The sequence below is a fragment of the Halomonas sp. NCCP-2165 genome (assembly GCF_023708045.1).
Lineage (GTDB): Bacteria > Pseudomonadota > Gammaproteobacteria > Pseudomonadales > Halomonadaceae > Bisbaumannia > Bisbaumannia pacifica.
Genome location: NZ_BRCY01000005.1, coordinates 112,015 through 167,725, shown reverse-complemented (window position 1 = coordinate 167,725; position 55,711 = coordinate 112,015). Strand labels below are relative to the sequence as shown.

The 55,711-nt window shown below is 68.3% G+C and carries 54 protein-coding genes, 1 tRNA gene and 1 pseudogene (2 of these 56 running past the window's edge); 19 read left to right on the top strand and 37 right to left on the bottom strand.

From position 1 onward, the window contains the following. Positions 1-82: the final stretch of a DUF3360 family protein gene (locus NFU04_RS04565; RefSeq protein ID WP_251308317.1), read on the top strand. Its footprint begins 1,388 nt before the window's first position; only the last 82 of its 1,470 coding nucleotides appear in the window; its start codon lies off the left edge, out of view; it ends in the stop codon at positions 80-82. A 78-nt stretch (positions 83-160) separates the two neighbouring features. Here NFU04_RS04565 and NFU04_RS04560 read toward each other — a convergent pair whose 3' ends face one another. The 4 genes from NFU04_RS04560 to NFU04_RS04545 all read right to left on the bottom strand — a co-directional run bounded on the left by NFU04_RS04560 (position 161) and on the right by NFU04_RS04545 (position 6,770). Next, positions 161-3,007: a valine--tRNA ligase gene (locus NFU04_RS04560; RefSeq protein WP_251308316.1), complete on the bottom strand. Its 2,847-nt coding sequence runs from the start codon at positions 3,005-3,007 to the stop codon at positions 161-163. A gap of 425 nt (positions 3,008-3,432) precedes the next feature. Next, positions 3,433-3,876 (bottom strand): DNA polymerase III subunit chi, encoded by a 444-nt coding sequence (locus tag NFU04_RS04555; RefSeq protein WP_251308315.1) that lies wholly within the window; start codon positions 3,874-3,876, stop codon positions 3,433-3,435. A gap of 146 nt (positions 3,877-4,022) precedes the next feature. Then, a complete protein-coding gene (locus NFU04_RS04550) occupies positions 4,023-5,123 on the bottom strand; it encodes a branched-chain amino acid aminotransferase (protein WP_251308314.1) in 1,101 nt (366 codons plus the stop codon). 123 nt (positions 5,124-5,246) lie between these two features. Then, complete coding sequence (locus NFU04_RS04545) at positions 5,247-6,770, bottom strand: leucyl aminopeptidase (protein ID WP_251308313.1); 1,524 nt, start codon at positions 6,768-6,770, stop codon at positions 5,247-5,249. Between the two features lie 143 nt (positions 6,771-6,913). Here NFU04_RS04545 and lptF point away from each other — a divergent pair, with 143 nt between their 5' ends. The 5 genes from lptF (at position 6,914) to bfr (ending at position 10,482) form a co-directional block, all read left to right on the top strand. Beyond that, complete coding sequence (lptF, locus tag NFU04_RS04540) at positions 6,914-7,993, top strand: LPS export ABC transporter permease LptF (RefSeq protein WP_251308312.1); 1,080 nt, start codon at positions 6,914-6,916, stop codon at positions 7,991-7,993. After that, positions 7,993-9,057, top strand: coding sequence for an LPS export ABC transporter permease LptG (gene lptG / locus NFU04_RS04535; protein WP_251308311.1), 1,065 nt, complete (start codon positions 7,993-7,995; stop codon positions 9,055-9,057). The genes lptF and lptG overlap by 1 nt, the downstream gene beginning before the upstream one ends. A gap of 35 nt (positions 9,058-9,092) precedes the next feature. Next, positions 9,093-9,533, top strand: a complete 441-nt coding sequence (locus tag NFU04_RS04530) for an RDD family protein (protein WP_251308310.1) — start codon at positions 9,093-9,095, stop codon at positions 9,531-9,533. 83 nt (positions 9,534-9,616) lie between these two features. Then, positions 9,617-9,823 (top strand): bacterioferritin-associated ferredoxin, encoded by a 207-nt coding sequence (locus NFU04_RS04525; protein ID WP_251308309.1) that lies wholly within the window; start codon positions 9,617-9,619, stop codon positions 9,821-9,823. A 182-nt stretch (positions 9,824-10,005) separates the two neighbouring features. Beyond that, complete coding sequence (bfr, locus tag NFU04_RS04520) at positions 10,006-10,482, top strand: bacterioferritin (protein WP_251308308.1); 477 nt, start codon at positions 10,006-10,008, stop codon at positions 10,480-10,482. 61 nt (positions 10,483-10,543) lie between these two features. Here bfr and NFU04_RS04515 read toward each other — a convergent pair. The 3 genes and pseudogenes from NFU04_RS04515 to NFU04_RS04505 form a co-directional block, all read right to left on the bottom strand. After that, positions 10,544-10,930: pseudogene (locus tag NFU04_RS04515) on the bottom strand (DUF1653 domain-containing protein). After that, positions 10,927-11,763, bottom strand: coding sequence for a tRNA cyclic N6-threonylcarbamoyladenosine(37) synthase TcdA (tcdA, locus tag NFU04_RS04510; RefSeq protein ID WP_251308307.1), 837 nt, complete (start codon positions 11,761-11,763; stop codon positions 10,927-10,929). The pseudogene NFU04_RS04515 and the gene tcdA overlap by 4 nt, the downstream one beginning before the upstream one ends. Continuing rightward, positions 11,756-12,577 (bottom strand): pseudouridine synthase, encoded by an 822-nt coding sequence (locus NFU04_RS04505; protein ID WP_251308306.1) that lies wholly within the window; start codon positions 12,575-12,577, stop codon positions 11,756-11,758. Before NFU04_RS04505 ends, tcdA begins: the two co-directional genes overlap by 8 nt. A gap of 164 nt (positions 12,578-12,741) precedes the next feature. Between NFU04_RS04505 and aceK the strand changes: the two genes are divergently transcribed. The 4 genes from aceK (at position 12,742) to NFU04_RS04485 (ending at position 17,305) form a co-directional block, all read left to right on the top strand. Beyond that, a complete protein-coding gene (gene aceK, locus NFU04_RS04500) occupies positions 12,742-14,505 on the top strand; it encodes a bifunctional isocitrate dehydrogenase kinase/phosphatase (RefSeq protein WP_251308305.1) in 1,764 nt (587 codons plus the stop codon). Between the two features lie 9 nt (positions 14,506-14,514). Continuing rightward, complete coding sequence (locus tag NFU04_RS04495) at positions 14,515-15,243, top strand: SIR2 family NAD-dependent protein deacylase (protein ID WP_251308304.1); 729 nt, start codon at positions 14,515-14,517, stop codon at positions 15,241-15,243. Positions 15,244-15,329: 86 nt separating this feature from the next. After that, on the top strand, positions 15,330-16,076 hold the full coding sequence (locus NFU04_RS04490) for a tRNA-uridine aminocarboxypropyltransferase (RefSeq protein WP_251308303.1): 747 nt from the start codon (positions 15,330-15,332) through the stop codon (positions 16,074-16,076). A 281-nt stretch (positions 16,077-16,357) separates the two neighbouring features. Next, on the top strand, positions 16,358-17,305 hold the full coding sequence (locus NFU04_RS04485) for a bile acid:sodium symporter family protein (RefSeq protein ID WP_251308302.1): 948 nt from the start codon (positions 16,358-16,360) through the stop codon (positions 17,303-17,305). Between the two features lie 82 nt (positions 17,306-17,387). Here NFU04_RS04485 and NFU04_RS04480 read toward each other — a convergent pair whose 3' ends face one another. From NFU04_RS04480 to def, 7 genes are all read right to left on the bottom strand, one after another. Then, a complete protein-coding gene (locus NFU04_RS04480; protein WP_251308301.1) occupies positions 17,388-18,629 on the bottom strand; it encodes a TraB/GumN family protein in 1,242 nt (413 codons plus the stop codon). A gap of 103 nt (positions 18,630-18,732) precedes the next feature. Then, positions 18,733-20,181 (bottom strand): TrkH family potassium uptake protein, encoded by a 1,449-nt coding sequence (locus tag NFU04_RS04475; protein WP_251308300.1) that lies wholly within the window; start codon positions 20,179-20,181, stop codon positions 18,733-18,735. A gap of 34 nt (positions 20,182-20,215) precedes the next feature. After that, positions 20,216-21,589 carry a Trk system potassium transporter TrkA gene (gene trkA, locus NFU04_RS04470; RefSeq protein ID WP_251308299.1) on the bottom strand — a complete coding sequence of 458 codons (1,374 nt, stop codon included), beginning with the start codon at positions 21,587-21,589 and terminating at the stop codon, positions 20,216-20,218. A gap of 105 nt (positions 21,590-21,694) precedes the next feature. Then, positions 21,695-21,901, bottom strand: coding sequence for a dodecin (locus NFU04_RS04465; protein WP_146801958.1), 207 nt, complete (start codon positions 21,899-21,901; stop codon positions 21,695-21,697). A 284-nt stretch (positions 21,902-22,185) separates the two neighbouring features. Then, the gene (rsmB, locus tag NFU04_RS04460; RefSeq protein WP_251308298.1) at positions 22,186-23,517 is read right to left on the bottom strand and encodes a 16S rRNA (cytosine(967)-C(5))-methyltransferase RsmB; all 1,332 of its coding nucleotides are present in this window, start codon (positions 23,515-23,517) and stop codon (positions 22,186-22,188) included. Continuing rightward, entirely contained in the window at positions 23,514-24,503 is a 990-nt protein-coding gene (gene fmt, locus NFU04_RS04455; RefSeq protein WP_251308297.1) for a methionyl-tRNA formyltransferase, read from the bottom strand. Before fmt ends, rsmB begins: the two co-directional genes overlap by 4 nt. A gap of 112 nt (positions 24,504-24,615) precedes the next feature. Then, the gene (gene def / locus NFU04_RS04450) at positions 24,616-25,128 is read right to left on the bottom strand and encodes a peptide deformylase (RefSeq protein ID WP_251308296.1); all 513 of its coding nucleotides are present in this window, start codon (positions 25,126-25,128) and stop codon (positions 24,616-24,618) included. Between the two features lie 237 nt (positions 25,129-25,365). Between def and NFU04_RS04445 the strand changes: the two genes are divergently transcribed. Genes NFU04_RS04445 through aroE form a run of 5 tightly spaced genes read left to right on the top strand, consistent with a single transcriptional unit; the run spans position 25,366 to position 29,942 of the window. Next, entirely contained in the window at positions 25,366-26,445 is a 1,080-nt protein-coding gene (locus NFU04_RS04445; protein ID WP_459382065.1) for a LysM peptidoglycan-binding domain-containing protein, read from the top strand. 12 nt (positions 26,446-26,457) lie between these two features. Then, on the top strand, positions 26,458-27,531 hold the full coding sequence (dprA, locus tag NFU04_RS04440) for a DNA-processing protein DprA (protein ID WP_251308294.1): 1,074 nt from the start codon (positions 26,458-26,460) through the stop codon (positions 27,529-27,531). Positions 27,532-27,582: 51 nt separating this feature from the next. After that, positions 27,583-28,152 (top strand): L-threonylcarbamoyladenylate synthase, encoded by a 570-nt coding sequence (locus NFU04_RS04435; protein WP_251308293.1) that lies wholly within the window; start codon positions 27,583-27,585, stop codon positions 28,150-28,152. A 57-nt stretch (positions 28,153-28,209) separates the two neighbouring features. Then, the gene (gene hemF, locus NFU04_RS04430) at positions 28,210-29,133 is read left to right on the top strand and encodes an oxygen-dependent coproporphyrinogen oxidase (protein ID WP_251308292.1); all 924 of its coding nucleotides are present in this window, start codon (positions 28,210-28,212) and stop codon (positions 29,131-29,133) included. After that, the gene (gene aroE / locus NFU04_RS04425; protein ID WP_251308291.1) at positions 29,130-29,942 is read left to right on the top strand and encodes a shikimate dehydrogenase; all 813 of its coding nucleotides are present in this window, start codon (positions 29,130-29,132) and stop codon (positions 29,940-29,942) included. The genes hemF and aroE overlap by 4 nt, the downstream gene beginning before the upstream one ends. 64 nt (positions 29,943-30,006) lie before the next feature. On the opposite strand, the gene NFU04_RS04420 is transcribed toward aroE, so the two are convergent. The 3 genes from NFU04_RS04420 to NFU04_RS04410 all read right to left on the bottom strand — a co-directional run bounded on the left by NFU04_RS04420 (position 30,007) and on the right by NFU04_RS04410 (position 32,015). Then, positions 30,007-30,264 (bottom strand): hypothetical protein, encoded by a 258-nt coding sequence (locus NFU04_RS04420; RefSeq protein ID WP_251308290.1) that lies wholly within the window; start codon positions 30,262-30,264, stop codon positions 30,007-30,009. Between the two features lie 17 nt (positions 30,265-30,281). Then, positions 30,282-31,076 (bottom strand): M48 family metallopeptidase, encoded by a 795-nt coding sequence (locus NFU04_RS04415; RefSeq protein WP_251308289.1) that lies wholly within the window; start codon positions 31,074-31,076, stop codon positions 30,282-30,284. 114 nt (positions 31,077-31,190) lie between these two features. After that, the gene (locus NFU04_RS04410; RefSeq protein ID WP_251308288.1) at positions 31,191-32,015 is read right to left on the bottom strand and encodes an AraC family transcriptional regulator; all 825 of its coding nucleotides are present in this window, start codon (positions 32,013-32,015) and stop codon (positions 31,191-31,193) included. A gap of 237 nt (positions 32,016-32,252) precedes the next feature. Between NFU04_RS04410 and NFU04_RS04405 the strand changes: the two genes are divergently transcribed. After that, complete coding sequence (locus NFU04_RS04405; protein ID WP_251308287.1) at positions 32,253-33,926, top strand: 2-isopropylmalate synthase; 1,674 nt, start codon at positions 32,253-32,255, stop codon at positions 33,924-33,926. A gap of 102 nt (positions 33,927-34,028) precedes the next feature. Then, complete coding sequence (locus NFU04_RS04400; RefSeq protein WP_251308286.1) at positions 34,029-34,898, top strand: ATP-binding protein; 870 nt, start codon at positions 34,029-34,031, stop codon at positions 34,896-34,898. 52 nt (positions 34,899-34,950) lie between these two features. Here NFU04_RS04400 and der read toward each other — a convergent pair whose 3' ends face one another. The 14 genes from der to trmJ all read right to left on the bottom strand — a co-directional run bounded on the left by der (position 34,951) and on the right by trmJ (position 48,419). Beyond that, positions 34,951-36,360: a ribosome biogenesis GTPase Der gene (der, locus tag NFU04_RS04395; protein ID WP_251308285.1), complete on the bottom strand. Its 1,410-nt coding sequence runs from the start codon at positions 36,358-36,360 to the stop codon at positions 34,951-34,953. Then, positions 36,357-37,508, bottom strand: coding sequence for an outer membrane protein assembly factor BamB (gene bamB, locus NFU04_RS04390; protein ID WP_251308284.1), 1,152 nt, complete (start codon positions 37,506-37,508; stop codon positions 36,357-36,359). The genes der and bamB overlap by 4 nt, the downstream gene beginning before the upstream one ends. Further along, positions 37,505-38,164 carry a YfgM family protein gene (locus tag NFU04_RS04385; RefSeq protein ID WP_251308283.1) on the bottom strand — a complete coding sequence of 220 codons (660 nt, stop codon included), beginning with the start codon at positions 38,162-38,164 and terminating at the stop codon, positions 37,505-37,507. The genes bamB and NFU04_RS04385 overlap by 4 nt, the downstream gene beginning before the upstream one ends. A gap of 34 nt (positions 38,165-38,198) precedes the next feature. Beyond that, positions 38,199-39,482 (bottom strand): histidine--tRNA ligase, encoded by a 1,284-nt coding sequence (gene hisS, locus NFU04_RS04380; RefSeq protein ID WP_251308282.1) that lies wholly within the window; start codon positions 39,480-39,482, stop codon positions 38,199-38,201. Between the two features lie 25 nt (positions 39,483-39,507). Further along, positions 39,508-40,620: a flavodoxin-dependent (E)-4-hydroxy-3-methylbut-2-enyl-diphosphate synthase gene (gene ispG / locus NFU04_RS04375; protein WP_146801942.1), complete on the bottom strand. Its 1,113-nt coding sequence runs from the start codon at positions 40,618-40,620 to the stop codon at positions 39,508-39,510. A gap of 11 nt (positions 40,621-40,631) precedes the next feature. Continuing rightward, positions 40,632-41,621 carry a helix-turn-helix domain-containing protein gene (locus NFU04_RS04370; protein ID WP_251308281.1) on the bottom strand — a complete coding sequence of 330 codons (990 nt, stop codon included), beginning with the start codon at positions 41,619-41,621 and terminating at the stop codon, positions 40,632-40,634. 30 nt (positions 41,622-41,651) lie between these two features. After that, positions 41,652-42,386, bottom strand: coding sequence for a type IV pilus biogenesis/stability protein PilW (gene pilW / locus NFU04_RS04365; protein WP_251308280.1), 735 nt, complete (start codon positions 42,384-42,386; stop codon positions 41,652-41,654). 114 nt (positions 42,387-42,500) lie between these two features. After that, entirely contained in the window at positions 42,501-43,625 is a 1,125-nt protein-coding gene (gene rlmN, locus NFU04_RS04360; protein WP_251308279.1) for a dual-specificity RNA methyltransferase RlmN, read from the bottom strand. 66 nt (positions 43,626-43,691) lie between these two features. Beyond that, complete coding sequence (ndk, locus tag NFU04_RS04355) at positions 43,692-44,117, bottom strand: nucleoside-diphosphate kinase (protein WP_146801938.1); 426 nt, start codon at positions 44,115-44,117, stop codon at positions 43,692-43,694. 449 nt (positions 44,118-44,566) lie between these two features. Then, complete coding sequence (locus NFU04_RS04350; protein ID WP_251308278.1) at positions 44,567-44,893, bottom strand: HesB/IscA family protein; 327 nt, start codon at positions 44,891-44,893, stop codon at positions 44,567-44,569. A gap of 29 nt (positions 44,894-44,922) precedes the next feature. Beyond that, complete coding sequence (locus tag NFU04_RS04345; RefSeq protein WP_251308277.1) at positions 44,923-46,071, bottom strand: aminotransferase class V-fold PLP-dependent enzyme; 1,149 nt, start codon at positions 46,069-46,071, stop codon at positions 44,923-44,925. Positions 46,072-46,109: 38 nt separating this feature from the next. Further along, positions 46,110-46,580 carry a Fe-S cluster assembly transcriptional regulator IscR gene (gene iscR, locus NFU04_RS04340; RefSeq protein ID WP_251308276.1) on the bottom strand — a complete coding sequence of 157 codons (471 nt, stop codon included), beginning with the start codon at positions 46,578-46,580 and terminating at the stop codon, positions 46,110-46,112. An 86-nt stretch (positions 46,581-46,666) separates the two neighbouring features. Further along, the gene (cysE, locus tag NFU04_RS04335; protein WP_146801441.1) at positions 46,667-47,539 is read right to left on the bottom strand and encodes a serine O-acetyltransferase; all 873 of its coding nucleotides are present in this window, start codon (positions 47,537-47,539) and stop codon (positions 46,667-46,669) included. A 112-nt stretch (positions 47,540-47,651) separates the two neighbouring features. After that, positions 47,652-48,419 (bottom strand): tRNA (cytosine(32)/uridine(32)-2'-O)-methyltransferase TrmJ, encoded by a 768-nt coding sequence (gene trmJ, locus NFU04_RS04330; RefSeq protein ID WP_251308275.1) that lies wholly within the window; start codon positions 48,417-48,419, stop codon positions 47,652-47,654. A 162-nt stretch (positions 48,420-48,581) separates the two neighbouring features. On the opposite strand from trmJ, the gene NFU04_RS04325 reads away from it, so the two are divergent. Further along, entirely contained in the window at positions 48,582-49,376 is a 795-nt protein-coding gene (locus NFU04_RS04325; protein WP_251308274.1) for an inositol monophosphatase family protein, read from the top strand. 90 nt (positions 49,377-49,466) lie between these two features. Here the strand turns inward: NFU04_RS04325 and secF are convergent, their stop codons facing one another. From secF to queA, 5 genes are all read right to left on the bottom strand, one after another. Then, a complete protein-coding gene (gene secF / locus NFU04_RS04320; RefSeq protein WP_251308273.1) occupies positions 49,467-50,390 on the bottom strand; it encodes a protein translocase subunit SecF in 924 nt (307 codons plus the stop codon). Between the two features lie 10 nt (positions 50,391-50,400). Next, a complete protein-coding gene (gene secD / locus NFU04_RS04315) occupies positions 50,401-52,251 on the bottom strand; it encodes a protein translocase subunit SecD (RefSeq protein ID WP_251308272.1) in 1,851 nt (616 codons plus the stop codon). An 84-nt stretch (positions 52,252-52,335) separates the two neighbouring features. Beyond that, positions 52,336-52,665 carry a preprotein translocase subunit YajC gene (gene yajC / locus NFU04_RS04310; RefSeq protein ID WP_251308271.1) on the bottom strand — a complete coding sequence of 110 codons (330 nt, stop codon included), beginning with the start codon at positions 52,663-52,665 and terminating at the stop codon, positions 52,336-52,338. Between the two features lie 75 nt (positions 52,666-52,740). Next, positions 52,741-53,859 (bottom strand): tRNA guanosine(34) transglycosylase Tgt, encoded by a 1,119-nt coding sequence (gene tgt, locus NFU04_RS04305; protein ID WP_251308332.1) that lies wholly within the window; start codon positions 53,857-53,859, stop codon positions 52,741-52,743. Between the two features lie 45 nt (positions 53,860-53,904). After that, positions 53,905-54,936 (bottom strand): tRNA preQ1(34) S-adenosylmethionine ribosyltransferase-isomerase QueA, encoded by a 1,032-nt coding sequence (gene queA, locus NFU04_RS04300; protein ID WP_251308270.1) that lies wholly within the window; start codon positions 54,934-54,936, stop codon positions 53,905-53,907. Between the two features lie 161 nt (positions 54,937-55,097). On the opposite strand from queA, the gene NFU04_RS04295 reads away from it, so the two are divergent. Next, a tRNA-Leu gene (locus NFU04_RS04295) sits at positions 55,098-55,184 on the top strand. 48 nt (positions 55,185-55,232) lie between these two features. Here the strand turns inward: NFU04_RS04295 and NFU04_RS04290 are convergent. Next, positions 55,233-55,711 carry the final stretch of a tyrosine-type recombinase/integrase gene (locus NFU04_RS04290; RefSeq protein ID WP_251308269.1) on the bottom strand. It continues 538 nt past the right edge of the window, so only the last 479 of its 1,017 coding nucleotides appear in the window; its start codon lies beyond the right edge, outside the window; the stop codon is at positions 55,233-55,235.

Sequence of the window (55,711 nt, the reverse complement as noted above, 5' to 3'; positions counted from 1 at the left end):
CCTGGTCCTGTGCATGGTGATGGCCGGTATCGGGATGTTCCCGGGCGTGCCGGCGCTGTGGGAAAGCTTCCGCGGGCTGTAAACCGAGGTGGCATCAGCAAGAAAGGGGCCGGGCGCCAAGCGCCCGGCCCCTTTGCCGTCAGGGCTGTGAAATGCCCGCTCAGAGCGCGGCGATCTTGTCGCGCTGCTCGGCGAGCAGGCGGCGGGCGGCCTGGAAGTCGTTGAGCTTGCCGCGCTCCTTCTCCACCACCGCCGCCGGGGCCTTGGCCACGAAGCTCTCGTTACCGAGCTTCTTCTCGATGCCGCCGATCAGCTTGTCCTGCTTGTCGATCTCCTTGTCGAGGCGGGCGAGTTCGGCCTCCTTGTCGATCAGGTCGGCCATGGGCACCAGCACCTCCATCTCGCCCACCAGCTGGGTGGCGGAGAGCGGGGCCTGGGTCGGGTCGTCGAGCCAGGCGATGCTCTCCAGCTTGGCGAGCTTGGCGAGGAAGCGGCGGTTGGCCTCCAGGCGTGCCCGGTCGCCCTCGCCGCCCTTGGTCAGCAGCACGTCGAGGGGCTTGCCCGGGGCGATGTTCATCTCGGCGCGGATATTGCGCACCGCCACGATCACGCCCTTGAGCCACTCGATATCCCGGGTGGCGGCCTCGTCGATCCTGGCCTCCTCCGGCAGCGGCCAGGGCTGGGCCATGATGGAGTCGCCCTCGTCGCGCAGGGTGCCGGCCAGGGGCGCGACCTTCTGCCAGATCTCCTCGGAGATATAGGGCATCATCGGGTGGGCCAGGCGCAGGATCGCTTCCAGCACCCGCACCAGGGTACGGCGGGTGCCGCGCTTGGCCTCCGCGGAGGCCGCGTCGTCCCACAGCACCGGCTTGGAGAGCTCCAGGTACCAGTCGCAGTACTCGTTCCAGACGAAGTCGTAGAGGGCCTGGGAGGCGTGGTCGAAGCGGAACTCCTCCATCGCCCTGGTCACCTGGGCCTCGGTCTGCTGCAGCCGCGAGACGATCCAGCGATCCGCCAGGGAGAGCTCCACCGGTTCGCCACTCAGGCCGGTATCCTCGCCCTCGGTGTTCATCAGCACGTAGCGGGAGGCGTTCCACAGCTTGTTGCAGAAGTTGCGGTAGCCATCCAGGCGGCCCATGTCGAACTTGATATCGCGCCCGGTGGTGGCCTGGGAGAGGAAGGTGTAGCGCAGGGCGTCGGTGCCGTGGGGCTCGATGCCCTCCGGGAACTCGGCGCGGGTGGCCTTGGCGATCGCCTTGGCCTTCTGCGGCTGCATCATATTGCCGGTACGCTTGTCGAGCAGCTCGTCGAGGGTGATGCCGTCGATCAGGTCGATGGGGTCGAGGACGTTGCCCTTGGACTTGGACATCTTCTGGCCCTGGCCGTCGCGCACCAGGCCGTGCACATAGACCTGCTTGAAGGGCACCTCGCCGGTGAACTTCAGGGTCAGCATGATCATCCGCGCGACCCAGAAGAAGATGATATCGAAGCCGGTGACCAGCACGCTGGAGGGGTGGAAGGTCGCCAGCTCCGGGGTCGCCTCCGGCCAGCCCAGGGTGCCGAAGGTCCACAGGCCCGAGCTGAACCAGGTATCGAGCACGTCCTCGTCCTGGGTCAGTTCGAGGTCGGCGGGAAGCCCATGCTTGGCCCGGGCCTCCTCGGCGGTACGGGCCACATAGACGTTGCCCTCGGCGTCGTACCAGGCGGGGATGCGGTGGCCCCACCACAGCTGGCGGGAGATGCACCAGTCCTGGAGGTCGCGCATCCAGGCGAAGTACATGTTCTCATAGTTCTTGGGCACGAACTCGATATCGCCGTTTTCCACCGCCTCGATGGCGGGCTTGGCGAGGCTCTCCACGGCGACGAACCACTGATCCGTCAGCAGCGGCTCGATGACATCGCCGCTGCGGTCGCCGTAGGGCAGGGTGTTGTTGACCGTCTCGATCTGCTCGAGCAGGCCCGCGGCCTCCATATCGGCGACGATGCGCTGCCGCGCCGCGAAGCGGTCCAGGCCGGCGTAGGCCTCGGGCAGGCTGGGGTCGATGTCGGGCAGCGGCCGGCCCTGGATATCGAAGGCCTCGGCCCGGGCCAGGATGGCGGCGTCCTGGGTGAAGACGTTGATCAGCGGCAGCCCCTGGCGGCGCCCCACCTCGTAGTCGTTGAAGTCGTGGGCCGGGGTGATCTTCACGCAGCCGGAGCCCTTCTCCATGTCGGCGTGCTCGTCGGCGACGATGGGGATGCGCCGGCCCACCAGCGGCAGGATGATCTCCTTGCCGATCAGCGAGGCGTAGCGGGGGTCCTCCGGATTGACCGCCACCCCGGTATCGCCGAGCAGGGTCTCCGGGCGGGTGGTGGCGACGATCAGGTAATCCTTGCCGTCGTCGGTGGTGACGCCATCGGCCAGGGGGTAGCGGAAGTGCCAGAACTGGCCCTGCTGGTCGCGGTTCTCCACCTCCAGGTCGGAGATGGCGGTGTGCAGGGTGGGGTCCCAGTTGACCAGGCGCTTGCCGCGGTAGATCAGCCCCTCGTCATAGAGGCGCACGAAGACTTCCTGGACCGCCTTGTAGAAGCCGTCGTCCATGGTGAAGCGCTCGCGGGACCAGTCGACGCTGGCGCCCATGCGGCGCAGCTGGCGGGTGATATGGCCGCCGGACTCGGCCTTCCACTCCCAGATCTTGTCGGTGAAGGCGTCGCGGCCCAGGTCGTGGCGGCTCTTGCCTTCCTCGGCGGCGACCTTGCGCTCGACCAGCATTTGCGTCGCGATCCCGGCGTGGTCGGTGCCCACCTGCCAGAGGGTGTTGTGACCCTGCATGCGCCGCCAGCGGATCAGGGTGTCCATGATGGTGTCCTGGAAGGCGTGACCCATGTGCAGGCTGCCGGTGACATTGGGCGGCGGGATCATGATCGAGTAGGGGGCGCCTTCGCCGGAGGGGGCGAAACGGTTGTCGGCTTCCCAGCGCTGGTACCAGCGGGCTTCGATCTGTTCGGGTTGATAGGTCTTGTCCATGGGGCCTTCCGGAGCAATAAGAGTGACACCGCCCGGGAGGTCGCTTGGCGCCACCGGGGACGGGAAAAATGGGCACGATTATAGCCTGTCGCCGGGGGTGGCGTCAGCTAGAGGGGGGGAGACCTTGGACTGCCCTGTTCACCCACCATATGCGGCCCGGGGCTACTCTGGGGGCAGGTGCCCGGAAGGCCGGACCCTCGCAAAGACGCTGTGAACCCATCCCTGGGCGCTCGACTTTTTCCTGAGGCGCTACGCTATCCTGCTTCGCTTTCAGGACCGGGGTAGGCCCTCCATGGCCTACCCGTTCGGAAGTATCTTCCTAACCCCTGAAAAAGACGCTTTGCTTCGACCTACCCCCAGCGCCCCTCAGCGATAACCCTCGTGGGCACTCGTCTACGTTCTCTTGGTCGTGATGGCAACGCCGCTTAACGGCGCTTGCTTAGGTCGTGGGCGGTGACCGGGTAGCCGCGCTTCTTGTAGGTCTGCCAGCAGGCGCGCTTGGTGGTCAGCACTTGCTGGTGCTGGTTGATGATCTCGGCGACCCGCTCGAAGCGGGAGAACCACTCGGGGATCTCCGGGTGCAGATTGAGCAGGGCCTGGACCTCCCGGGCCGGGTCCGGCGGCGCCTCCCAGCCCAGGGTCACCGGCACCGTCTCGGCCTCGGCGCTGCCCAGCAGGGCGTGGGGCAGGTAGGCGTCGTCGCGAAAGCTCCACAGGCGTTCGTCCAGGGCCTGGCCCATGGCCGCGTCTTCGCAGTGCAGATGCAGCCGATAGCCCTTGCCGGCGATGGTCTCGGCGAGCCGGCAGGCGAAGTCGAGGCGGGCGTCCAGGGTGGTCTCGGGGAGGATATAGAAATCGACTCGGGTCATGAATGTCCCCTTCGGGGAGCCATAAGCGGTAAGAGCGACGCTTCGCTCCTGGAAGCTGGAAGAGGGCTTGATCACAGGGTTGGTGGAATCACTCTGCCTTCCAGCTTCCAGCTTCCAGCTTCCAGCTTCCAGCTTCCAGCTCGGGGTCAGACCAGGCGGGTCAGCCAGCCGTACTTGTCTTCGCTGCGACCATACTGCAGGTCGAGCAGCTTGGTGCGCAGGCGCTTGGCCACCTCGTTGTCGCTCTTGGCGGCCAGGCGGATCGGCCCCTCCTCGGTGACCAGCTCGCCCACCGGGGTGATCACCGCGGCGGTGCCGCAGGCGAAGATCTCGGTGATCTCGCCGGAGGCGGCGCCCTCGCGCCACTCATCGATGCTGATCGGACGCTCCTCCGGGGTCAGCCCCTCGTCCTTGGCCAGGGTCAGCACCGAGTCGCGGGTCACGCCCTCGAGGATGGTGTCGGTCAGCCGCGGGGTGGCGATGCGCCCATCCTTGTAGACGAAGAAGAGGTTCATGCCGCCCAGCTCTTCGATCCACTTGTTCTCGGCGGCATCGAGGAAGGCCACCTGGCCGCAGCCGTGGTCGCTGGCCTCCTTCTGGGCGGCCAGGGAGGCGGCGTAGTTGCCACCGCACTTGGCGAAGCCGGTGCCGCCGGGGGCGGCGCGCTTGTAGTGCTGGGAGAGCCAGATGGAGACCGGCTCGATGCCGCCCTTGAAGTAGGCGGCCGCCGGGGAGGCGATCACGTAGTAGTCCACTTCCTGGGCCGGGCGCACGCCGAGGAACTTCTCGCTGGCGATCATGAAGGGACGCAGGTAGAGGCTGCACTCGTCGGCCGCGTTCTTCGGCGTCGGCACCCAGGCATGGTCCTGGGCCAGCAGTGCCTTGATCGAGCCGATGAAGTCCTCGTCGGAGAGCTCCGGCAGGGCCAGGCGGCGGGCGCTGCGGCGGAAGCGCTCGGCGTTCTTCTCGGGGCGGAAGGTCCACACCGAGCCGTCGGCGTGACGGTAGGCCTTGATGCCCTCGAAGATCTCCTGGGCGTAGTGCAGCACGGCGGCGGCGGGGTCCAGGGTCAGCGGGCCGTAGGGGCGCACCTCGTGACCATGCCAGCCGGCATCGAGGGTCCAGCGCACATGGGCCATATGGTCGGTGAAGTGCTGGCCGAAGCCGGGGGCGGCGAGGATATTGTCACGCACGGCGTCGGCCGCGGGATTCGTGGAAGGCAGCAGGGCAAAGCTTGCAGTGGACACGGCAAAAGGGTCTCCGCTATGGCCGGCGGCATCGGGCGCCGGCGTCTTTCGAGCGATACGGGGTGGCGGGCCGAGGCCCGCCGGGTGTCACAGGTGTAAAGGTTGGCGGCGAGATTGGCAACCCTAGGCGGCGTCGCCGTCCTCGATCTGGCCCTCGGCCTCGCGATCCAGCAGATACTGGGTCAGCAGGCCCACCGGGCGGCCGCTGGCGCCCTTCTGCTTGCCGGAGTGCCAGGCGGTGCCGGCGATATCCAGGTGCGCCCAGGGGAACTGATCGGCGAAGCGCGACAGGAAACAGGCGGCGGTGATGGTGCCCGCGGGACGACCGCCGATATTGGCCAGGTCGGCGAAGTTGGAGTCGAGCTGCTCCTGGTATTCGTCCCACAGCGGCAGGTGCCAGGCACGGTCCCAGGCGGTCTCGCCGGCATCCAGCAGGTCCAGGGCCAGGTCGTCGTCGTTGGAGAGCAGGCCGGTGGCGTGGTGGCCCAGGCCGATGATGCAGGCACCGGTCAGGGTGGCGATATCCACCACGCTGGCGGGCCGGAAACGCTCGACATAGGTGAGGGCATCGCACAGCACCAGGCGCCCCTCGGCGTCGGTATTGAGCACCTCCACGGTGAGCCCCTTGAGGGTCTTGATGATGTCGCCGGGCTTGGTGGCGCGGCCGTCGGGCATGTTCTCGGCGGCGGCGACCACGAACACCAGGTTGAGCCGCGGCTTGATGGCGAGGATCGCCTTGACGGTGCCGAATACGCTGGCGGCCCCGCACATGTCGAACTTCATCTCGTCCATGGCCTCGCCGGGCTTCAGCGAGATGCCGCCGGTATCGAAGGTGATGCCCTTGCCGACCAGCACATGGGGCGACTCCTCGGGGTCCTCGGCACCCTGGTACTTCATGACGATCAGCCGCGAGGGCTGCTCGCTGCCGCGGCCCACCGAGAGCAGGCTATGGGCGCCCAGGGCCTCCAGGGCGGCCTCGTCGAGGATCTCGGCGGTCAGGGCACCGCCGGAGGCGGCGGCCAGCCCTTCGGCCTGCTCGGCCAGGTAACTGGGGGTGCAGACATTGCCCGGCAGGTTGCCCAACTGGCGGGTCAGGTTGATGCCCTCGCCGATGGCGGCGCCGACGCCTGCGCCCTCGGCGGCGGCCGCGGCGTCATCGGCCTCGCTGACCAGCAGGGTAACCCGCTCGAGGCGCGGCTTGGGGGCCGGTTTGGACTTGAAGTCAGTGAAGCGATAGCCGGCGCGCAGGGCCGCCTCGGCGGTCATGCGGGCCTTCCAGTGGCTGTCGCGATCGGCCACCGGCACGTCGGTGAAGGCCACGGCGGCGTCATCCACCGGCAGGGCGGCGAGCTGGGCGAAGGCGGCATCCAGGGCCTTGCGCAGGGCGGCCTCGTTGCACTTGGCGGCCTCGCCCAGGCCCACCAGCAGCAGGCGCTCGGCGTTCAGGCCGGGCGCGAAGGGAACCAGCAGCACCTTGCCCAGGTCGGCCGAGAAGTCGCCGCGCTCGATCAGCTGGCCGATCAACCGCTCGCTGGCATCGTCGAGCTTGGCGGCGGCGGGCAGCAGCTCGGCGTCCTTGAACACCGGAACCACGAGGCAGGCCGTCTCGGCCTTGGCCGGATTGGCCGTCTGAACAGGGAATTCCATGGCGTCTCCACAAGACAAGCGAAGGGGGATTCTGGATAATGCCGGCACGGCAGGCCGCCGCGGCCGAACCCCCAGTGTACGCAATGCGAGGCCGCAATGCATGGGGTGACAGGGACGCCACGGCAATCGATGCGGAGACCCACTTGATCCTATTTCGTTACCTGACCCGCGAGATCCTGCAGACCATGGCCGCCGTGGCCGGGGTCCTGCTGCTGGTGATCATGGGCAGTCGTTTCATTCGCTACTTCTCGAATGCGGCCGAAGGCGAGATCCCGGTGGCCATCCTCGGCAACCTGATGCTCTTTCACCTTCCTGGCTTCCTGGAGCTGATCCTGCCCCTGGCCTTCTTCCTGGGGGTGCTGCTGGCCTATGGGCAGCTCTACCTCAACAGCGAGATCACCGTGCTGGTGGCCTGCGGCATCAGCCCCGTGCGGCTGCTTCAGGTGAGCCTGGTGCCGGCCACCCTGGTGGCGGTGCTGGTGGGCCTGTGCAGCCTGTGGCTGACCCCGGCGGGGGCCCTGCAGACCGCCATCAGCCTGGAGGAGCAGCGCAGCCGCCTCGACTTTACCGCCCTGGCGCCGGGGCGCTTCCAGGAGTTCGGCGGTGGTCGTACCGCCTATGCCGAGGCCTTCAGCGAGGACGGCCAGGAGATGCGCGGCGTCTTTATCAGCGAACGCCAACGGCGCGGCGATGGCACCCCGGAGAGCGTGGTTACCCGTGCCGAGAGCGGTTATCAGACCGTGGATCCCGAGACCGGAAGCCGCTTCCTGGTGTTGGCGAACGGCCAGCGCTACAGCGTCGATCCGGGCCGCCACGAGGCGGAAGCCCTGGGCTTCGGTACCTATGCGGTGCGGCTCGCCGTCGGCGTCGAGGGCCATGAGCTGGGGAGTCCCGACTATGCCACCACCGCGGCGCTGTTCGGTGCCGAGGATTCCCGCGCCCAGGCGCAGCTACAGTGGCGGCTGTCGCTGCCGTTGATGGTCTTCGTGCTGGTGTTGATGGCCATGCCGCTGTCCCGGGTCAATCCTCGGCAGGGGCGCTTCGCCAAGCTGTTGCCGGCGATCTTCCTGCATATCAGCTACCTGAGCCTGCTGCTGGCGGCGCAGGACGGCATCGCCCGGGGGGCCTGGCCGGCGGTCATCGGCATGTGGCCGATTCATCTGGGCTATCTGCTGATCGGCCTCGGCCTGTTGTGGCAGGCCCAGCGACGGGGGATGCGCTGATGCTGGCCGATCGTCTCGACCGTTATATCGCCCGCAATGTGCTGGCCGCCATCATCGTGGTCCAGGTGGTGCTGCTGGGCCTGGACCTGGTCATCACCTATATCAATGACCTGGGCGACGTTCAGGGCGACTACGGCGCCCTCCAGGTGCTGCTCTATCTGCTGATGCGCCTGCCCTGGCGGCTCTACCAGTATGCCCCGGTGGCGGTGCTGATCGGTGCCCTGATCGGCCTGGGGGGCATGGCCTCCAGCAACGAGCTGACCGTGATGCGGGCGGCGGGTCGCTCCCTGACGCGGATCCTCTGGGGAGTGATGAAACCCGTGCTGCTGATCGTGGTGGTGCTGCTGGGCATCGCCGAGTTCGTCAGCCCGCGTAGCGAACAGTTCGCCACCGCCTGGCGGCTGGAGAAGATGCAGGGGGAGGGCGCCGTGCTCTCCCAGAGCGGCGGCTGGCAGCGGGAGGGGGATACCATCTACCGCTTCGGCGCCATCCGTGCCGACGATACCGTGATCGAGCTGACCCGGTACGAGTTCGAGGGGGACCGCCTGCGCAGTGCGACCCAGGCGGCCCGGGCGGTGTGGGAGGGCGAGGCATGGCGCCTGGAAGAGGTGGCGGTGACCCGCTTCGAGGACGAACGCACCCGGGCGGCCCACCATGACACCCTGGCCTGGGAGACCCGCTTCACCCCGCAGCAGCTCGAGCGCCTGCTGCGGGACGTGGAGAGCCAGGCCCCCAGCGAGCTCTGGGCCTATGCCCGCTTCCAGCGGGACCAGGGGCTCCAGGCCACCCAGCCGCTGCTCTATTTCTGGCAGAAGCTGTTGATGCCCCTGACCCTGGCCTCCCTGGTGCTGGTGGCGGCCTCCTTCGTGTTCGGGCCGCTGCGCAGCGTGGCCGCCGGCACCCGGGTCTTCTACGGGGTGATCACCGGCCTCGGCTTCAAGTACCTGCAGGACCTGCTGGCGCCGGCCTCGACCCTGTTCGGCTTCTCGCCGGCCTGGGCGGTGCTGGGCCCGACCCTGCTGTGTGCCGCCCTGGGGCTCTATCTGCTGCGCCGCTCGGGCTAAGCCGGCACCCATTCGCAAGACGAGGACGCAAATCGATGCAACGCCACCGTTTTTCCGATCTGGATCGCACCTGGCCCGCCGGGTTGGGTCGCCGCCTGGGCGCCATGCTCTACGATACCCTGGTGGTGATCGCCCTGTGGATGGTGCTGGGGTTCGTCGCCGTGGCCCTCAACGGCGGCGAGGCCAACGAGACCCCGCTCTTCCATAGCGTGCTCCTGGTGGCCACCTTCGCGTTTTTCGCCTTCTCCTGGATGCGCGGCGGCATGACCCTGGGCATGCAGGCCTGGCGGCTGCGCATCCAGACACCGGAGGGCGGGCGCATCAGCCTGACCCAGGCGCTGCTGCGTTTCTTCGTCGGCCTGGCCTCCTGGATCGCCCTGGGGCTCGGCTACTGGTGGGTCCTCTTCGATGGCGAGAAGCGTAGCTGGTCGGATATCGCCTCGGGCAGTCGGGTGGTCGTACTACCAAAGAAGTAATTGCTAATGATTCGCAAGGGGGTTGCCATAGTCTCTGCGAATCATTTACATTTGTTCTCGTAATGAATCGCGAGGACACCCGCATGTATGTCTGTCTGTGCAAGGGAGTAAACGACCGGGCCATCCGCGACGCCGTGGAAGAGGGCGCGCGTAGCTGGCGCGAGGTGCGCGAGCGTACCGGTTGCGCCACCCAGTGCGGCAAGTGTGCGGGCACCGGCAAGGACATCATGCGTGAGGCCATTTCCGAGGAGATGAGCCTGGTCGCCCAGGACCTCGCCTACGCGGTCTGAGCGCTCGCGAACCTAACGCATTCCTGTTCTCGCTCTCCGACGGTAATTCTCCGCACCTGATAACTCCTCGTAACCTTCTGTTATTCATGGAAAATTAATAAGTTCTGTCGCATACTTTTGGAGTCCCCTGCCGAAGGTGCGACGAGTCGTGCCTGGCATCCAGAACCATCGAGGAGATTCCCATGAAAGGCGACGCCAAGGTCATCGGCTACCTCAATACCGTGCTGGGCAATGAGCTGGTGGCCATCAACCAGTACTATCTGCATGCCAAGATGTACAAGGACTGGGGCCTGAAGGCCCTGGCCAAATGGGAGTACGAGGAGTCCATCGAGGAGATGAAGCACGCCGATACCCTGATCGAGCGTATCCTCTTCCTGGAAGGGCTACCCAACCTGCAGGACTACGGCAAGCTGCTGATCGGCGAGAATACCCGCGAGATGCTCGAGTGCGACCTCAAGCTGGAGCACAAGGCTCGCGAGGACCTGATCGAGGCCATTACCCACTGCGAGAAGGTCAAGGACTATGTGAGTCGCGACCTCTTCCGGCATATCCTCGACGAGGAAGAAGAGCATATCGATCATCTGGAGACCGAGCTGGGCCTGATCGACAAGGTGGGCCTCGAAAACTACCTGCAGAAGCAGATGCACGCCGCCGACTGATTGTCCGCTGTGCGCTCTCGACGCCCGGTGCCACTGGCAGCGGGCGTTTTAGTGTCTGCCCCTAACCATGGCGAAAGGCCTGCTCCAGTGCGAAGCGCGGCTGCGTTTTTCCTTCCACCTCGATACTTTCGGTAAACATCGCCAGGGGCCGGACCCAGAGGCCGTACTCGCCGTCATAGAGAGTGCGGTAGACCGCGTGGGTCGGTGACCGGCTTTAGCCGTGGCGAAAGGCCTGCTCCAGTGCGAAGCGCGGCTGCTCCTCGCCGTCTTTCACCACCGTTTCGGTAAACATCGCCAGGGGCCGGACCCAGAGACCGTACTCCCCATAGAGCGCGCGGTAGACCACCAGCGGCTCCTCGGTCTCGCTATGCCGGGCCAGGCCCATCACTTCATAAAGGGGGCCCTTGTAGTGGCGATAGATACCGGGGACCGGGACGGTCGTGCTCATGGGGTCTGCTCCTGGGGTTCCTGAGTGGTTTGCTGCTGCGCCTCGCGCTGGGCGCGGCGGGCGAGGCGCGCCATCACCCGGGCGGCGGCGGCGAAGCCGAAGCTGCCGGTGACGAAGGTGGCGGCGCCGAAGCCCTCGGCGCAGTCGAGGCGGGTGGCATTGCCGGCGCCGGGCTTCTGCAGGCACACCTCGCCGTCGCCGCCGGGATAGACCAGCTGCTCCTCGGAGTAGACGCACTCCACCTCGAAGCGCCGCTTGGGATTGCGCGAGAAACCATAGTCCCGGCGCAGCCGCGAGCGCACCTTGGCCAGCAGGGGATCGTGCTGGGTGCGCGCCAGGTCCGCCACCCGGATGCGGGTGGGGTCGGTCTGGCCGCCGGCGGCGCCGGTGACGGTGATCGGCAGCTTGCGGCGCCGGCACCAGCCGATCAGCGCCGCCTTGGCGATCACGCTGTCGATGGCGTCCACCACATGGTCGGCGTCCGCGGGCAGGCGCTCGGCCAGGTTCGACGGGGTGACGAAGGCGCTGTCCGCCACCACCGTCATCTGCGGGGCGATGGCCCGGCAGCGCTCCGCCAGCACCTCCACCTTGGGGCGACCGATGGTGCCGTCCAGGGCGTGGAGCTGGCGATTGACGTTGGAGACGCAGACGTCGTCCAGGTCGATCAGGGTCAGCTTGCCGATGCCGGCCCGGGCCAGGGCCTCCACCGTCCAGCTGCCCACGCCGCCCACGCCCACCACCACCACATGGGCGCGGCGGAAGGCCTCGCTGGCGCGGCGGCCATAGAGGCGGCGGATGCCGCCGAAGCGCAGGTCGTAATCGTCGTTATGCATAACCGTTCTCCGAGTCGATCATGGGCCGGGTCCCGATCTCGGGGAGCACATCGCGCCAGGCGATGCCGCCGCGGGGCAGGTGGCCGGCCCAGCCGAAGCGCTCGAAGAGCGCCGTCATGCCGGCATCCAGGGGGGCGGTGACGTCGAGCCAGCGGCCCTCCCGGGGATGCTCGACGCCCAGCGTCACCGCCGCCAGCAGCAGCCGGGGGCAGCCCAGCCGTTCGGCGAAGAAGCGGTTGTGCACCCCCTTCCCGTGCTTGGCGTCGCCGATGATCGGGTAGCCGCGCCGGGAGAGATGCCGGCGGATCTGGTGGCGGCGCCCGCTATGGGGGCGCGCCTCCATCAGCGAGTAGCGGCTCTGGGGGTAGCGGTCCACCGCCACCGGCAGCTCCACGCTATCCAGGCGACGCACCTCGGTCAGCGCCGCCTGGGCCGGCATCTCGGCCTTGGGGCGGGGCCCATCCTCCTCCCGCAAGGGGTAGTCGAGGCGCGCCGCCTCGGGGCCGACGCCGCGCACCACCGCCAGGTAGCGCTTTTGAATGCGCTGCTCGGTAAAGGCGGCGTTGAGCTCGGCGGCGGTGCGCGAATCCAGGGCGAAGAGCATCACCCCGGAGGTGGGGCGATCCAGGCGATGCACCGGGTAGACCCGCTGCCCCAACTGGTCGCGCAACTGCTGCACCAGGAAGCGGGTCTCGCCCCGGGCCAGGGGGCTGCGATGGACCAGCAGCCCGCTCGGCTTGTGCACCGCCACCAGGTGCGCGTCTCGGTAGAGGATGGTGATGGGGGTGTCGTCGGGGGGATGGCTTATGGGCACGACTTGCAAGACCTGAGCATCGGCAAAACGGGGCCTATTGTCGCCGCTGGGCGCCGTCCTGTCACGGAGGGTGTCATGGTATTACAAGACGCTACACCATGGTCGTCTCGCCGTGACCAGAGGATTCCGCCAGGCTAGTCGTTGCCGCCGCCAGGAACCCCGCCATGAAACTCTCCGCCGCCTATCGCCTCGCCGCCACCATTCTGCATGGCTTCGATGAGTACCGTACCCGCTTCCGGGCGATTACCCGGGACGCCAGCCGGCGTTTCCGGGACGCCGCCTGGCGAGAGGCGCAGCAGGCCTCGGCGGCGCGCATCAACCTCTACGACGACAAGGTGGCGGCGACCCTGGGGCGCCTCCGGCGCACCTTCCAGGCCGAGGTGCTGACCCACTGCGAGTGCTGGCGGGAGGCCAAGGCTCACTACGCCGAGCTGATCGATCAGCGCCTCGACTACGAGCTCGCCGAGACCTTCTTCAACTCCCTGTTCTGCTCGGTCTTTCACCACCGCCATATCCGCGACGACTGGATGTTCGTCTACAGCTCCCGGGATAGCGCGCCCCGTCATTCGGGCATCTGCCTGACGCGTACCCGACGGGTCGCCGGCGACTGGGCCGGCGCCCTGCGCTGGGCCCTGGGGGAGGCGCGCCTGGAGACCCCCTTCGATGACCTCGAGCGGGACGCTCGCCTGGGCGCCGACTTCCTGGTCGGTCATCTCCCCGCGACGCTGCGGGACGCCGACGATACCGAGGTCGAGTTGCTGGAGAGCGTCTTCTATCGCAACAAGGGCGCCTACCTGGTGGGGCGGCTGCGCGGCGGCGCCGAGCAGTTGCCCCTGGTGCTGCCGATCCGTCATGGCGATGGCTATGGCGAAGAGGCGGGGGCCAGCGAGGGCCTGCACCTGGATACGGTGCTGATCGAGCCGGAGGAGGTCTCGATCATCTTCTCCTTCACCCGGGCCTACTTCCAGGTCGATACTCAGGTGCCCGGCGAGTGCGTCGACTTCCTCCAGGAGCTGATGCCGGACAAGCCGGAGGGGGAGCTCTACTCCGCCATCGGCTTCTACAAGCACGGCAAGACCGAGTTCTTCCGTGGCCTCAACCGCCAGGTGGCCAAGCGCGAGGATCGCTTCGTTATCGCCCCCGGGGTGCGCGGCATGGTGATGGCGGTCTTCGTGCTGCCCTCCTACCGCACCGTCTTCAAGATCATCAAGGATCGCTTCGACCCGGCCAAGGAGGTGACTCATCGGGTCGTTCGCGACAAGTACCAGTTGGTCAAGTGTCACGACCGGGTCGGGCGCATGGCGGATACCCAGGAGTTCTCCAATTTTATCGCCCGCCGCGATCATTTCGACCCGGAGTGCCTGGAGCACCTGCTGGAGGTGGCGCCCTCCACCGTCTCGCTGCGCGACGACAAGGTGATCATCAAGCACTGCTATGTCGAGCGGATGATGACCCCCCTGAACCTCTACCTGGAGCAGTGCGATGGGCAGGAGACCCGCGCCGTGCTCAAGGACTACGGCAATGCCATCAAGCAGCTGGCGGCGGCCAATATCTTCCCCGGCGACATGCTGTTGAAGAACTTCGGGGTGACCCGTCACGGCCGGGTGGTCTTCTACGACTACGACGAGATCTGCTACCTCACCGAGTGCCATTTTCGGCGCCTTCCCCGCGCCCATGGCTCGGGGCAGGGGGAGCCCGCGGAGCCCTGGTTCTCGGTGGGGTCCGATGATATCTTCCCGGAAGAGTTCGGCCCCTTCATGGTCGCCAACCCCGAGCTGCGCGCGCTGTTCGCCGAGCTGCATCCGGAGCTCTTCGACCCCGACTACTGGCAGGGGCTGCAACGAGCGATCCGCGACGGCAAGGTGATCGACGTGACCCCCTATCGCGACAAGCAGCGCTTCGTCGAAACGGCTGCCCCGACCCACTGACGAGTCATCATGAGCGAGTCCCCCCACCTGGTGGTATTGAGCGGCGCCGGCATCAGCGCCGAGAGCGGTATCGCCACCTTTCGTGCCAGCGACGGCCTCTGGGAGAACCACCCGGTGGAGGCGGTGGCCACCCCCGAGGGCTGGGCGCGGGACCCCGAGCGGGTGCTGCGCTTCTACGATGCGCGCCGCGACCAGGTGCGTCGGGCGCGTCCCAATGCCGCCCACAAGGCCCTGGCGGCCCTGGAGAAGCGGGGCTTTCGGGTCAGCATCATCACCCAGAACATCGACGACCTCCACGAGCGGGCCGGCTCACGCCGGGTGCTGCACCTGCATGGGGAGGTCCTCCAGGCGCGCTCCACCGCCGATCCCGGCATGCGCTACCCGCTGCGTCGCGGTGGCATTCGCCTCGGCGATCTCTGTGACCTGGGCAGTCAGCTGCGCCCCGACGTGGTGTGGTTCGGCGAGCCGGTGCCCCGCTACGTCGAGGCCCAGGAGATCGTCGCCGAGGCGGACCTGCTGCTGGTGGTGGGCACCTCCCTGGCGGTGATGCCGGCGGCCTCCCTGCTGCATCAGGCGCCGCTGGATGCCGAGGCGATCCTGGTCGATCCCCAGGCCCAGCAGTTGGCGCCCCCGGGGGTGGTGCGCATAAACCAGCCCGCCGGTCAGGGCGTGCCGGCCCTGGTCCGACACTGGACGCGGGAAGGACGGCTATGGATGCCGGAGACGCTGCTGGAGTAAGAGACGTCGCCATCCCGGTGGCGCTGGGGGCGGCAGGGCCTGGGGTGATAGACTACCCGCCCCTTGACTCCCCGGACCCGAGCCCCATGCAGGAAGACGTGCGTTCCCCCTCTGCCGCTGACCGCGATCCCGCCACCGGCCATCCACGCCCGCCGCGTCGAGAGTTCAAGGCCCGGGGCAGCTTCGTGGAGCGCTGCGCGGGCTGCAATCTGCCGACGCTCAACTGCCTCTGCCCCTATCGAGTCGAGGCCGAGAGCACGGCCCGGGTGTGGCTCGTGACCCACCCCCTGGAGCATCACAAGCCCACCAATACCGGTCGCCTGATCCGTGACGTGCTGGGCAGTACCGAGGTCTTCACCTGGTATCGCACCGCCCCGGACGAGCGCCTGCTGGCGCTGTTGGCGGACGAGCGTTATGCCCCCTTCGTGATCTTCCCCGATGACCAGCCCGACTATGCCCACCGGGTGGTGGGCATGGAGGCGGTGGCCTCGGCCCGGGCCGAGGCGCGGATCCCGGTCTATGTGATCCTCGACGGCACCTGGCGGCAGGCGCGGCGTATCTTCCGCAAGAGCCCCTATCTCGAGGCGCTACCGGTACTGCCGCTGCGCACCGAGCGGCTGACCCGCTACCGGCTGCGCAAGCCCGCCTCCGAGGCCCATCTGTGCACCGCCGAGGTGGCCGCCGAGCTGCTGCGCCAGGGCGGTGACGGCGCTGCCGCCGAGATCCTCGACGACTACTTCCAGGTCTTCAACGACAGCTATGCCGCCAGCCGCCGTTTCGAGAAGCTTGAGACGCCGACGCCGGCCATGACCCGGCTGCTGGCGGCGCGTTAGGCCGCCCCGGCCGCCCGGGTGTACCGGAAGAAGGCCGCCTGCTCGCGCAGGTGCCCAGCCGCTGAGCGCCCGAGGCGCGAAACGGTAGTGAGGCGGATGCCGAAGCGCTCCCGGTCATGCAGTAATTTACCTTGGTAATTATTAATCGATAACTTATTGCGTCCGGCCGGGCTTGTCAGCCATTGCCCGCGCGCCACGTTGCGGCGACCATTAGAGGCCGCGGGGCGACCCGTGAACGAACGAGCCGGAGAGGCCGCCAACCATCAACGCAAGGACACGTCATGTCATTCTTCGAACGCTTCAACCGCCTGTTTCCCGTCTGGGCGGTGCTACTGGCGGCCCTGGCCGCCTTCCAGCCGCAGCTCTTCATCGGCCTGGCCGGCAGCATCAAGACGCTGCTAATGGTCATCATGTTCGCCATGGGGCTGACGCTATCGAAGGCGGATTTCGCCCGGGTGGTGAAGTCGCCGGCGCCGATCGCGGTGGGCGTGGTGCTGCAGTTTTTGATCATGCCGTTGGCGGCGCTGGCGATCTCCCGGTTGCTGGGGCTGTCGGACGCCCTGACCATCGGCATGGTGCTGGTCGGGGCCACCGCCGGGGGCACGTCCTCCAATGTCATGACCTGGCTGGCAGGCGGTCGGGTGGCGCTGTCGGTGTCAATGACCATGGTCTCGACCCTGCTGTCGGTGGTTGCCACGCCGCTGCTGACCCTGCTGCTGGTCGGCCAGAGCGTCGACGTGCCGGTGGCGGGCATGTTGACCAGCATCGCCCAACTGGTGGTGGCGCCGGTACTGATCGGGGTGATCGTCAATCACTGGCTGGGGGAGCGCATCGCCCGGGTCGAGCCGGCGCTGGCGAGCCTGGCGATGCTGGCCATCGTGGTGATCATTGCCATCGTGGTGGCCCTCAATGCCGAGCGGCTGGCGACCCTGGGGCCGATCGTCGCCCTGGCGGTGGTCGCCCATAACGCCATCGGACTGGCCGGTGGCTATGGCCTGGCCCGGGCGCTGCGCTTCGACGAGCGCACGGCCCGGACCATCGCCTTCGAGGTGGGGCTGCAGAACTCCGGGCTCGCCGTGGCGCTGGCCAACCAGTTCTTCACCGCCACCGCGGCCCTGCCGGGGGCGCTGTTCTCGGTGTGGCACAACGTCTCGGGCTCGCTGCTGGCAGGTGCTTGGAAGCGCCGCCCGGCGGACGACGAGTCGTCGCCGGCGCTGCAGGCGCGCTGACGCGGGCGTTGTCTACCGCGGAACGACAAGGGCCCCGGGCAGCGATGCCCGGGGCCCTTGCGTCGTGGGGAGGGTGGCGAGGTCAGCCGCCGAACAGGGCGCCGGCGATCCGTAGTCCCGCCACCCAGGTACCCGCGGCGGAGCCGATGGTGGCCAGCATGAATACCAGCAGGGTGCGCGAGACCCGGTTGCGCCACCAGCCCTTCACGCTGGCCACGTCGTGGCGCAGCGCGGAGAAGTCGCGCACCTTGGGCTTGCGCATGGCCAGCTCCACCCCGGCGGCCACGAAGCCGGCGCCGATGGTGGGGTTGAGGGAGGTCAGGGGCGCGGCGACGAAGGTGGCGGCGATGGTCACCGGGTGGCCCAGGGCGATGGCGCTGCCCAGCGCCGAGAGCACGCCGTTGATCAGGAACCACTCGCCCACCAGTTGCAGCCCCAGGCCGGTGTCCCGGGAGAAGCCGATGGCGAAGCCGGTCAGCACCAGGGCGGTGATAAGCCACGGCAGCAGTTTCCAGACCCGCGAGCGGGGCGGGGTGTGTTCCAGGGCCTCGCGCTCCACGCCGGGGGCCTGGGGCAGCGGCGCCGCCAGGTGCTCGCCGAGGCCCTTGAGGTGGCCGGCGCCGATCACCACCAGCACATTCCGGTAGCGGCCGGGGTTCTCCTCCGCCAGGCGCAGCGCCATATAGCGATCCCGCTCGCGGATCAGCGGGGTATAGAGGGCCTCGGACTGCTCGGCGAATTCGCTGAAGGTGGACTCCAGGACGTCGCCCTCCTTGAGCCGCTCGATCTCCGCCGGAGAGACCTCCTGACGCGAGACGACGCTGCTCAGCAGGCCGGTGATCAGCCCCATGCGCTGCCACCAGGGCACATTGGTGTAGATGCGCTTGAGGGTGATGCCCACGTCCCGGTCGACCAGCAGCAGGGGCAGGCCCGCCGCCTCGCTCTCCTCCAGGGCGGCGCGCATCTCGGCGCCGGGCTCGATGCCGGACTGCTCGGCGAGGCGCTGCTGGAAGGCGCCCAGCGCCAGGCTGGCGGCCACCATGCCCGCCTTGCCCTGGCGAAAGACCTGGAAGAGGTCCTGGTCGGCCAGGGCGTCCGGCTCCACCAGGCTGTGGTGACGGGAGGGGCAGAGCTCGATGGCCACCGCATCGAAGTCGCCGGAGCGGATCAGTGCACGCACCTCCGCCGCGCTCTGGGCGGAGACATGGGCGGTACCCAGCAGGGTATAGCGGGTCTCGCCCACCTGCAGCACCTGGCGCGGTCCCGCCGTCGCGGCCTCCGTCGGGGAGGGCTCGGTGGCGGTGATGTCCTGGGAGTCGGTCATGGGGGCTCGGCATCTGGGAGTGGATGGGGCGATTATCCATAAAGCCGGGCCATCGGCGCAAACCCTTGGCCCCCCCTAGCGGTGACTCTCCACCTCGAGAGCGTCAGCGCCGCCAGAAGGCGGGGGTAAAGAGCACCAGCACGGTAAAGATCTCCAGGCGCCCGAGCAGCATGGCCACCACCAGGATCCACTTGGCCAGGTCGGGCAGGTCGCCGTAGTTCGCGCTGGCCTCGCCCAGGGCCGGGCCCAGGTTGTTGAGGCTGGAGGCCACCGTGGACCAGGCGGTGACCTGGTCCACCCCGGTGGCCATCACCCCCACCAGCATCAGGAAGAAGAGCATCACATAGACCGAGAAGAAGCCCCACACGGCCTGGGCGATGCCGTCGGGCACGCTATGCTTGCCCACCTTGACGGCGATCACCGCATTGGGGTGGATCAGGCGCATGATCTCGCGCATGCCCTGCTTGAGGATCAGGATGATGCGAATCACCTTCATGCCACCGCCGGTGGAGCCGGAACAGCCGCCCACGAAGGCGGCCATGAACAGCAGAAAGGGCAGGGCCCCGGGCCAGGCCGAGAAGTCGGCGACGCCGAAGCCGGCGGTGCTGGCCACCGAGACCACCTGGAAGAGGCCGTGGCGCAGCCCCAGGCTGTCGTCATAGGTGCCGGTGACCCAGAGGGCGCCGACGGTGATCAGCGCCAGGCCACCCAGGAAGAGCAGCAGGAAGTTCGCCTCCGGGTCGCGCAGGTAATGGCCCAGGCGCTTCTCCCGCCAGGCGACGAAGTGCAGGCTGAAGCTCATCGCCGAGACGCCCATGAAGGCCACGCAGATCAGCTCGATGGTGGCGCTGTCGAAGTGCCCGATGCTGGCGTCATAGGTGGAGAAACCGCCCAGGGCGACGGTGGAGAAGCCGTGACCCAGGGCATCGAACCAGTGCATGCCCGCCGCCCAGTAGGCGAGGATGCAGGTCAGGGTCAGGGAGGCGTAGATATACCACAGCGCCTTGGCGGTCTCGGTGATCCGCGGGGTGAGCTTGGAATCCTTCAGGGGGCCCGGGATCTCGGTGCGGTAGAGGGCCATGCCGCCGACGCCCAGGGTCGGCAGGATGGCCACCGCCAGGACCACGATCCCCATGCCGCCCAGCCACTGCAGCTGCTGGCGATAGTAGCGCACCGACTCGGGCAGGCCCTCGATACCGGTGATCACGGTGGCGCCGGTGGTGGTCAGGCCGGAAAAGGACTCGAAGAAGGCGTCGGTCACCGACAGCGCATGCGCGCCATCGAGCATCAGCGGCAGGGCCCCGAAGCTGCCCAGCACGCTCCAGAACAGTGCGGCGATCAGGAAGCCGTCCCGGGTGCGCAGCTCCTTGCGGGCATGCCGGTTGGGCCAGAAGATCAGGGCCCCGGTGGCCACGGTGATGCCCAGGGCGATGGCGAAGGCACTCCAGATGCCGTCCCGGTAGAGCAGGGAGATCAGTGCCGGCGGCACCATGGTCAGGCTGAACTGCATCAGCAGCAGCCCGAGGATGCGCAGGATCATGCGTAGGCTCATGGTGCCGCTGTCCTTAGGGAAACCACCCGGTTCATCAGAAGAAGGTCAGGCCGACCTGGAAGAGGCGCTCCACGTCGCGGATGCGGCGCTTGTCGACGACGAACAGGATGACATGATCGCCGGACTCCACCACCACGTCGTCGTGGGCGATCAGCACCTCCTTGCCGCGCACCACGGCGCCGATGGTGGTGCCGCCGGGCAGGTCGATCTCGCCGATGGCACGGCCCACCACCCGCGAGGAGCGGGCATCGCCGTGGGCGATGGCCTCGATGGCCTCGGCGGCGCCGCGACGCAGGGAGTGAACATTGACGATATCGCCGCGGCGTACATGGGTCAGCAGGCTGCCGATGGTGGCCTGCTGGGGGGAGATGGCGATATCGATCTCGCCACCCTGGACCAAGTCCACGTAGGCGGCGTTGTTGATCAGCGTCAGCACTCGCCGGGCCCCCAAACGCTTGGCCAGCATCGACGACATGATATTGACCTCGTCGTCGTTGGTCAGGGCGCAGAAGATATCGCACTCCTCGATGTTTTCCTCCAGCAGCAGGCGCTTGCTGGTGGCGCTGCCGTGCAGCACCACGGTGCGGTCGAGGCGCTCGGAGAGGGTGGTGCAGCGCTCCAGGCTGTGCTCGATGATCTTCACCTGGTGGCTGTGCTCGAGCATCTCGGCGAGGCGCTCGCCGATATTGCCGCCGCCGGCGATCATCACCCGTCGGAAGTCCCGCTCGACCCGGCGCAGCTCGCTCATCACCGCGCGGATATCGCGGCGGGCGGCGATAAAGAACACCTCGTCGTCGGCCTCGATCACGGTATCGCCCCGCGGGATGATCGGCCGGTTGCGGCGGTAGATGGCCGCCACCCGGGTATCCACGTTGGGCATATGGCGGCGCAGGAAGCCCAGGTCCTGGCCCACCAGGGGCCCGCCATAGAAGGCCTCCACCGCCACCAGCTGCACCTGACCGCCGGCGAACTCCAGCACCTGCAGGGCGCCGGGGTACTCGATCAGGCGGCGGATATGGTCGGTGACCACCTGCTCGGGGCTGATCAACACGTCGATGGGAATCGCCTCGTGGGCGAACAGGCCGCGACGGGTCAGGTAGGCGGTGGCCCGCACCCGGGCGATCTTGGTCGGGGTGCGGAAGAGGGTATGGGCGACCTGGCAGGCGATCATGTTGACCTCGTCCTGGCTGGTCACCGCGATCAGCATGTCGGCGTCCTCGCAGCCGGCCTGGCGCAGCACCATGGGATAGGAGGCGGGGCCACTGACGGTGCGGATATCGAGGCGATTATGCAGCTCGCGCAGCTTGTCGCCGTCGGTGTCCACCACCGTGATGTCGTTCTCCTCGTGGGCCAGGTGTTCGGCCAGGGTGCCGCCGACCTGACCGGCGCCGAGAATGATGATCTTCATGACAGGGATTCCGTCTGCTGATAACCCAAGCCGCCGCCGGCGCCGGGGACGCGTCGGCGGCGGACCGAGTGGCGCCGGCTAGCATAAACCACCGGGCCACGGGGGTCACTCTTCCAGGGTGAAGCCCACCTTGAGGGTCACCTGCCAGTGAGCCACTTTGCCATTCTCGATATGGCCCCGGGTCTCGATGACCTCGAACCAGCGCATGTCGTGGATAGTGCGGCTGGCCCGGGTCAGGGCCTGATTGACGGCGTCCTCGATGCCCTCGGGAGAGGAGCCGGTGAGCTCGATATGCTTGTAGACGTGGGACATGGGGCCTCCCGTGCCGATGAAGGGGCCCCGCCGCGATGGCGGGGGCTCCTGGCAGTATAGGGGGGCCGGCACCGGATGCCGGTAAACGCTAATTCTTCACCGGGGCGTCTCAGGCGGTGGCCTTGCTCTTGTTCTTGTATCGCCGGGCATAGCAGACGCCGTTATGCTTCTCTGCGTCGGCGGGACGCGTCAGGCGGTGGCCTTGCTCTTGTTCTTGTATCGCCGGGCATGGAAGACGCCGTTATGTTTCTCTGCGTCGACGGTCACTGCCGTGGCGGGGCATGTCAGTCGGTGGCCTTGCTCTTGTGCAGCCGAGCATAGAAGAAACCGTCGTGACTCTCCTCCTCGGGCAGCAACTGGCGGCCGGCGCCGGCGGGGCGCCCCCAGGCCACGTCGCCGGGGGTGGTGACCTCGGCGTCGGGGGTGCGGGCCAGGAAGGCCTGGATCTGATCGGCGTTCTCTTCCGGCAGGACCGAGCAGGTGGCATAGAGCAGGGTGCCGCCGGGGGCCAGCTTGGCCCAGAGGGCATCCAGTAGCCTGGCCTGCAGCGCCGCCAGTGCCGGAATATCCTCGGCGCGGCGCAGGGCTTTGATGTCCGGGTGGCGGCGGATCACCCCGCTGCCGGAGCAGGGGGCGTCCAACAGGATGGCATCGAAGGGGGTGCCATCCCACCAGTCGTCCGTGGCGGCGTCGGCATGCAGCAGGGTGGCCTCCAGCTTGAGCCGCTCCAGGGTCGACTCGACCCGGGAGAGTCGCTTGGCATCGCTGTCGATGCCGGTCAGGGCCAGGTCGAAGACCTCCAGCAGGTGGGCGGTCTTGCCGCCGGGGGCACAGCAGGCGTCAAGGACCCGGGCCCCGGGGCGCGGCGCCACCACCGGACCCAGCAGCTCGGCGGCGAGCTGGGCGGCCTCATCCTGAACGCTGACATGGCCGGCCTCGAAGCCGGGGAGCTGGTAGACGTCGCAGGGGGTCTCCAGGGTCAGGCCATCCGGGGAGTGCAGGCAGAGTCGCGCCGGAAGGTGGGCGTCGTAGAGGCGGGCCAGGTAGGCCTCCCGATCGCCATGGCGGCGGTTGATGCGCAGGGTCATGGGGCCGGGCAGGTTATTGGCCGCGGCGATGGCGCGCCAGTCGTCGGGCCAGGCCTGGCGCAGTGCCTTGAGCAGCCAGGGCGGGTGCATCAGGGCCACATGGGGGTCCTTGTCCACCTCGGCCTGGAGCGCCAGGGACTCCCGCTGCAGGCGGCGCAGGCAGCCGTTGAGCACCCGGGTGGCCCACTCCTTGCCGAGCAGGCGGGCGGCGCCGGCGGTTTCGCCCACGGCGGCATGGGCCGGCACGCGCAGGTAGAGCAACTGGTAGATACCCACCAGCAGCAGGGCCTGAATATCCGCATCGCGACGCTTGAAGGGGTGCTTGAGCAGTCGGCCGGCCAGGGCCTCCAGGCGCGGCTGGGTGCGACAGACGCCATAGCAGAGCTCGCGCAGCAGGCCCCGATCACGGCTGCCCACCTGCCCCTCGTCGAGGCTCGCCAAGGAGCCCTTGGCGGTAATCACCGGGACCAGATTGCGGGCCGCGGCGGCACGCACTTCCTGGCCGTTGGGGGGGCGACGATCGCTCATTGGGGCGCCTCCGTGGGGGTCTCGCCCAGGCGGGTGCCCGGGGTGAAGCGGGCCTGGCCGGCGTTAAGCAGCTCCCGGGCGGCCAGGGGCTTGCCGCTGGGCAACTGGGCGCGAGTCACCGCCAGCACCTCGCGGCCGTCCTCGCCGCAGGCGATACGCAGGGCGTCGCGGCCGGCGGAGAGCAGGGTGCCGGGAGGCGCCTGGGGATCCTCGGCGAGGCGCTCGCCGACGGCCGCCAGCCAGATCCTCAGGGGCTGGTCCGCCAGTCGGGTCCAGGCCACCGGCCAGGGGTTGAAGGCGCGTACCCGGGCGGCCAGCTCGGCGGCGGGGCGGCGGAAATCGAGTTCCGCCTCCGCCTTGGAGAGCTTGGCGGCATAGGTCACGCCCGCCTCGGGTTGGGGGGTGGCCGCTAGGCCGTCCGCGGCGAGCCGGTCGAGGGCCTCGACGATGGCCTCGCCGCCCAGCGCCGCCAGGCGGTCGTGGAGTTCGCCGCCGGTGGTGGTGTCGTCGATGGGGGTGGTGCGGGTCAGCAGCATGGGGCCGGTGTCCAGGCCGGCGTCCATCTGCATGATGGTCACCCCGCTCTCGGCATCGCCGGCCTCGATGGCGCGCTGAATGGGCGCGGCGCCGCGCCAGCGCGGCAGCAGGGAGGCGTGCACATTGAGACAGCCCAGACGCGGGATATCCAGCACCGCCTGGGGCAGCAGCAGGCCATAGGCCACCACCACCATGATATCCGCCTCGAGGGACGCCAGTTCGGCCTGGGCCTCGGCATCCCTCAGGCTCTGGGGCTGGTAGACCGGCAGCTCATGCTGCTGGGCCAGGGCCTTGACCGGGCTGGGGGTCAACTTGCGGCCGCGGCCGGCGGGACGATCGGGCTGGGTATAGACGGCGATGACCCGGTGGGGACTGTCGAGCAGCGCCTGGAGGCTGGAGGCGGCGAAGTCCGGGGTGCCGGCGAAGATCACGCGAAGGGGTCGAGTCATGCAGGATGGCCTTGCTGGGTCGTCGGTTCTGACAGGGTAGGCGACATGATAGCGCAAGGCGGCCCTTAACGACGAAGGCCGGGGGATACCCGGCCTTGTCATGGGAAGAGGCTTAGGCCTCCTGCAGCAGCTTATGGCGCTTCTGCATCTTCTTCATGACTCGCTCGCGCTTGAGTGCCGAGAGGTAGTCGACGAAGAGCACGCCCTCCAGGTGGTCATGCTCGTGCTGGATGCAGTGCGCCAGCAGGCCATCGGCCTCCAGCTCGTAGGGCTGGCCGTCGCGGTCGAGGGCCTTGAGGCGAACCCTCAGGGCGCGGGGCACCTCGGCGTAATACTCGGGCACCGAGAGGCAGCCCTCCTGCATCGGCTGACGCTCCTCGCCGAGGGGGGTGTACTCGGGATTGATCAGCACCAGAGGCTGGCTCTGGTCGTCGCTGACGTCCATCACGATGACGCGACGGTGCACATCCACCTGGGTCGCCGCCAGGCCGATGCCGCGGGCGGCGTACATGGTCTCGAACATGTCATCGACCAACTGGCGAACGGCGTCATCGACGGTGTCGACCGGGGCCGCCTTGGTGCGCAGGCGCTCGTCGGGAAATTCGAGAATGGGTAATTTGGCCATGGCGTTGAAATCACCGTTGTGCGGGGGTTCGGGTTTCTTTCCATATTGTAGAGGGGCGACGACGGCAACGGAACCACGCGACCCGATCATGGGCGTAATAGTCATGCCCTATCGTGAATCCCGGTGTGCGTGAGCGGGACACGGGGATTACACTGATTTACGAAATGCTACATGAAGGTGCGGGGAATTCATTCGGCCGGAGCCCGTTCGGGGCCGGCGGGGCTGGGGGGCCAAGGGATGAAACGATGCTTGCGATATCTATGCGGCGGGGCGCTGGTGGCCCTGATCATGGCGTGGGTGGCCGCGGCTCAGGCGCAGTCGCTGAGCTATGCCGGGCTCAGGAGCGATGCCCCGGAGCGTTATACGGTGGTGCGCGGCGATACCCTCTGGGATATCTCCGGACGCTTCCTGCGTCACCCCTGGCAATGGCCGGAGATCTGGCAGGTCAATCCACAGATCCGCAATCCTCACCTGATCTATCCCGGTGACATCATCTACCTGGCCGACTGCAACGGTCGCCCCTGCCTGCGCCTGGAGCGGGGGCAGGGCGTGGTTCGGCTCTCGCCGGAGGTGCGCCGGGTGCCCCACCGGGAGGCCATCGCGCCCCTGCCCCTGGAGGTGGTGGAGCACTTCCTGCGCCGTCATCGGGTGGTGGACGAGGCCGAGGGGATCGAGAACCTGGCCTATGTAGTGGGCGGCGACGATCGCCGCCTGGTCAGCGGCGCGGGGGATGCCATCTATGTGCGCGGGGCGCTGCCCGACACCGGGCGCCTGGGGATCTATCGCCTGGGCGAGCGCTACGAGGATCCCCAGAGTGGCGAGCTGCTGGGCATCGAGTTGCTCGGCGTGGGGCGCGCCCTGTGGCTGCGTCGCGACGGCGAGATCAGTCGCCTGGAGATCACCGAGTCCGATCTCGAGGTACGCAATGGCGACCTGATCCTGCCGGTGGAAGAGCGCGAGTGGGCCGGCCAGTTCCTGCCCCGGGCGCCGGAGCGCGCCATCAGTGGGCGTATCCTGGCGGTGCCCGGCGGGGTGCAGTTTATCGGTCGCCTGCAGGTGGTGGCCCTGGACCTGGGGCGTCGCGATGGCATCGCGGCGGGACATGTGCTGCGGGTCGAGCAGCAGGGCGAGCTGGTCACCGACCCCAATACCAACGAGCTGATCCAGCTGCCCGGCGAGGAGGCCGGCCTGGTGATGGTGTTCCGGCCCTTCGAGAAGGTCAGCTACGCCCTGGTGATGCAGGCGACGCGCACCCTGGGGGTGGGGGATCGGGTCTATCATCCCGACCGCCGCGAGCTGCTGGCCGACGCGCCCTGAGCCCAGGCGCCGATGACCGCCAGGGAGTGGTGGTTGCTGACCCGGCTGCCGGGCCTGGGGGCCCTGCAACTGGCGAGGCTGCGGGCCCAGTCGCCGGCCTGGCCCGAGGGCTGGCTGGCGCTGCTGCCGGGGCAGGCCCGCCAGGCCCTGCGGCTATGGCTCGAGCATCCCGCCCGCAGCCCCCTCCAGGCCGAGCTCGAGGCCCTGGAGGAGTGGGCCGACGCGGCCGAGGATCACCACCTGCTGTCCCCCGATCACCTCGCCTGGCCGAGACTACTCGATGAGCTGCCCGACCCGCCGCCACTGCTCTGGGCGCGGGGCGAGCTCGCGGCCTTGACGCCGCCCCGCCTGGCCATGGTGGGGTCCCGTCGGCCTACCCGGGATGGCCTGCGGAGCGCGGCTCGCTTCGCCGAGGCCATGGCCGCGCAGGAGTGGTGCGTGGTCAGCGGCATGGCCCTGGGGATCGACGGCGCTGCCCAGGCGGCGGCCCTGGCGGCCGGCGGTACCAGCCTGGCGGTGCTCGGGACGGGCATCGACGTGATCTACCCCCGCCAGCATGGTGCCCTCTACGAGCGGCTGCGCCGAGGCGGCCTGCTGCTCGCGGAACATCCTCCCGGTACTCCACCTCACCCCGGCCATTTCCCGCGTCGCAACCGCATCATCACCGGCCTCTCCCGGGGCGTGCTGGTGGTGGAAGCCGCCGAGCGCAGCGGCTCCCTGGTCAGCGCCCGCCTGGCCCTGGAACAGGGCCGCGACCTCTTCGTGCTGCCCGGGTCGCTGCACAACTCCCAGGCCCGGGGCTGCCTGCAGCTGCTGCGCCAGGGGGCGACCCTGATCACCCGACCCGAGGAGCTGCTGGAGGAGCTGGGGCACTGGGAGGGGCCCCTGGCCGCATCGATGCCCGAGCCGGCGCCTGCCGCCGACGAGGCGCCCCTGCTGGCGCTGCTCAGCGAGGTGCCCACGCCCCTGGATGCCCTGGTGGCGCTGGCCGGACTATCGGTGGCGGAGTGCCAGCGACAGTTGCTGGCCCTGGAGCTGGAGGGCCGGGTGGCGGCCACCGCCGGGGGCTGGGTCCGCCTTCCGTAAGGCGCGGGCCATGGTAGACTTTGCCTTTTCAGCGAGAGCGATGAGGTCGCCATGGGTGATGCGCTTCTTTCCAGTGAATCTCTGTCTCAGGGCGTCGCCGCGCTGCGCAGCGGCGGCGTGATCGCCTACCCCACCGAGGCGGTCTGGGGGCTGGGCTGCGACCCGGATGACGAAGGGGCGCTGACCGCCCTGCTGCGCCTCAAGTCCCGGGACCCGGCCAAGGGAGTGATCCTGATCGCCGGCGATATCACCCAGTTCGGCCCCTGGCTGGAGGGCCTCGACCCGGCCCTGCATGCGCCCCTGGTGGCCAGCTGGCCCGGGCCCAATACCTGGCTGGTGCCGGACAACGGCCGTGCCCATCCCCTGGTGCGCGGTGGTCACCGCAGCGTGGCGCTGCGGGTCAGCGACCATCCCCTGGTCGCCGAGCTGTGTGCCGCCTTCGGCGGGCCCATCGTCTCGACCTCCGCCAACCCCGCCGGGCAGCCGCCGGCGCTCAGCGCGGACCAGGTGCGTGGCTATTTCGGCGACGACCTGGCGGCGCTGGTGGAGGGCCCCCTGGGCGGGCGCGACCAGCCCAGCACCATTCGTGATCTGATCAGCGGGCGCGTGCTGCGCGGCTGATCCTTCCCATGCACCCGGGTCGGGCACTCGTCCGGCCCAATATCGACCGGAGGCTTCGTGGCCCACGCCCATCTCGATGCCGTCAAGACCTACCTGCTGGAGCTGCAGGACCGCTTATGTCAGGGCCTGGCCGAGGAGGATGGCCGGGCCGAGTTCCGCGAGGATGCCTGGACCCGGGAAGAGGGCGGCGGCGGCCGCTCCCGGGTGATCGAGAACGGCGCCCTCTTCGAGAAGGGCGGCGTCAATTTCTCCCATGTGTATGGCACCCAACTGCCGCCCTCGGCCACCGCGGCGCGGCCGGAGCTCGCCGGGCGCGGCTTCCATGCGGTGGGCGTCTCCTGGGTGCTGCACCCGGAGAACCCCCATGTGCCCACCAGTCACGGCAATGTGCGCTTCTTTATCGCCGAGAAGGCGGGGGAGGCGCCGGTGTGGTGGTTCGGCGGCGGCTTCGACCTGACCCCCTTCTATCCGGTGCTGGATGACGTCCGGCACTGGCACCGGGTGGCCCGGGACGCCTGCGCGCCCTTCGGCGACGACGTCTACCCGCGCTACAAGGCCTGGTGCGACGACTACTTCTACCTCAAGCATCGCGGCGAGACCCGCGGCGTGGGTGGGCTCTTCTTCGACGACCTCAACGACTGGGGCTTCGACAGGAGCTTCGCCTTCCAGCGCGCCGTGGGCGACGCCTTCCTCGACGCCTATCTGCCCATCGCCCGGCGCCGCCGGGAGACGCCCTGGGGCGAGCGAGAGCGGGATTTCCAGCTCTATCGCCGGGGGCGCTATGTGGAGTTCAACCTGGTCTGGGACCGGGGCACCCTCTTCGGCCTGCAGAGCGGCGGACGCACCGAGTCGATCCTGATGTCGATGCCGCCGCTGGCGCGCTGGGACTACGGCCGGGAGCCCGAGCCGGGCAGCCCGGAGGCGACGCTCTACCGGGACTACCTGCGGCCCCGGGACTGGCTGGGGGAGGCCTCGGCATGAGCGATCGCTACTGCGTCTTCGGCCATCCCATCGGCCACTCCCGGTCGCCGGCCATCCACGCCGCCTTCGCCGCCCAGTGGGGTGAAGCGATCGACTACACCGCCATCGAGGCGCCCCTGGACGACTTCGCCGGGGCCTGGCGCGACTTCGTCGCCGCCGGCGGTCGCGGTGCCAATGTCACCGTGCCCTTCAAGGAGGAGGCCCACCGCCTCTGCGCGACCCTGAGCCGCCGGGCACGGCGGGCCGGGGCGGTGAATACCCTGGTGCTGGGCAAGAATGGCGATACCTACGGAGATACCACCGATGGCGTCGGCCTGGTCCGCGACCTTCAACGCCATGGCGTGACGCTGCGGGGCGCGCGGGTCCTGGTGCTGGGCGCCGGCGGTGCGGTGCGCGGGGTGCTGGAGCCGCTGCTGGCCGAGGGGCCGGCGAGCCTCCGGGTGGCCAATCGCACCGCCGCCAAGGCCGAGGCCCTGGCCGATGATTTCGCCGATCTGGGGCCGATCCGGGGCGGTGGCTTCGAGGCCGTCGCCGGGCCTTTCGATCTGGTGATCAACGGCACCAGCGCCAGCCTGGGGGGCGCGCTTCCGCCGCTGCCCGACGACCTCTTCGCCGCGGGGGCCACCGCCTACGACATGATGTATGGCGCCGAGCTCACCGTCTTCCTGCGCTGGGCCCGGGAGCGCGGTGCCCGCCCCCTCGACGGCCTGGGCATGCTGGTGGAGCAGGCCGCCGAGGCCTTCTTCCAGTGGCGCGGCAAGCGCCCCGATACCGCCCCGGTGCTGGACGAGCTGCGGCGCGCGCTGTGAATCGCTTGTCTGCGAAACGCCGAGGGCCGGTCCGATGACCGGCCCTCGGCGTTTTAGGCGCGGCTCAGCGGCGTTTGACGTAGAGCCCCACCATGCATAGCCCCACGCCCAGCATCGAGAGCAGCATGCCGCCGTTGACCAGCAGCGGATGACGCTGGAAGAGCGAGACGAAGGGCTGGGGGCCCTCCCGGCACACCCCTTCCAGGTAGTCCCAGTGGCCCCCGCCGAAGGTGCAGTCACGCACCTGGCCGAGTTCCCAGAAATAGACGCCCATCAGCGCCAGGGAGGGGAGGATCAACAGCAGCAGTCCGAGTCGTAGCATGGGGGTTCCGTCGGAGGTTAGCGGGGGGCTTGGCAGTGGGGGACGCGGCCGGCCTGACGGGCGCGCTCGTAGCGGGCCAGGGCCGGCCCCATCTCCGCCTGCAGGGCGGCCAGGCGCTGGGCATGGCTGGGGTGCGTAGAGAGCCAGGCGGGCGGCTGGCCACCGGAGGCGGCGCGCATGTTCTCCCACAGGGCCAGGCTGGCGCGGGGATCGAAGCCGGCGTCGGCCATCAGCCCCAGGCCGATGATATCCGCCTCGCTCTCGTGACGCCGCGAGAAGGGCAGCAGGATGCCGTACTGGGCGCCGGCGCCCATCAGCCCCAGCACCTGCTGACTCTCGATGCCGGCGGAGCTCTGCAGCACCGACAGCCCCAGTTGGGTCACCGACTGGGTCGAGGCCCGCTCGTTGGCATGGCTGGCCAGCACATGGCCGATCTCGTGGCCCACCACGGCGGCCAGCTGGTCGGGGGTCTCGGCCACCTTGAGCAGGCCGCTATGCACGCCCATATAGCCGCCGGGCAGGGCGAAGGCGTTGATCGACGCCTCGTCGAAGACGCGGATCTGCCAGTTCTGGTGGCGGGCCCGCTCCGGCAGGGCGTCGACCAGGGCGCCGGCCACGCACTCGGCGTAGCGCTGAGCGGCGCCACCCGCCTGGGGCAGATCCGACTGGTACTGGGCGAAGGCCTGCTGGCCCATCTGGTTCAGCTGCTGATCCGAGTAGAGGGTCAGCTGCTGGCGTCCGGTGGGCGAGGTGGCGCAGGCGGCGAGGCCGAGGCAGAGGGCTCCCACGGCCAGGCGTGGTATCCAACGCATGATGATTATCTCCATCGGGGGTGCCCCGGGAAGGGGCTGTCGGCCCACAAGATACCCGAAAGTCGCTGGGGTCAACAGCAGGCTTCGACGTCGGAAGGCATGGCTCGACCGAGGTTACCCGGCCGGACCACTGTTCCGGTAGAACGCCGTAGGTGGCACGCCGAACTGGCGTCTAAAGGCTGCGGTGAAGGCGCTCTGGCTGCTGTAACCCTGTTGCAGGGCAATCTCCACGATGGGGACTCCCTGGGCGAGGCTCTCCAGGGATAGCAATAGCCGCGCCTGTTGCCGCCAGCGGCCAAAGGTGACGCCGGTGCTGCGCTGGAATCGCCGGTGGAACGTCTTGGGGCTCATGGCCAGCCGTCGGGCCCACTCGTCTGCCGTGAGGCTGGTCGAGGGCCGCTCGGTCAGGATCCGGCAGATCTGGGCGATGCGTGCGTCCTCCGGCCAAGGCAAGTGGAACGGAAGCACCGGGAGCGTACAAAGTTCATCGAGTAGAAACCGCATCAGGCGAGCATCGCGGCTGTCGCCGACATAGGGCTCTTCCACCTGGGTGGCGGCAAGGATGAGCTCACGCAGCAGGGGTGAGACGTCGATCACGCACTCGTCACGGGGCAGGCCCTCGATGGCATCGGGGGTGACGAACAGGCTGCGGAGCCGTGTCACCCCGCGCATATACAAGGCGTGACGGGTACCGGCGGGCAGCCAGACGCCACGGGTCGGCGGGGTTACCCAACGGCCGGAGGGTGTCTCGACCACCAGCACCCCCTCGATCGCATAGGCCAGTTGCGCGCGTGGATGGTGGTGAGGTGCCACGCGGTGACCGCTGGGGTAGTCGATGGCGACACCGGTCACCGGCATGGCCGACGCGTTGTAGGGCTGGTGGAGAAGGTCGACCATTCGATCATTCACTATGACCATTTTGCGATAAAAATAGACCATCTGGCGCAGGATGTCCCTAGGGAGGCGCTCTAATCTAGTGACTCCTTGCCTCCGGGAAACGCTCATGTTCCGACTTCCTCGCCATTCGCTAGCGCCAACCCTACTCCTGGATCATCACCGGGGTCTGTGGTCGCCCGTCGGCGCCCTGTGATCTCTCCCGGTCCCCGGTGTCGAGAGGCCTGCTTGATGGCTGGGAGAGGTCGTGATTTTCCCGACAATCCATTCTAGGTAGCGACCATGCTTCAGTATCCACAGCACAAGTACCGCCCCTTTCCGACCATTGATCTGCCGAACCGTCGCTGGCCTTCCCGTACCATTACCCAGGCGCCGACCTGGCTCTCCACCGATCTTCGCGATGGCAACCAGGCCTTGTTCGAGCCGATGGGGCGAGAGCGCAAGCTGTATCTGTTCGATGAGCTGGTACGCCTTGGCTTCAAGGAGATCGAGGTTGGCTTTCCCGCAGCGTCGCGTATCGACTTCGATGTGGTTCGACGGCTGATCGATGAGCGGCGCATCCCCGACGATGTCACGCCCATGGTGATGACCCAGTTGCGAGAGGATCTGATCGAGGAGACGGTGCGCAGCGTCGCCGGGGCGCGTCGGGTCATTATCCATCTCTACAATGCTGTCGCACCGCTGTGGCGGCGCCTGGTCTTCGGGCTTTCCGTGGCGGAGGTCGAGCAACTGGTGGTGCACCATGTCGAGCTGCTGCGTGCCAAGGTGGCACGTTATCCGCAGACCGAGTGGGTGTTGCAGTATTCACCGGAGACCTTCTGCATGGCCGAGCTGGAAGTGTCACTGCGGGCCTGCAATGCCGCCATCCGCTGCTGGGGGGCTGAGCCAGGCCGACCGGTCATGATCAATCTGCCTACCACCGTGGAAGTGGCGACGCCGAATGTCTTTGCCGATCAAGTCGAGTGGATGAACGACCGCCTCGAGCGTCGTGAACATGTGGTGCTTTCGGTACATCCGCATAACGATCGCGGCACCGGTGTCGCCTGTGCCGAACAGGCGCTGCTGGCAGGGGCTCAGCGTGTCGAGGGCTGCTTGTTCGGCAATGGCGAACGCAGCGGCAACCTCGACCTGGTGACCCTGGCGCTCAACCTCTACACCCAGGGCATCTCCCCGGGGTTGGATTTCTCCGATATCGCTGCCGTGGCGCGGGTCGCCGAGCAGCGCACCGCATTACCCATCCATCCACGCCACCCCTATGTCGGTGACCTGGTCTTCACCGCCTTCTGGGGATCGCACCAGGATGCCATCGCCAAGGGGTTAGCCGCCCAGTGCCCGGGCGCGCCGTGGGAAGTCCCCTATCTGCCGATCGATCCTCAAGACGTGGGGCGTACCTACGACAGCATCGTGAGGGTCAACAGCCAGTCGGGTAAGGGAGGAATCGCCTTCCTGCTGCGCCAGGAGCATGGTGTCACCATGCCCAGGCGTATGCAGGTCGAGTTCAGCGCTATCGTCCAGCGACAAGCCGATACCAGCGAGGCTGAACTCGATGGCGAGGCTATCTGGGCGCTGTTCGAACGTACTTACCTGGTGCCGGCGCGCGCGGGCGGTACCCTGGCCTATGTCGGGCATCGCCTGTGGGATGCCGACGAGGGGCAGGAGATCGAGATCGAAGTCGAACTGTCCGATGCTACCCGACGGCGCTTGCGAGGCAGCGGCAATGGCCCCATAGACGCCGCCGTCGATGCTCTGCAGATTCCGCTGCGTATCGATAGCTATGAGGAGCGCAGCCTGGGCAAGGGTGCCGATGCTCCAGCGCTGGCGATCGTGGAGGGGAGTCGGCCGGGAGTGGCCGGCTCGCGGTTTGGGGTGGGGTGCCATCCGAACCTCGTGACCGCGTCGGTGCAGGCGGTGCTCAGTGTCGCGGCGCGCCTTACCTCTCCTGTGGCGTCTCGCTAGGAGCGGGGAGGGAAGGTCGTAGCGACTGGACTCGACCCACTTGATTACAATGGACGTTTTCTCGAGACCAGCCCCCGGAGGGGGATGACATGGAGAGGCATGATGAATGAGGAGTTAACCCAGCGACTGCTGTCGCTGCTGACACGGGTCGAGCCCTGGCTGCCGCCGGCCCCCCAGACGGTGGACTGGTCCCGCGACGTGGCGGCCCTGTGGCAGCGTCATGCCCTGGGCGGCCAGCTCCTGCCGGTGCCGCCCCGGGATGCCCTGGGCCTGGACGACCTGCTGGGCATCGAGCGCCAGAAGCTGGCCCTGGTGGACAACACCCGCGCCTTCCTGCGGGGGCTGCCGGCCAACCACGCCCTGTTATGGGGCTCCCGGGGCAGCGGCAAGTCATCGCTGATCCGCGCCCTGCTCAACTCCCTGGCCGGCGAGGGACTGCGGCTGGTCCAGGTGGATCGTCACGACCTGGCGGGGCTGCCGCTGCTGGTGGAGCAGCTGCGCCGCGAGCCGCATCGCTTCGTGGTCTACTGCGACGACCTCTCCTTCGAGGGCAGCGACGACGCCTACAAGGCCCTGAAGAGCGTGCTGGACGGTGCCCTCACCGGGCCGCCGGAGAACGTGCTGCTCTACGCCACCTCCAATCGTCGTCACCTGCTGCCGGAGTCGATGAGCGACAACGACGCCAGCCGCCTGGTGGGCGAAGAGCTCCATCACGGCGATGCGGTGGAGGAGAAGATCTCGCTCTCCGACCGCTTCGGGCTGTGGCTCGGCTTCCACCCCTTCAATCAGGACGCCTACCTGGCGGCCTGCTGTCACTGGGTGACCCGGCTGGGCGAGGCCGAGGACTGGACTGACGAGGCCCGGGCCGCGGCGATCCGCTTCGCCACCCTGCGCGGCGGGCGCAGCGGCCGCGCCGCCTGGCAGTTCGCCAACCAGTGGGTGGGCGGCCGGCGCCTGGCCGGCGAGGCCTGAAACGACGCCGCCCGCCGTCGAGGACGGCGGGCGGCGATCGGCCCCGGGAGGCTCAGCGGCGGCGCTTGCCGCGGGCCTCCTTGGTGCGGCCCAGCTCGCGCTTCTTGGCCTTCTCCCGGTCGCTGGCGCCGGCATCGGCGTCATAGGGGTTGTGGCCGGAGCGGAACTCGAAGCGGATCGGCGTGCCGCGCACCTTGAGCACCTTGCGGAAGGTGTTGGTCAGGTAGCGCTTGTAGGCCTCCGGCAGCGACTCGGTCTGGTTGCCATGGACCACGATGATCGGCGGGTTGGCGCCGCCCTGGTGAGCCATGCGCAGCTTGATGCGTCGCCCGCGCACCAGCGGCGGCTGATGCTCGCCGACCGCGTCCTGGAGGATGGTGGTCAGGCGATTGGTGGACCAGCGGGTGGTGGAGGAGGCGAAGGCCCGCTCGATGGAGGGGTAGAGATCGCCCACCCCGGTGCCGTGCAGGGCCGAGATAAAGTGCAGGTCGGCGTAGTCGGCGAAGCCCAGGCGGCGCTTGACCTCGGCGCGCATCTTCTCCTTCTGCTCGCTCTCCAGGCCGTCCCACTTGTTGACCGCCAGCACCAGGGCGCGGCCGCTGGAGAGCACATAGTCGAGCAGGTGCAGGTCCTGTTCGACCAGGCCGGAGCGGGCGTCCAGCACCATGATGGCGACGTGGCACTCCTTGATCGCCTCCAGGGTCTTGATGATGGAGAACTTCTCGGCGATCTCGCGGACGTTCTTGCGACGCCGGATACCCGCGGTATCCACCAGCACATAGGGTCGGCCGCGGCGCTCGAAGGGGATCTCGATGGCGTCGCGGGTGGTACCCGCCTCGTCGAAGACCACCACCCGCTCCTCGCCGAGCAGGCGGTTGACCAGGGTCGACTTGCCCACATTGGGGCGGCCGATGACGCCGATGCGGATGCCGTCGTCCCGGGTCGGGAGCGCCTCCTCCTCGGGTTGCTCCGGGAAGGGCGAGAGCACCTCCTCGATCAGCCGGCTGACGTTGCGGCCGTGGGCGGCGGCGATGGGCCAGGGATCGCCGCCCAGGCCCAGTTGCCAGAAGTCGGCCATGGCCGAGTGCTCTTCCAGGCCATCGGTCTTGTTGACCACCAGCCAGGTCTTCTTCTGATTGACGCGCAGGTGGTTGGCGATGGCCTCGTCGGCCACGTTGAGGCCGGCCCGGGCGTCCACCAGGAAGAGCACGATATCGGCCTCGTCGATGGCGGCCAGGGACTGCTCCGCCATGGCCGCATCGATGCCTTCCTCGTCGCCGCTGATGCCGCCGGTGTCGATCACCGTGAACGGCTTGTCGCCGAGGCGCCCGTTACCGTACTTGCGGTCGCGGGTCAGGCCGGGGAAGTCGGCCACCAGCGCGTCCCGCGAGCGGGTCAGCCGGTTGAAGAGGGTCGATTTGCCCACATTGGGGCGGCCGACCAGGGCAATTACTGGGGTCATGGTGTCTCGCGAATGGTCAGGGCTTCGAGGCGCCCGTCGTTGGCCAGCACATGGATCTGGCGGCCCTCGGTGAGGGGGCGCAGCATGATGCCGGAACGGTTGATGCGGGTACGGCCGGCCAGCTCGCCGTTGCGGGCCTCCAGCAGGTGCAGGTAACCCTCGAAGTCACCCAGCACCAGCTTGCCATCGGCGAAGGCCGGGGCGGTGAGCCAGCGCCCCTCCAGGGCCTCGTTGCGCCAGATCGGCTGGCCGGAGAGGGCGTCCAGGGCGAGCACATGGCCGGCCTCGTTGACGGTAAACAGGTAGTCGCCCACCAGCAGCGGCGTCAGGTAGCTGGAGTGGTCGCGCTGCCACAGCACCTCGCCGGAGGTGGCTTCCAGGGCCACCAGGCGGCCGTTGTAGCTGGTCACATAGAGGCGACCGTCCGGGGTCAGCAGCGGCTGACCGTCCAGGTCGACCAGGCGGGCGATCTCGCTGCGGCCCTGGGGCACGGCGACCCGCAGGTCCCATAGCGGCTGGCCGCTGCGGTTGTCCAGGGTCACCAGGCGGCCGTTGGCGAAGCCGGCGAAGGTGACCGGCTCGATCACCCGGGGGGTGCCGGTGCCGCGCAGGGTCAGGGCCGGCTCGTTGGCGGCATAGACCCAGCGCCGTTCGCCGCTGGCGCGGTCCAGGGCGGTGACGCTGCCGTCGACGCTCTGCACCACCAGCAGCTGCTGGCTGGGTTGGGGCGCGGCCAGCACCTCGCTGGGCACCCGGGCGCGCCAGGCGAGGCTGCCGTCGGCCTGGTTCAGGGCCAGCACCTCGCCGTTGCGGGTGCCCAGGTAGAGTTGCCCGGCCACCGCGGTCAGGCCGCTGGAGACGGCCTCGTCGAGCTCCTGGCGCCACTCGATCTCGCCGCTGTCGGCGTCCAGGGCCAGCAGGCGTCCTTCGGCATCGGCGGCGAACAGCCGCTGGCCATCGCGGATCGGCGCGATGGGGTAGCCGGCACGGCCCAGGCCGCTGCCGATGCCACGGCTCCAGTCGCTGGCGAGGTCGGCGCTGGCCTCGAAGGCCTCCAGGGCCTTGGGCGGATACTGGGGTTCACTCTTGCTGGCGCAGCCGGCCAGCAGCGCCAGGGCGGCGCAGGCGATTACCAGGGTCGGTTTCATTGGTCGGCTCCTTCCTGACCGAGGTCGTCCAGCTTGAGCTGGACGCCATAGAGGGCCTGGCCATGGCGCTCGGCCAGGCTCAGGGCATCGCGATAGGCGCCGCGGGCCGCCGCCACCTCGCCGAGGGCCAGGCGGGCATCGCCGATCAGCTCGGCGCGCTGGGCGCCGAGCGCCTCGGCCAGCTCGCCCTCGAGGGTCGCCACGGCCGCGGCGGGCTCGTCGTCGGCCAGCTGCAGGCGGGCCAGGCGCAGTCGCGCCAGGTCACGCACATAGGCATCCTCGCTAGCCTGCACCAGGTCGCCGAGGACGGCCCGGGCGGCGACCCGGTCGCCGGCCTCCACCGCCAGGCGCGCCTCGATCAGCCGCGACAGGTCGGCATAGAGGGTGCCGTCGTGGGCATCGGTGATCTCGTCCACCAGGCGCTGGGCCTCGGCCAGGCCGGCTTCGTCGAGACGCTCCTGGGAGGCCAGGCCGATCAACTGCTGGTAGCGGATGGAGGCGGCCTCGGCCTGATTGGCCTGATAGCTCTGCCAGGCATTCCAGCCGATGAGCCCCGCGGCGGCCAGCACCACGCCGGCGACCAGCGCCATGCCGTTTTCCTTCCACCAGCGCTTGAGCGCTTCCAGCTGCTCTTCTTCGGTTCTCAGCTCCGCCACGGGCGGTCTCCTTGTCGATCGAATGGGTCGCGGATCAGTCGGCGAGCAGTTCCGGCAGGGCCGACACCAGGGCCTCCCGGGAGAGGCTCTGCTGGTCGCGGTCCTCACGCAGGAACTTGAGGGTCACGCGGCCTTCGGCCAGTTCGTCCTCGCCGAGCAGCAGGGCCAGGCGTGCCCCGCTCTTGTCGGCCTTCTTGATCTGGCTCTTGAAGCTGCCGCCGCCGCAGTGCACCTGCAGGCGCAGCTCGGGCAGGGCGCCGCGCAGCTCCTCGCCGAGCAGCAGGGCGGCGCGGCCGGCGGCCTCGCCCATGCCCAGCACATAGAGGTCGAGGCTCGGCCGGGCCGCGTTGGGCATCAGCTCCAGGGTTTCGAGCAGCAGGATCAGCCGCTCGATGCCCATGGCGAAGCCCACCGCCGGGGTCGGCTTGCCGCCCAGCTGCTCCACCAGGCCATCGTAGCGGCCACCGGCGCAGACGGTGCCCTGGCTGCCGAGGGCCGTGGTGGTCCATTCGAAGACGCTGCGCGAGTAGTAATCGAGGCCGCGCACCAGGCGCGGGTTGATCACGTAGTCGATGCCGGCGTCGTCGAGGATGGCGGTCAGGGCGGCGAAGTGGTCCCGGGACTCGGCGTCCAGGTGATCCATCAGTCGCGGCGCGGCGTCGAGCATGGCCGCCATCTCCGGGTTCTTGGAGTCGAGGATGCGCAGCGGGTTGCTGGTCAGGCGACGCCGGGAGTCCTCGTCGAGCAGCGCATGGTGCTCCTCGAAGTAGGCCACCAGGGTCTCCCGGTAGGCGGCGCGGGCCTCCAGGGAGCCCAGGGAGTTGAGCTCCAGGGTGACGTGTTCCATCAGCCCCAGCTCCTGCCACAGGCGGGCGGTGAGCAGGATCAGCTCGGCGTCCACGTCGGGCCCCTCGAAGCCGAAGGTCTCCACGCCGACCTGATGGAACTGGCGATAGCGACCCTTCTGGGGACGCTCGTGGCGGAACATCGGGCCCTGGTACCAGAGGCGCTGGGTCTGGTTATGCAGCAGGCCATGCTCCATGGCGGCGCGCACGCAGCTCGCCGTGCCTTCGGGACGCAGGGTCAGGCTGTCGCCGTTGCGGTCCTCGAAGGTGTACATCTCCTTCTCGACGATATCGGTGACCTCGCCGATGGAGCGCGCGAACAGGGCGGTCTGCTCGACGATGGGGGTGCGGATCTCGGCATAGCCGTAGCGCCGCATCAGGTCGCGCACCTTGCCCTCGAAGTACTGCCACAGTGGGGACTGCTCCGGCAGCAGGTCGTTCATGCCACGAATGGCCTGGATCTTCTTGCTCAACATTGACTCCTTGATGGGGGCGCCCTCAGCCGCGGGCGATCGTATCCTTCTCGGCGGCTTGCTTCTCGCGCACCTTGGTGCGGATCAGCGCCTCCAGCTCATCGACCAGGTTGTCGTTGCGCAGCTTGCTGGCCGGCTTGCCATCGATATAGACGAGGTTGGCGGGGCTGCCGCCGGTGAGGCCGAGATCGCTCTCCTTGGCCTCGCCGGGACCATTGACCACGCAGCCGATCACCGAGACGTCCAGCGGCGTCATGACGTCCTCGAGGCGCTCTTCCAGGGCATTCATGGTGCCGATGACGTCGAAATTCTGCCGCGAGCAGCTGGGGCAGGCGATGAAGTTGATGCCCTTGGCGCGCAGGCGAAGGCTCTTGAGCATGTCGAAGCCGACCTTGATCTCCTCCACCGGGTCGGCGGCCAGCGACACCCGGATGGTGTCGCCGATGCCGTCCATCAGCAGCAGGCCGAGGCCGATGGAGGACTTGACGGTGCCGGAGCGCAGCCCGCCCGCCTCGGTGATGCCCAGGTGCAGGGGCTGCTCGATGCGGGTGGCCAGGTCGCGGTAGGCGGCCACCGCCATAAAGACGTCGCTGGCCTTGACGCTGACCTTGTACTCCTGGAAATCGAGGCGATCCAGGTGATCGATATGGCGCATGGCGGATTCCACCAGGGCCGCCGGGGTCGGCTCGCCGTACTTCTTCTGCAGGTCCTTCTCCAGGGAGCCGGCATTGACGCCGATGCGGATCGGGATGCCGTTGTCCCGGGCCGCGGAGACCACGGCGCGCACCCGCTCCTCGCGGCCGATATTGCCGGGGTTGATGCGCAGGCAGTCGACGCCGAGTTCGGCGACCCGCAGGGCGATCTTGTAATCGAAGTGGATATCCGCCACCAGCGGCACCGCCACCTGGCGCTTGATCTGGCCGAAGGCCTCGGCGGCGTCCATGTCCGGCACCGAGACCCGCACGATATCGGCGCCGGCGGCCTCCAGGCGCTGGATCTGGGCCACGGTGGCGGCCACGTCCAGGGTATTGGTGTTGGTCATGCTCTGCACCGAGATGGGCGCATCGCCCCCCACGGGCACCGAGCCCACATGAATCTGGCGCGATTGACGACGGATGATCGGAGATTGGGCGTGCATAGGACTTAGGGTCACTCTCCCAGGGTGAAGCGCGCGACGTTATTGGCGCCGGCGCGGGCACCGAGATCGATGGTCTCGCCGCGGTAACGCAGCTCGACACCGCTGGCATTGCCGACGGTCAGGCGGAAGGGCGGCTCGCCCTCCAGGCTGGCGGTCTGCCCCGGCTCCTGTAGGCCGATCAGGATGCGCTGGTCGTTGGCGTCGAAGATCTCGGTCCAGGACTGTTCGTTGAAGGTCAGCTCGAGGCGACGCGAGTCCGCGGCGGCCGCCTCCTCGGTGGCGGGCTCGTCGGCGGCCTCGGCGACGGGGGGCGCGGCCTCGGCCTCGTCGGCCACCCCGGCCTTATCATCGGCCGGGGCGGCGTCGCCCTCGGGGACGACCTCGGCGGGCGTCGTCTCGATACCGGGCGCCTCGATACCGGGCGCCTCGACACCGGGCGTCTCGATGGTGGATACCTCGGGCTCGGGGCCCTGGTCGGTGGCCACCTGGCTGGACCAGTCGCGGCTCGGCTCGTTGGCCGGCGTGCCGTCGAGGCTATCCACCGCCACCGGCGCCTCGTCCTCGAGGCCGCCGAGCTCGTTACCGCCGCGGCTCTGCCACCACAGCAGGGTCAGGCCGACCAGGCCGAGGAGCACCAGCAGGGTGACCAGCTTGAAGAGCCAGGCCCCCAGCCGCGACGGCGGCTTGGTGACCTGCACCGGGGTGACCGGGCGTTCCGCTTCCTGGCTGCCGTGGCGGGCGTTGTAGGCGCCGATCACCGGGCCGTCGTCCATGCCCAGGAAGCGGGCATAGGCACGCAGATAGCCGCGCCGGTAGGCGGAGACCGGGACCTCGCCGTAGTCGTCCTCCTCCAGGCCGCCGATCACCGCCGGGCGCAGGTTGAGGCCGGCGGCGATCTGCTCCAGGGAGAGCCCTTGGCGCTCCCGCTCGGCCTTGAGCAGGGCGCCGGGAGAGGGGGTGCTGGACACCGCGTCGAGTGAGGGGTCGTGCATGTCGCTCATGACTGAGCATCCTTGATCGAGAGTCTGGGGTCAGAGAGTGCCATGAGGACGCAGCGGCGAGTTCGATGACGAGGTGGCGCCGCCTTCGGCGGCGCGAATCTGGCTGGCCAGGCGCTGGCTGGCGGGGGTGGCGCCGGCCAGGCGCATAAACAACTGCAGCTGCTCCCGGGCACGCGAATAGTTTCCCTGGGCGTACTCGAGCTGAGCCAGCAGGTAGTAGCTGCGCGGGGCGCGAGCGTCGATGGCCTGGGCGCGTTCCAGGCTCTGGCGCGCCGCGGCGATATCGCCGATCTCCTGCTGGCATTGGCCCAGGTTGGCAAACAACTGGGCACGATTAGTGTACTGGGTATCCCGGGAGGCCTGTGCCAACTGCTCGCAGGCTTCGCGGGTGCGACCACGCTCATAGAGGAAGGCCGCATAGTTGTTGCGCGCCCGGGTAAAGTCGGGAGCCTGGCCCAGGGCGCGCTGGAAGTACTCTTCCGCCAGGCGCGATTCGCCCTGGCGCTGATAGACGATGGCCATGGCCTGGAGGGCCTCCACGTCCTGGGGGTCGGCCTGCAGGGCATGGTCCAGGGCGGCCAGGGCGCGTGGCAGGTTGTTGCGCTCCAGGTAGCCCAGCCCCAGCTCGGTATAGGCCTCGACGGGCGAGGTGCTCGTCGTTTGCACCGCCTGGCCCGCGCAGCCCCCCAGGCCCAGGCTGGCAACCAGCAGCAGGGGGAGGACGAGGCGGCGTGGGGGTCGGGGCTGGATGGAACGACGGCTCATCGAATCCTCGCATGACGACTGAGTGGGAACAGGGCTCGGCGAGAGGCCGAGGCCTTGGCAAAAGGCCTCACCATCAAAGCGCCCCGCCCGGTTGAAGTCAAGGTGGCCGACGGCTCAGTCGGCGTCGATCTGGATCGACTGGATATAGCGTTCGTGACGCTTGGTGCGATCCTTGACCCGACCCACCAGCTGGCCACAGGCGGCATCGATGTCGTCGCCGCGGGTGGTGCGGATCGGCGCCGTATAGCCCAGTTCATAGAGCCACTGCTGGAAGCGCATCACCTGGTTGCGGGACGGCTTCTCGTAGCCCGAGTGGGGGAAGGGGTTGAAGGGAATCAGGTTGATCTTGCAGGGCAGCTCCTCGAGCAGCTCGGCGAGCTGTCGGGCGTGCTCCTGCTGATCGTTGACGTCCTTGATCACCGTGTACTCGATGGTGACCAGGCGGGTGTCGTCGCACTTGCCGAGATAACGCTTGCAGGCGTCGAGTAGGGTGCGAATGTTGTACTTGCGGTTGAGCGGCACCAGCTCGTTGCGCAGCTCGTCATTGGCGGCGTGCAGCGAGATGGCCAGGCTCACGTCGAGCTCGTCGCCGAGCTTGTCGATCATCGGCACCACCCCGGAAGTGGAGAGGGTGACGCGGCGCTTGGAGAGGCCGTAACCGTTGTCGTCGAGCATCAGCTTCATGGCCGGCACGACGTTGTCGTAATTGAGCAGCGGCTCGCCCATGCCCATCATCACCACATTGGTGACCGGGCGATTGGCGGTATCCCGGCGCGGGCCCACGCTGCGTTGGGCGACCCACACCTGGCCGATGATCTCGGCGGCGGTGAGGTTGCGCTGGAAGCCCTGCTTGCCGGTGGAGCAGAAGCTGCAATCCAGGGAGCAGCCGACCTGGGACGAGACGCACAGGGTGCGACGCTTGCCGTTCTCGGCGGGAATCAGCACCGTCTCCACGTAGCTGCCGTCTTCCACCTCCAGTACCCATTTGCGGGTGCCGTCGCTGGAGGTGCCCTCATAGACCACGCCGGGGCCACGGATCTCGGCCACCTCATTGAGCTTGGCACGCAGCGGCTTGGAGAGGTTGGTCATGGCCTCGAAGTCGTCACAGCCTTCGATATGGATCCACTTCATCACCTGGGCGGCGCGGAATTTCTTCTCGCCCAGCGACGCGAAGAAGGCTTCCAGCGCCTCGCGGGTCATGCCGAGCAGGTTGGTACGTTGGGGCGTGGTAGTGGTCATGGCGATCAGCGGGTCGGAGGAGGGAGGGCGGCCGGGGAGGCGGGGGACGTGCCCCCGCCCGGAAGATCAGCGCGGGCAGATCTCGTCGGCGCCGAAGAAGTAGGCGATCTCGCGCTCGGCGGACTCGGCGGAGTCGGAGCCGTGCACGGCGTTGGCGTCGATGGTCTCGGCGAAGTCGGCGCGGATGGTGCCCGGCGCGGCTTCTTTCGGGTTGGTGGCGCCCATCAGCTCACGGTTCTTGGCGATGGCGTCGTCGCCTTCCAGCACCTGCACGACCACCGGGCCGGAGGTCATGAAGCCGACCAGATCCTTGAAGAAGGGACGCTCCTTGTGCTCGGCGTAGAAGCCGCCGGCCTTGTCGTCGTCCAGCTTGAGCATCTTGGCGGCGACGACCTGGAGGCCGGCCTTCTCGAAGCGGGCGATGATCTCGCCGATGGCGTTCTTGGCGACGGCGTCGGGCTTGATGATGGACAGGGTGCGTTCGGTAGCCATGGGGCGTGTCTCCGTAATGGAATGGACAGGGTCTTCAGGATGGCGACGCGCCGCCTGCCCTGGGGAAGGGCAGGCAGCGCATCGGGCAAGTGGTTCGGCGGCGGGCGACCGCGAGGCGAGCCGAAAAGGCGCCGAATGGGCGCGCATTATAGCGGCTTATCGGCCGCCGGGACAATCGGCGCCGGTAGAGTTCCTTGTGCGCGCCGCCTCCGTTGAGGCTCGGGGCTATCCTGGGGATAGTCACTACGCGAAGACGCTGTGAACCCCTCCCTGGGCGCTCGACTTTTTCCTGCGGCGCTCTCGCATCCTGCTCCACTTGCAGGGCCGGGGTAGGCCATCCATGGCCTACCCGTTCGGAGGAATCCTCCTCACCCCTGAAAAAGACGCTTCGCTCCGGACTATCCCCAGCGCCCCTTAGCCATTCCAGCGAAGTGGCTTGGATCTTTGGCTCAGACGGTAAAGCTTTCGCCGCAGCCGCACTGGTCCTTGACGTTGGGGTTGTTGAAGCGGAAGAAGCGGTTCAGCCCTTCGTTGACGTAGTCCACCTCGCTGCCGTCGAGCATCTCCAGGGCCTCCGGCGCCACATAGACGGTGGCACCGTGGGCCTCGAAGGCGGTGTCCTCGGCCTCGGCCTCGTCGGCGAAGTCGAGCACATAGCTGTAGCCGGAGCAGCCGCTGGGCTTGACCGAGACGCGCAGGCCCAGGCCGTGTCCGCGTTCGTCGAGGACGCGGTGAATCTGTTCGGCGGCGGCGGGGGTGATCGAGAGTTGCGCCATGGGACTTGCCTCCTGCAAGGAAGTGGGGGTCAGCGGCGAAGCCGGGTCAGGGCGTGGCGGATCTCCGCCAGGGCCTGATCGATATCGGCCTCGCTGGTGAAACGGCCGAAGCTGAAACGCAGCGAGGCCAGGGCCCGGGCCCGGGGCACGCCGATGCCCTGCAATACATAGGATGGCTCGACGCTGGCGGAGTTGCAGGCGGAGCCGGTGGAGAGGGCCAGCTGGCGCAGGGCCATCAGCAGCGACTCGCCATCCACGCCGTCGAAGGCCAGGTTGACGATATTGGGTACGGCGGCCTCCAGGCGGGTATTGGCATGGATGCCGTCCAGGTCGGCGAGGCCGGCCAGGAAGCGCTCACGCAGGGCGGCGATGCTCGCCTGGTCCGCCTCGCCCTCCGCCTGGGCCAGGGCGAAGGCCTCGCCCATGCCGACGATCTGGTGCGTCGCCAGGGTGCCGGAGCGCATGCCGCGCTCGTGGCCGCCGCCATGAATCAGCGCCTCCAGGCGGATCTCGGGGCTGCGCTTCACATAGAGGGCGCCGATGCCCTTGGGGCCGTAGACCTTGTGGGCGGAGAGCGACAGCAGGTCGATGCCCTGGGCCGCCACGTCCAGGGGCAGCTTGCCGGCGGCCTGGGCGGCATCCACATGGAAGACGGCGCCACGGGCGTGGACCACCTCGGCCAGGGCCGCCAGGTCGTGGATCACGCCGAGCTCGTTGTTGACCGCCATCAGCGAGACCAGCTGGGTGTCGTCGCGCATCGCCTCGGCGACTTGCTCCGGGGTGATGCGGCCATCGCTCCCCGGGCTCAGCCAGGTCACCTCGAAGCCCTCGGCCTCCAGGGCCTTGGCGGTATCGACGATCGCCTTGTGCTCGATGGTCGAGGTCACCAGGTGGCGGCCCCGCCCGCGGTTGGCGCGCATGAAGCCGATCAGTGCCAGGTTGTCCGCCTCGGTGGCGCCGCTGGTCCAGACGATCTCGCGGGGGTCGGCATTGATCAGGTCGGCGACCTGGCGACGCGCGCCCTCCACCGCCTGCTCCGCCAGCCAGCCCGGCATATGGCTACGCGATGCCGGATTGGCGAAGGTGCCCTCCAGGGTCAGGTGGCGGCTCATGGCCTCGGCGACGCGGGGATCGACCGGGGTGGTGGCGGCATAATCGAGGTAGATAGGGGCGCTCATGGGCTGGATCGGGACTCGCTGCGAGAAAACGGGGCCGCTCAGGGCGACGAAGTGGCGATGGTGTCGTCGGCGTGGCGCTGACGCTGGCGATCGGCCACCCGCTGGACCTCCTGGCGGGCGATCAGGTCGGCCAGGGTGATGCCGTCGAGGAAGCCGTGGATCTGCCGGGAGAGCTCGCACCAGAGGTGGTGGGTCAGGCAGGTATCGCCCTGCTGACAGTCGGAGAGCCCCTGGCAACGGGTGGCATCCACCGACTCGTCCACCGCATCGATGACCCGGGCCACGGTGATCGCCTCCGGGGCCACCGCCAGCAGATAGCCGCCGCCGGGGCCGCGCACGCTCTTGACCAGCTGGGCACGGCGCAGGCGGGCGAAGAGCTGCTCCAGGTAGGAGAGCGAGATCTCCTGGCGGCGCGAGATATCGGCCAGGCTGGTGGGCTCACGGCTCGCGTTTATCGCCAGGTCGAGCATGGCGGTGACGGCGTAACGTCCTTTGGTGGTCAGGCGCATAGTGAGTGCACGCTTGGTGGCGCCGATCGCGCGCCACGAGTGGCTGTTGGCCCACCATTATGGGGAAGCCCCAGTAGAAGGGTCAACTATTCCCCGGTGCCGGTGGCCTTGTCGTCGGGCGGATTGGGGCGCGCCTGACGCGGCGATGGGTCGGCCTCCGCCGGCGGGCAGCAGCCGTCCATGTCCTCGAGGATCTCGGCGAAGTCCTCGTCGCGCAGCTCCGGCAGCTTGCCTTCCCGGTAGCTGGCATCGAGCTTGCGCAGGGTGGAGCACATCCGCTCGATGCGCTCGTCCACCGCATGCATGTGATCGAGCATGGCCTGCATGGAGCGCGCCATGGGGTCGGGCATGTCCTGGCTGACGCCATAGGCATCGAAGCCGAACTTCTTGCGGATCGCCTCGCGGCGCTCGGGGTCGAAGCTGGGCACCTCCTCCACGTCCGGCTCGTCGCGCTTGACGATCTTGCCGGGAATGCCCACCACGGTGGCGCCGGCGGGCACCGCCTTGGTGACCACCGCGTTGGAGCCGATTTTGGCGCCGGCGCCGACGTTGAAGGGGCCGAGGATCTTGGCCCCGGCACCGACGATCACCCCATCCTCCAGGGTGGGGTGGCGCTTGCCCTTGTTCCAGCTGGTGCCGCCCAGGGTCACGCCGTGGTAGAGGGTGACGTCGTCGCCGATCTCGGCGGTCTCGCCGATCACCACCCCCATGCCGTGGTCGATAAAGAAGCGCCGGCCGATCTTCGCCCCGGGGTGGATCTCCACGCCGGTGAGCCAGCGGGTCAGGGTCGAGAGGGTGCGCGCCAGCCACTTGAGGTTCTTCTGCCACAGCCAGTGGTTACAGCGATGCGCCAGCAGGGCGTGCAGACCGGGGTAGTTGGTCAGCACTTCGAAGAAGTTGCGTGCCGCGGGGTCGCGGGCGAAAACGCTATTGATATCTTCGCGCAGGCGTTGAAACATGCGGTGATCCTTGATGGCGATGGCTGCCCCTCCCCAGGGAGCGGCAAGGCGGCGTCGGCCTCGGTCGATGGACAGGCCTACGCCTTAATAGTGGGGCCCCGGACGGTGGCCTTCAACCCTCGCGGCGACGCGCCGCCTCGGCCTGCTTCTCGGTGGCGCTGAGGATGCCGCGCAGGATATTCACCTCCATGCTGTCGGGGCGGGCGCGCATCATCAGGCGGCGCAGCCGGGCCATCAACTGGCGCGGGGTGGCCGGGTCGTGGAAGCCGATGGTGATCAGGGTGCGCTCCAGGTGCGCGAAGTAGCGCTCCAGGTCGGCATGGCTGGCCGGCGGGGCGGTCTCGGTCATGCCCATGGGCGGCAGGGCGTCGTCGTCCTGCTGCTGGTCGAGCCAGGCCAGGCGGCACTCGTAGGCCAGCACCTGGACCGCGGTGGCCAGGTTCAGGGAGCTGAATTCCGGGTTGGCGGGGATATGCACATGGGCATGGCAGCGCTGCAGCTCGGCATTGGAGAGGCCGCTGTCCTCGCGGCCGAAGACCAGGGCGATGCGCGCCTCGGGGGCGGCCAGCTCCGCGGGGAGGCGCTCGCCCAGCTGGCGGGGGCTGATCATCGGCCAGGGCAGGGTGCGCGAGCGGGCGCTGGCGCCCACCACCAGGGTGCAGTCGGCCACCGCCGCCTCCAGGGTCTCGACGACGCGGGCGCCGTGGACCAGATGATCGGCCCCGGAGGCCCGGGACACGCTGTCGGCGGTCAGCACCTCGCAGCGCGGCGCCACCAGGGCCAGGTCGGTCAGGCCCATGTTGTGCATGGCGCGGGCGGTGCCGCCGATATTGCCGGGGTGGCTGGTGCCGATCAGCACGATACGGATGCGCTCTAGCATGGGGGTTACCTGGGGCTGCTGAATCCAAGGGGGCAGAGTTTAGCATGCCGACCGCCGGCGTGTGCGTGGCGCAATCCTCGGGTATCTGCTAGGATTCGCGCCGTCCACTATCGACGCCCCGCGTCCGTTCTTTAACAGTCACCGACTCCTCAAGGCCCGATCATGCATCCGATGGTCCAATTCGGCCTGCGCGCTGCCCGTAGCGCCGCCGAACAGTTTCTGCGTATCCGTGAGCGTATCGAGAACGCCCATGAAGAACACAACCTCGACCGGCTGCTGGAAGATACCGCCCGCAATGCCGAGACCCTGATCACCCGCCAGCTCGCCCGGGGCTATCCCGAGCACGGCGTGGCCGGCCGCTATACCCCGCACCGCGAAGGGCAGGGCGAGGGGCGTGACTACCACTGGCAGATCGAACCCTTCCACGGCTACTCCAACCTGGGCGTGGCCGGGCGTGGCTTCGCGATCTCCCTGGTGTGCCTGCACAAGGGCCGCCCGGAACATGCCGTGATCATCTGTCCCTTCAGCGACGACGAATACCTGGCCAGCCGTGGCCGTGGTGCCCAGCACAACGGCAAGCGTATCCGTGTGCCCAAGGCGTCCGCCATCGAGGGAGGGCGCCTGGCCCTGGGCCTGCCGGAGCTGTGGCAGCGCACCCGCCACTTCCCCGCCTATCTGACCCTGGCCCAGCGCCTGGGGCCCCAGGTGGAGGTGCAGCTGGCCACCGGCAGCGGCCTGCTGGACATGGCCGAGCTGGCCGCCGGTCGCGTCGATATGGCCTTCGTGCTGGGCCTGGAGGAGCAGGACAAGCTGGTCGGCAGCCTGCTGCTCAAGGAGGCCGGGGCGCTGATCGGCTCCCTGGACGGCGCCCCCAGCGTGTCCGCCGAGGGACAGCTGATGGCCGCCAACCCGCGCCTGTTCAAGGCGCTGATGCAGCAGCTTAAGCCGCACTTCTAAGCGCCGAGCGCCAAGCACCAAGAAAAACCGCCCCCATGGCCATGCCATGGGGGCGGTTTCGTTTGGGGTGCTTGCCGGCTTCCGGCGAGGCTAGGGCAGCTCTTCCGCCTCCGGATCTTCCTTCTTGGCCGGGATCAGGTCCTCGCGGTTGAGTTTCACCGCCAGCAGCAGGGCCGCGGACACATAGATGGAGGAGAAGGTACCGACCACGATGCCGATGATCAGGGCGATGGAGAAGTAGTGGATCATGTCGCCGCCCAGCACCAGCAGCGCCAGCAGCACCAGCAGGGTGGTGCCGGAGGTGGCCAGGGTGCGTGACAGGGTCAGGTTGATCGCCTCGTTGAAGATCGCCGGCATGTCGTCGATCCGCGAGGTGCGGATCGTCTCGCGGATGCGGTCATAGACCACGATGGTGTCGTTCAGCGAGTAGCCGATCACCGCCAGCAGGGCCGCCAGCACGGTCAGGTCGAACTCCCACTGGAACAGCGCGAAGGCGCCGACCACGATGATCACGTCGTGGATCAGCGCCAGCAGGGCGCCGATGGCGAACTTGTACTGGAAGCGGAAGGCCACGTAGAGCATCACGATACCCAGTGCCACCAGCAGCCCCAGGCCGGACTGGTCGCGCAGCTGGTCGCCCACCTGGGCGCCGACGAACTCGGCGCGGACCAGGTCGACATCGGTGCCGCCCTCGCGCAGCAGGCTCACCACCTGGTCACCCACCTCGGCGTCGAAGGCCTGCTGCAGGCGAATCAGCACCTCGGTGGCGGCGCCGAAGGTCTGCACCGAGACGTCGCGGAAGCCCGCGTTCTCCAGGGTCTGGCGCACCGCGTCCAGGGTCGGGGCGGCGGCGTAGCGCACCTCCACCAGGGTGCCGCCGGTGAAGTCGAGCCCCAGGTTGAGCTGCTGCAACAGCAGGGAGGCGAGCGATACCAGCAGCATCACCCCGGAGATCGCGAAGGCGAGCCGGCGCTTGCCCATGAAGTCGAACTGTCGATTGACTAGGCTTTTCATGCTCACCTCGTTAGATCCGGAGCGTCTTCAGCGGCTTGCCGCCATGGGTCAGGTTGACCATGGCGCGGGTCACCATCAGGGCCGTGAACAGCGAGGTCAGGATGCCCAGTGACAGGGTCACGGCGAAGCCCTTGACCGGCCCGGTGCCGATGGAGAAGAGGATCACCGCCACCAGCAGGGTGGTGATATTGGCGTCGACGATGGAGGTGAAGGCGCGCTCGTAGCCGGCGTGGATCGCCTGCTGGACCGACAGGCCGCCGCGCAGCTCCTCGCGTATCCGCTCGAAGATCAGCACGTTGGCGTCTACCGCCATGCCCAGCGTCAGGACGATGCCGGCGATGCCCGGCAGGGTCAGGGTGGCGCCGAGCAGCGACATGGCGGCCACCAGCAGCACCAGGTTGATGGCCAGGGCCAGGTTGGCGATGACGCCGAACACCTTGTAGCGCACCAGCATAAACAGCACCACCAGCAGCAGGCCGATCATCACCGACATCACGCCGCGGTCGATGTTGTCCTGGCCCAGGCTGGGCCCGATGGTGCGCTCCTGAACGAAGTAGATGGGCGCCGCCAGGGAGCCGGAGCGCAGCAGCAGGGCCAGTTCCGCCGCCTCGGTGGGGGAGTCGAGGCCGGTGATACGGAAGCTGTTGCCCAGCGCGCTCTGGATGGTGGCCAGGCTGATCAGGCCGCGCTCGGTGTAGGGCTCGCGGACCACCACCTCTTCACCATCCTCCAGCACCACCCGGTCGCGGGTCTTGTGCTCGATAAAGAGCACCGCCATGTTGCGGCCGATATTGGTGCGGGTGGCGCGGTTCATCAGGGTGCCGCCGGTGCCGTCCAGGTTGATATTGACCTGGGGGCGGCCGTTCTCGTCGAAGCTGTGATTGGCGCTGGAGACGCTGTCGCCGGTGATGATGACGTCGCGCATCAGGTCGGCGCTGCGCGAGGGCGCGTTGCGGAAGGCGAAGCGCTCGGTCTCGGCGTCCGGGGTGTCGGGGCGCGCCTCGAGGCGGAACTCCAGGTTGGCGGTGGCACCCACCACCCGCTTGGCGGCGGCGGTGTCCTGCACGCCGGGCAGTTCTACCACGATGCGGTTGGGGCCCTGGCGCTGGACCATGGGCTCGGCCACCCCCAGCTCATTCACCCGGTTGCGCAGGGTGGTGAGGTTCTGGTTGATGGCGTAGTCCTGGATCTCGTTGACCGCCTGCTCGGAGAGGGTCATGGCCAGTGACGCGCCGCGCCCCTCGCCGAGGTTCTGGTAGTCGAAGTCGGGGAAGTCACGGGCGATCAGCCGGCGGGCGTTATCGCGATCTTCCTCGTCGATAAACGCCAGGGTCAGGGTGCGGCCCTCGATCTCGGTGCCCCGGTAGCGGATGCGCTCGTCGCGCAGCAGCTCGCGCATGGCGCTGGCATTGACCTCGAGGCGCTGGGTCAGGGCCGCGTCCATGTCCACCTCGAGCAGGAAGTGCACGCCGCCGCGCAGGTCCAGGCCCAGGGTCATGGGGGAGGCGCCCAGGCCGGCGAGCCAGTCGGGGGTCGATTCGGCCAGGTTGATGGCCACCACATAGTCATCATCGACCCGCTCGGCGATCAGCTCCCGGGCGGGCAGCTGGTCGTCGGCATGGCGCAGGCGAATCAGGGTGGTGCCGCCATCCTGCTCGCTGGCCTTGACGGCGATGCCGGCGTCTTCCAGGGCGCTTTCCAGGCGATTCACCTGATCGGCATCGAGGGCCAGGTCGCCGCGGGCGCTGCTGATCTGGACGGCGGGGTCTTCCGGGTAGAGGTTGGGAAGGGCGTAGAGGAGACCGACGAAGAGGACCAGAAGTACGAGGAGATACTTCCACAGGGGGTAACGGTTGAGCATGCAAGCCCTGCCTTGTTGCTAACGCAAGAAATGGCGGATGCCGGGCGGGGGGAAAACCGCCCGGCGAGGCCGGGCGGTCGAGGATCAGATGGACTTGATGGTGCCCTTGGGCAGCACCGCCGCCACGGCATTCTTCTGCACATTGACCTCGGTGCCGTCGGCGATTTCCATGCTGATGAACTCGTCGCTCACCTTGGTGACGCGACCCACCAGGCCGCCGCCGATGACCACTTCATCGCCCTTGGCGAGGCCGCCGATCAGCTGCTTGTGCTGCTTGGCGCGCTTGGCCTGGGGGCGCCACAGCAGGAAGTAGAAGATCAGCACGAAGCCGACCAGCATCACGATCTGGGCGATACCGCCGCCCGCGGCGGCGCCGCCTTCGGCATGGGCCGGAGCGATAAGGAAATCCAGCATGGGTCAGTGTCTCCTGGACAGGTTAAGCAGATTGCCGCGGGGCCGTCCCCGCGGCGCAAAAAAGGCGTCGTCGGCTTACTGCGGTGCCTCGGGAACCGGCAGGCCCCGGCGGGCATAGTAGCGTTCCACGAAGTTCGCCAATGTACCCGCTTCGATAGCCCCGCGCAAACCGGCCATCAGGCGCTGATAGTGGCGCAGGTTATGGATGGTATTGAGCATCGAGCCGAGCATCTCGCCGCAGCGATCCAGGTGATGGAGGTAGCCCCGGGAGAAGTGCTGGCAGGTATAGCAGTCGCAGTCCTCTTCCAGGGGGCGGGTGTCATGGCGATGCTTGGCGTTGCGGATCTTGACCGTGCCCTCGAAGGTGAACAGATGGCCGTTACGGGCGTTGCGGGTGGGCATCACGCAGTCGAACATGTCGACGCCGCGCCGCACCCCCTCGACCAGGTCCTCCGGCTTGCCCACGCCCATCAGGTAGCGGGGCTTGTCGTCCGGCATCCAGGTGGGCAGGTAGTCGAGGACCTTGATCATCTCCTCCTTGGGTTCGCCCACCGAGAGGCCGCCGATGGCCAGGCCGTCGAAGCCGATCTCCAGCAGGCCGTCCAGGGAGCGTCGGCGCAGCTCCGGGTACATGCCGCCCTGGATGATGCCGAACAGCGCCGAGGGCGAGTTGCCGTGGGCATCCCGGGAGCGCTTTGCCCAGCGCAGCGAGCGCTCCATGGAGAGCTCGGCTTCCCGCTCGGTGGCCGGGTAGGGAGTGCACTCGTCGAAGATCATCACCACGTCCGAGCCCAGGGAGCGTTGCACCGCCATGGACTCCTCGGGGCCCATGAAGACCTTGGCGCCATCTACCGGCGAGCGGAAGTGCACCCCCTCCTCGGTGATCTTGCGCATCTCGCCCAGGGAGAAGACCTGGAAGCCGCCGGAGTCGGTGAGGATCGGCTTGTCCCACTGGGCGAAGTCATGGAGGTCGCCATGGGCCTCGATCACTTCGGTGCCGGGGCGCAGCCAGAGGTGGAAGGTGTTGCCGAGGATAATCTCGGCGCCGATCTCCTTCACCGAGGCCGGGGTCATGCCCTTGACGGTGCCGTAGGTGCCCACCGGCATAAAGGCCGGGGTCTCCACGGTGCCACGGGGGAAGGTCAGGCGGCCACGCCGCGCCCGGCCATCGCTGGCCAGGTGCTCGAAGGTCATGAAGCAGTCGTTACGCATGGGAATCTCGACTCGAAAACAAGGGGCTCAGCGCGTCTTGCGGGTGAGGAACATCGCATCGCCATAGCTGAAGAAGGCATAGCGCTCGCGCACCGCCTCCCGGTAGGCCGCCATCACGCTGTCATAGCCGGCGAAGGAGGAGACCAGCATCAGCAGGGTCGACTCCGGCAGGTGGAAGTTGGTGATCAGCGCATCCACGCAGCGCCACTCATAGCCGGGGTAGATAAAGATATCGGTATCGCCCCGCAGTGGGGCGATCTCGCCGCCGGCGCTGGCGCTCTCCAGGCAGCGCACGCTGGTGGTGCCCACGGCGATCACCCGACGGCCGGCGGCGCGGGCGGCGCGGACCTGCTCGCAGACCGCCTCGCTCACCTCCACCCACTCGCTATGCATCTGGTGCTCGCGGATATCGTCGGCGCGCACCGGCTGGAAGGTCCCGGCGCCCACGTGCAGGGTGACGAAGGCACGCTCCACGCCCTTGGCGGCGAGGCGCTCTAGCAGCGGCTCGTCGAAGTGCAGCCCCGCGGTGGGGGCGGCCACGGCGCCGTCGCGGCGGGCATAGACGGTCTGGTAGCGGTCGCGGTCGCTGAGCTCGTCGTCGCGGGTGATATAGGGTGGCAGGGGCATATGGCCGTGGCGTTCGAGGAGCTCGATCATCGGCGTCTCGCCGAGGAAACGCAGCTCGAATAGCGCCTCGCGGCGTCCTTCCACCACGGCGCGGATGCCGCCCTCGAAGTGCAGCTCGGTGCCCGGCTTGGGCGACTTGCTGGCTCGCAGGTGAGCCAGGCCGCGGTGGGCGTCCAGGGGGCGCTCCAGCAGCATCTCCACCTTGCCGCCGCTGGCCTTGTGACCGTGCAGGCGGGCGGGAATCACCCGGGTGTCGTTGAACACCAGCAGGTCACCGGGCTCCAGCAGGTCGAGCAGGTCGGGGAAGCGGCGATGATCCAGCTCGCCGCTGTTGCCATCCACGCACAGCAGGCGGCAGTCGCTGCGCTGCTCGGAGGGGTAACGGGCGATCAGCTCCTCGGGGAGCTCATAGTGAAAGTCGGCGCGCTGCATGGCGGTTCGGGCTCGTTCGGCTCGGTGGCAGGGAGTGAAACTCGGGCGCCGGGCACCCGGAAAAACGCGCCCTAGGATACCCTGTCCTGACCGCCAAGTCAGGCCGCCCGGTGCATTCGCGATTGACCTGCCCGGCCCGCCACGTATAATGCCACGCCGTTGCCGGTGTGGCGGAATTGGTAGACGCAGCGGATTCAAAATCCGCCGGGTGCAAGCCCTTGTCGGTTCGAGTCCGACCACCGGTACCAGATAAATCAGGCACTTAGCGGCGTTTCTCTCGTCTGTCGCACTCCTCCTCAGTGCTTGGTCGCAGTTTGGTCGCAGATGGCCGCATTCAGTCGCGGCAGCCTGGCAGCAATATCATCTAGCCCAGCATCGAACATGTGCGCATAGCGCGAGGTGACGATCAGGCTGGAGTGCCCCAGTAGATCCCGCACCGTGGTCATGCTCTCGCCGGCCTGGGCCAGCATGCTCGCATAGCTGTGGCGCAGGTCATGGAACCGCAGATCCGGCCGGCCTACTGCCACCCTGGCCTTTTCCCATACTGTGCGCAGCCGGTGATAGGTGGTCGCGAAGGGCAGCTCCTTCAGCCAGGGCCTGGCATCCTCCGGTACCGGCACCACTCGGGCCTTGCCGCTTTTCGTCTGGTCTGGTCGCAGCAGGATGCGACCACTGTGGACGTTCGAAGCCTCGAGGCTGAGCAGCTCCCCCTGGCGCAACCCGGTCAGCGCCGCCAGGGCAATCACCTTCTTTTCCACCGAGTTCCGGTCGGGGA

Coding starts and splice junctions, on each gene's coding strand:
- NFU04_RS04560 (WP_251308316.1), bottom strand. CDS start 3,007: ATGGACAAGACCTATCAACCCGAACAGATCGAAGCCCGCTGGTACCAG.
- NFU04_RS04555 (WP_251308315.1), bottom strand. CDS start 3,876: ATGACCCGAGTCGATTTCTATATCCTCCCCGAGACCACCCTGGACGCC.
- NFU04_RS04545 (WP_251308313.1), bottom strand. CDS start 6,770: ATGGAATTCCCTGTTCAGACGGCCAATCCGGCCAAGGCCGAGACGGCC.
- lptG (WP_251308311.1), top strand. CDS start 7,993: ATGCTGGCCGATCGTCTCGACCGTTATATCGCCCGCAATGTGCTGGCC.
- NFU04_RS04530 (WP_251308310.1), top strand. CDS start 9,093: ATGCAACGCCACCGTTTTTCCGATCTGGATCGCACCTGGCCCGCCGGG.
- NFU04_RS04525 (WP_251308309.1), top strand. CDS start 9,617: ATGTATGTCTGTCTGTGCAAGGGAGTAAACGACCGGGCCATCCGCGAC.
- bfr (WP_251308308.1), top strand. CDS start 10,006: ATGAAAGGCGACGCCAAGGTCATCGGCTACCTCAATACCGTGCTGGGC.
- tcdA (WP_251308307.1), bottom strand. CDS start 11,763: ATGCATAACGACGATTACGACCTGCGCTTCGGCGGCATCCGCCGCCTC.
- aceK (WP_251308305.1), top strand. CDS start 12,742: ATGAAACTCTCCGCCGCCTATCGCCTCGCCGCCACCATTCTGCATGGC.
- NFU04_RS04495 (WP_251308304.1), top strand. CDS start 14,515: ATGAGCGAGTCCCCCCACCTGGTGGTATTGAGCGGCGCCGGCATCAGC.
- NFU04_RS04490 (WP_251308303.1), top strand. CDS start 15,330: ATGCAGGAAGACGTGCGTTCCCCCTCTGCCGCTGACCGCGATCCCGCC.
- NFU04_RS04485 (WP_251308302.1), top strand. CDS start 16,358: ATGTCATTCTTCGAACGCTTCAACCGCCTGTTTCCCGTCTGGGCGGTG.
- NFU04_RS04480 (WP_251308301.1), bottom strand. CDS start 18,629: ATGACCGACTCCCAGGACATCACCGCCACCGAGCCCTCCCCGACGGAG.
- NFU04_RS04475 (WP_251308300.1), bottom strand. CDS start 20,181: ATGAGCCTACGCATGATCCTGCGCATCCTCGGGCTGCTGCTGATGCAG.
- trkA (WP_251308299.1), bottom strand. CDS start 21,589: ATGAAGATCATCATTCTCGGCGCCGGTCAGGTCGGCGGCACCCTGGCC.
- NFU04_RS04465 (WP_146801958.1), bottom strand. CDS start 21,901: ATGTCCCACGTCTACAAGCATATCGAGCTCACCGGCTCCTCTCCCGAG.
- rsmB (WP_251308298.1), bottom strand. CDS start 23,517: ATGAGCGATCGTCGCCCCCCCAACGGCCAGGAAGTGCGTGCCGCCGCG.
- fmt (WP_251308297.1), bottom strand. CDS start 24,503: ATGACTCGACCCCTTCGCGTGATCTTCGCCGGCACCCCGGACTTCGCC.
- def (WP_251308296.1), bottom strand. CDS start 25,128: ATGGCCAAATTACCCATTCTCGAATTTCCCGACGAGCGCCTGCGCACC.
- NFU04_RS04445 (WP_459382065.1), top strand. CDS start 25,366: ATGAAACGATGCTTGCGATATCTATGCGGCGGGGCGCTGGTGGCCCTG.
- dprA (WP_251308294.1), top strand. CDS start 26,458: ATGACCGCCAGGGAGTGGTGGTTGCTGACCCGGCTGCCGGGCCTGGGG.
- NFU04_RS04435 (WP_251308293.1), top strand. CDS start 27,583: ATGGGTGATGCGCTTCTTTCCAGTGAATCTCTGTCTCAGGGCGTCGCC.
- aroE (WP_251308291.1), top strand. CDS start 29,130: ATGAGCGATCGCTACTGCGTCTTCGGCCATCCCATCGGCCACTCCCGG.
- NFU04_RS04420 (WP_251308290.1), bottom strand. CDS start 30,264: ATGCTACGACTCGGACTGCTGCTGTTGATCCTCCCCTCCCTGGCGCTG.
- NFU04_RS04415 (WP_251308289.1), bottom strand. CDS start 31,076: ATGCGTTGGATACCACGCCTGGCCGTGGGAGCCCTCTGCCTCGGCCTC.
- NFU04_RS04410 (WP_251308288.1), bottom strand. CDS start 32,015: ATGGTCTATTTTTATCGCAAAATGGTCATAGTGAATGATCGAATGGTC.
- NFU04_RS04405 (WP_251308287.1), top strand. CDS start 32,253: ATGCTTCAGTATCCACAGCACAAGTACCGCCCCTTTCCGACCATTGAT.
- NFU04_RS04400 (WP_251308286.1), top strand. CDS start 34,029: ATGAATGAGGAGTTAACCCAGCGACTGCTGTCGCTGCTGACACGGGTC.
- der (WP_251308285.1), bottom strand. CDS start 36,360: ATGACCCCAGTAATTGCCCTGGTCGGCCGCCCCAATGTGGGCAAATCG.
- bamB (WP_251308284.1), bottom strand. CDS start 37,508: ATGAAACCGACCCTGGTAATCGCCTGCGCCGCCCTGGCGCTGCTGGCC.
- ispG (WP_146801942.1), bottom strand. CDS start 40,620: ATGCACGCCCAATCTCCGATCATCCGTCGTCAATCGCGCCAGATTCAT.
- NFU04_RS04370 (WP_251308281.1), bottom strand. CDS start 41,621: ATGAGCGACATGCACGACCCCTCACTCGACGCGGTGTCCAGCACCCCC.
- pilW (WP_251308280.1), bottom strand. CDS start 42,386: ATGAGCCGTCGTTCCATCCAGCCCCGACCCCCACGCCGCCTCGTCCTC.
- rlmN (WP_251308279.1), bottom strand. CDS start 43,625: ATGACCACTACCACGCCCCAACGTACCAACCTGCTCGGCATGACCCGC.
- ndk (WP_146801938.1), bottom strand. CDS start 44,117: ATGGCTACCGAACGCACCCTGTCCATCATCAAGCCCGACGCCGTCGCC.
- NFU04_RS04350 (WP_251308278.1), bottom strand. CDS start 44,893: ATGGCGCAACTCTCGATCACCCCCGCCGCCGCCGAACAGATTCACCGC.
- NFU04_RS04345 (WP_251308277.1), bottom strand. CDS start 46,071: ATGAGCGCCCCTATCTACCTCGATTATGCCGCCACCACCCCGGTCGAT.
- iscR (WP_251308276.1), bottom strand. CDS start 46,580: ATGCGCCTGACCACCAAAGGACGTTACGCCGTCACCGCCATGCTCGAC.
- cysE (WP_146801441.1), bottom strand. CDS start 47,539: ATGTTTCAACGCCTGCGCGAAGATATCAATAGCGTTTTCGCCCGCGAC.
- trmJ (WP_251308275.1), bottom strand. CDS start 48,419: ATGCTAGAGCGCATCCGTATCGTGCTGATCGGCACCAGCCACCCCGGC.
- NFU04_RS04325 (WP_251308274.1), top strand. CDS start 48,582: ATGCATCCGATGGTCCAATTCGGCCTGCGCGCTGCCCGTAGCGCCGCC.
- secF (WP_251308273.1), bottom strand. CDS start 50,390: ATGAAAAGCCTAGTCAATCGACAGTTCGACTTCATGGGCAAGCGCCGG.
- secD (WP_251308272.1), bottom strand. CDS start 52,251: ATGCTCAACCGTTACCCCCTGTGGAAGTATCTCCTCGTACTTCTGGTC.
- yajC (WP_251308271.1), bottom strand. CDS start 52,665: ATGCTGGATTTCCTTATCGCTCCGGCCCATGCCGAAGGCGGCGCCGCC.
- tgt (WP_251308332.1), bottom strand. CDS start 53,859: ATGACCTTCGAGCACCTGGCCAGCGATGGCCGGGCGCGGCGTGGCCGC.
- queA (WP_251308270.1), bottom strand. CDS start 54,936: ATGCAGCGCGCCGACTTTCACTATGAGCTCCCCGAGGAGCTGATCGCC.